Annotated in this window: 55 protein-coding genes and 1 riboswitch (1 of these 56 running past the window's edge); of the genes, 42 read left to right on the forward strand and 13 right to left on the reverse strand. The window is 41.8% G+C overall.

The genetic code is table 11. The annotated features are described in order from the left end of the window. The 14 genes from BUB56_RS01575 to BUB56_RS01640 all read left to right on the forward strand — a co-directional run. Positions 1 to 317, forward strand: a 317-nt coding sequence (locus tag BUB56_RS01575; RefSeq protein WP_190014049.1) for a transposase, incomplete at its 5' end; no start/stop codon positions are given. 339 nt (positions 318 to 656) lie between these two features. Next, positions 657 to 3,782: an RCC1 domain-containing protein gene (locus BUB56_RS01580; RefSeq protein WP_110939629.1), complete on the forward strand. Its 3,126-nt coding sequence runs from the start codon at positions 657 to 659 to the stop codon at positions 3,780 to 3,782. Positions 3,783 to 3,807: 25 nt separating this feature from the next. Beyond that, positions 3,808 to 4,749, forward strand: a complete 942-nt coding sequence (locus tag BUB56_RS01585) for an NADH-quinone oxidoreductase subunit B family protein (protein ID WP_110939630.1) — start codon at positions 3,808 to 3,810, stop codon at positions 4,747 to 4,749. 34 nt (positions 4,750 to 4,783) lie between these two features. Then, positions 4,784 to 6,211 (forward strand): nickel-dependent hydrogenase large subunit, encoded by a 1,428-nt coding sequence (locus tag BUB56_RS01590; RefSeq protein WP_110939631.1) that lies wholly within the window; start codon positions 4,784 to 4,786, stop codon positions 6,209 to 6,211. Positions 6,212 to 6,418: 207 nt separating this feature from the next. Further along, entirely contained in the window at positions 6,419 to 6,889 is a 471-nt protein-coding gene (locus tag BUB56_RS01595; protein ID WP_110939632.1) for a hydrogenase maturation protease, read from the forward strand. Then, positions 6,882 to 7,223, forward strand: a complete 342-nt coding sequence (gene hypA / locus BUB56_RS01600) for a hydrogenase maturation nickel metallochaperone HypA (RefSeq protein WP_190014052.1) — start codon at positions 6,882 to 6,884, stop codon at positions 7,221 to 7,223. Before BUB56_RS01595 ends, hypA begins: the two co-directional genes overlap by 8 nt. 1 nt (position 7,224) lies before the next feature. Beyond that, positions 7,225 to 7,896: a hydrogenase nickel incorporation protein HypB gene (gene hypB / locus BUB56_RS01605; protein ID WP_110939634.1), complete on the forward strand. Its 672-nt coding sequence runs from the start codon at positions 7,225 to 7,227 to the stop codon at positions 7,894 to 7,896. After that, complete coding sequence (locus BUB56_RS01610; protein ID WP_069979681.1) at positions 7,889 to 8,053, forward strand: twin-arginine translocase TatA/TatE family subunit; 165 nt, start codon at positions 7,889 to 7,891, stop codon at positions 8,051 to 8,053. Before hypB ends, BUB56_RS01610 begins: the two co-directional genes overlap by 8 nt. A gap of 19 nt (positions 8,054 to 8,072) precedes the next feature. Beyond that, positions 8,073 to 8,813, forward strand: coding sequence for a twin-arginine translocase subunit TatC (gene tatC / locus BUB56_RS01615; RefSeq protein ID WP_110939635.1), 741 nt, complete (start codon positions 8,073 to 8,075; stop codon positions 8,811 to 8,813). Continuing rightward, a complete protein-coding gene (gene hypF, locus BUB56_RS01620; RefSeq protein ID WP_110939636.1) occupies positions 8,800 to 11,079 on the forward strand; it encodes a carbamoyltransferase HypF in 2,280 nt (759 codons plus the stop codon). Before tatC ends, hypF begins: the two co-directional genes overlap by 14 nt. Then, the gene (locus tag BUB56_RS01625; RefSeq protein ID WP_110939637.1) at positions 11,070 to 11,294 is read left to right on the forward strand and encodes a HypC/HybG/HupF family hydrogenase formation chaperone; all 225 of its coding nucleotides are present in this window, start codon (positions 11,070 to 11,072) and stop codon (positions 11,292 to 11,294) included. The genes hypF and BUB56_RS01625 overlap by 10 nt, the downstream gene beginning before the upstream one ends. A 15-nt stretch (positions 11,295 to 11,309) precedes the next feature. Beyond that, entirely contained in the window at positions 11,310 to 12,401 is a 1,092-nt protein-coding gene (gene hypD, locus BUB56_RS01630; RefSeq protein WP_110939638.1) for a hydrogenase formation protein HypD, read from the forward strand. A 50-nt stretch (positions 12,402 to 12,451) separates the two neighbouring features. Then, on the forward strand, positions 12,452 to 13,456 hold the full coding sequence (gene hypE / locus BUB56_RS01635) for a hydrogenase expression/formation protein HypE (protein WP_110939639.1): 1,005 nt from the start codon (positions 12,452 to 12,454) through the stop codon (positions 13,454 to 13,456). 42 nt (positions 13,457 to 13,498) lie between these two features. Then, positions 13,499 to 13,678, forward strand: a complete 180-nt coding sequence (locus tag BUB56_RS01640) for a hypothetical protein (protein WP_110939640.1) — start codon at positions 13,499 to 13,501, stop codon at positions 13,676 to 13,678. A gap of 131 nt (positions 13,679 to 13,809) precedes the next feature. Here BUB56_RS01640 and BUB56_RS01645 read toward each other — a convergent pair whose 3' ends face one another. Beyond that, positions 13,810 to 14,304 carry a metal-dependent transcriptional regulator gene (locus tag BUB56_RS01645; protein WP_110939641.1) on the reverse strand — a complete coding sequence of 165 codons (495 nt, stop codon included), beginning with the start codon at positions 14,302 to 14,304 and terminating at the stop codon, positions 13,810 to 13,812. Positions 14,305 to 14,455: 151 nt separating this feature from the next. Between BUB56_RS01645 and zupT (BUB56_RS01650) the strand changes: the two genes are divergently transcribed. Further along, positions 14,456 to 15,274 carry a zinc transporter ZupT gene (zupT, locus tag BUB56_RS01650; protein ID WP_110939642.1) on the forward strand — a complete coding sequence of 273 codons (819 nt, stop codon included), beginning with the start codon at positions 14,456 to 14,458 and terminating at the stop codon, positions 15,272 to 15,274. 206 nt (positions 15,275 to 15,480) lie between these two features. Here zupT (BUB56_RS01650) and BUB56_RS01655 read toward each other — a convergent pair whose 3' ends face one another. Together BUB56_RS01655 and BUB56_RS19265 are read right to left on the reverse strand one after the other, a co-directional pair. Next, the gene (locus tag BUB56_RS01655) at positions 15,481 to 15,933 is read right to left on the reverse strand and encodes a DMT family transporter (RefSeq protein WP_110939643.1); all 453 of its coding nucleotides are present in this window, start codon (positions 15,931 to 15,933) and stop codon (positions 15,481 to 15,483) included. A 248-nt stretch (positions 15,934 to 16,181) separates the two neighbouring features. Then, positions 16,182 to 16,349, reverse strand: a complete 168-nt coding sequence (locus tag BUB56_RS19265) for a hypothetical protein (protein ID WP_190014054.1) — start codon at positions 16,347 to 16,349, stop codon at positions 16,182 to 16,184. A 170-nt stretch (positions 16,350 to 16,519) separates the two neighbouring features. Here BUB56_RS19265 and BUB56_RS19270 point away from each other — a divergent pair, with 170 nt between their 5' ends. The 9 genes from BUB56_RS19270 (at position 16,520) to zupT (BUB56_RS01695) (ending at position 22,162) form a co-directional block, all read left to right on the forward strand. Continuing rightward, positions 16,520 to 16,693: a hypothetical protein gene (locus BUB56_RS19270; protein ID WP_190014056.1), complete on the forward strand. Its 174-nt coding sequence runs from the start codon at positions 16,520 to 16,522 to the stop codon at positions 16,691 to 16,693. Positions 16,694 to 16,865: 172 nt separating this feature from the next. Beyond that, on the forward strand, positions 16,866 to 17,660 hold the full coding sequence (locus BUB56_RS01660; RefSeq protein ID WP_242946190.1) for an Mrp/NBP35 family ATP-binding protein: 795 nt from the start codon (positions 16,866 to 16,868) through the stop codon (positions 17,658 to 17,660). Continuing rightward, positions 17,657 to 18,040, forward strand: a complete 384-nt coding sequence (locus BUB56_RS01665) for a NifB/NifX family molybdenum-iron cluster-binding protein (protein WP_110939645.1) — start codon at positions 17,657 to 17,659, stop codon at positions 18,038 to 18,040. The genes BUB56_RS01660 and BUB56_RS01665 overlap by 4 nt, the downstream gene beginning before the upstream one ends. Before the next feature lies 1 nt (position 18,041). Further along, entirely contained in the window at positions 18,042 to 18,872 is an 831-nt protein-coding gene (locus BUB56_RS01670) for an ATP-binding protein (protein ID WP_110939646.1), read from the forward strand. Then, on the forward strand, positions 18,863 to 19,723 hold the full coding sequence (locus tag BUB56_RS01675; protein ID WP_110939647.1) for an ATP-binding protein: 861 nt from the start codon (positions 18,863 to 18,865) through the stop codon (positions 19,721 to 19,723). Before BUB56_RS01670 ends, BUB56_RS01675 begins: the two co-directional genes overlap by 10 nt. Beyond that, the gene (locus BUB56_RS01680; RefSeq protein ID WP_110939648.1) at positions 19,720 to 20,079 is read left to right on the forward strand and encodes a NifB/NifX family molybdenum-iron cluster-binding protein; all 360 of its coding nucleotides are present in this window, start codon (positions 19,720 to 19,722) and stop codon (positions 20,077 to 20,079) included. The genes BUB56_RS01675 and BUB56_RS01680 overlap by 4 nt, the downstream gene beginning before the upstream one ends. A gap of 208 nt (positions 20,080 to 20,287) precedes the next feature. Continuing rightward, complete coding sequence (locus BUB56_RS01685; RefSeq protein ID WP_190014058.1) at positions 20,288 to 20,725, forward strand: Fur family transcriptional regulator; 438 nt, start codon at positions 20,288 to 20,290, stop codon at positions 20,723 to 20,725. Positions 20,726 to 20,729: 4 nt separating this feature from the next. Continuing rightward, positions 20,730 to 21,182 carry a DUF134 domain-containing protein gene (locus BUB56_RS01690; RefSeq protein WP_110939650.1) on the forward strand — a complete coding sequence of 151 codons (453 nt, stop codon included), beginning with the start codon at positions 20,730 to 20,732 and terminating at the stop codon, positions 21,180 to 21,182. 155 nt (positions 21,183 to 21,337) lie between these two features. Continuing rightward, positions 21,338 to 22,162, forward strand: coding sequence for a zinc transporter ZupT (gene zupT / locus BUB56_RS01695; RefSeq protein WP_110939651.1), 825 nt, complete (start codon positions 21,338 to 21,340; stop codon positions 22,160 to 22,162). Between the two features lie 83 nt (positions 22,163 to 22,245). Here zupT (BUB56_RS01695) and ribH read toward each other — a convergent pair whose 3' ends face one another. From ribH to ribD, 4 genes are read right to left on the reverse strand one after another with little or no spacing between them, the layout of a single operon-like run. Further along, positions 22,246 to 22,707 (reverse strand): 6,7-dimethyl-8-ribityllumazine synthase, encoded by a 462-nt coding sequence (gene ribH, locus BUB56_RS01700; protein WP_110939652.1) that lies wholly within the window; start codon positions 22,705 to 22,707, stop codon positions 22,246 to 22,248. A 3-nt stretch (positions 22,708 to 22,710) separates the two neighbouring features. Beyond that, positions 22,711 to 23,919 (reverse strand): bifunctional 3,4-dihydroxy-2-butanone-4-phosphate synthase/GTP cyclohydrolase II, encoded by a 1,209-nt coding sequence (locus BUB56_RS01705; RefSeq protein WP_110939653.1) that lies wholly within the window; start codon positions 23,917 to 23,919, stop codon positions 22,711 to 22,713. A gap of 32 nt (positions 23,920 to 23,951) precedes the next feature. Then, a complete protein-coding gene (locus tag BUB56_RS01710; protein ID WP_110939654.1) occupies positions 23,952 to 24,602 on the reverse strand; it encodes a riboflavin synthase in 651 nt (216 codons plus the stop codon). Positions 24,603 to 24,607: 5 nt separating this feature from the next. Continuing rightward, entirely contained in the window at positions 24,608 to 25,708 is a 1,101-nt protein-coding gene (ribD, locus tag BUB56_RS01715) for a bifunctional diaminohydroxyphosphoribosylaminopyrimidine deaminase/5-amino-6-(5-phosphoribosylamino)uracil reductase RibD (RefSeq protein WP_110939655.1), read from the reverse strand. Between the two features lie 116 nt (positions 25,709 to 25,824). Beyond that, a riboswitch (FMN riboswitch) is annotated at positions 25,825 to 25,941 on the reverse strand. 123 nt (positions 25,942 to 26,064) lie between these two features. On the opposite strand from ribD, the gene BUB56_RS01720 reads away from it, so the two are divergent. From BUB56_RS01720 to BUB56_RS01740, 5 genes are all read left to right on the forward strand, one after another. Then, positions 26,065 to 26,604, forward strand: coding sequence for an ECF transporter S component (locus BUB56_RS01720; protein ID WP_242946191.1), 540 nt, complete (start codon positions 26,065 to 26,067; stop codon positions 26,602 to 26,604). Between the two features lie 20 nt (positions 26,605 to 26,624). Further along, entirely contained in the window at positions 26,625 to 27,758 is a 1,134-nt protein-coding gene (locus BUB56_RS01725) for a pyridoxal-phosphate-dependent aminotransferase family protein (protein WP_110939656.1), read from the forward strand. Between the two features lie 197 nt (positions 27,759 to 27,955). Beyond that, positions 27,956 to 28,981, forward strand: a complete 1,026-nt coding sequence (locus BUB56_RS01730; protein ID WP_110939657.1) for an acyl-CoA dehydratase activase-related protein — start codon at positions 27,956 to 27,958, stop codon at positions 28,979 to 28,981. After that, positions 28,923 to 30,008 (forward strand): acyl-CoA dehydratase activase-related protein, encoded by a 1,086-nt coding sequence (locus BUB56_RS01735; RefSeq protein WP_110939658.1) that lies wholly within the window; start codon positions 28,923 to 28,925, stop codon positions 30,006 to 30,008. Before BUB56_RS01730 ends, BUB56_RS01735 begins: the two co-directional genes overlap by 59 nt. A gap of 159 nt (positions 30,009 to 30,167) precedes the next feature. After that, on the forward strand, positions 30,168 to 30,704 hold the full coding sequence (locus BUB56_RS01740) for a superoxide dismutase family protein (RefSeq protein ID WP_110939659.1): 537 nt from the start codon (positions 30,168 to 30,170) through the stop codon (positions 30,702 to 30,704). Positions 30,705 to 30,910: 206 nt separating this feature from the next. Here the strand turns inward: BUB56_RS01740 and gpmI are convergent, their stop codons facing one another. After that, positions 30,911 to 32,464 carry a 2,3-bisphosphoglycerate-independent phosphoglycerate mutase gene (gene gpmI / locus BUB56_RS01745; protein ID WP_110939660.1) on the reverse strand — a complete coding sequence of 518 codons (1,554 nt, stop codon included), beginning with the start codon at positions 32,462 to 32,464 and terminating at the stop codon, positions 30,911 to 30,913. 282 nt (positions 32,465 to 32,746) lie between these two features. On the opposite strand from gpmI, the gene BUB56_RS01750 reads away from it, so the two are divergent. Together BUB56_RS01750 and BUB56_RS01755 are read left to right on the forward strand one after the other, a co-directional pair. Next, entirely contained in the window at positions 32,747 to 32,977 is a 231-nt protein-coding gene (locus BUB56_RS01750; protein ID WP_110939661.1) for a glutaredoxin family protein, read from the forward strand. Between the two features lie 117 nt (positions 32,978 to 33,094). Further along, on the forward strand, positions 33,095 to 33,985 hold the full coding sequence (locus tag BUB56_RS01755) for a hypothetical protein (protein ID WP_110939662.1): 891 nt from the start codon (positions 33,095 to 33,097) through the stop codon (positions 33,983 to 33,985). Here the strand turns inward: BUB56_RS01755 and BUB56_RS01760 are convergent. Then, positions 33,977 to 36,154, reverse strand: coding sequence for an ATP-dependent helicase (locus BUB56_RS01760; RefSeq protein WP_207650379.1), 2,178 nt, complete (start codon positions 36,152 to 36,154; stop codon positions 33,977 to 33,979). The genes BUB56_RS01755 and BUB56_RS01760 overlap by 9 nt on opposite strands. A gap of 191 nt (positions 36,155 to 36,345) precedes the next feature. Here BUB56_RS01760 and BUB56_RS01765 point away from each other — a divergent pair, with 191 nt between their 5' ends. The 3 genes from BUB56_RS01765 to BUB56_RS01775 all read left to right on the forward strand — a co-directional run bounded on the left by BUB56_RS01765 (position 36,346) and on the right by BUB56_RS01775 (position 39,357). After that, complete coding sequence (locus BUB56_RS01765; protein ID WP_110939663.1) at positions 36,346 to 37,485, forward strand: HD-GYP domain-containing protein; 1,140 nt, start codon at positions 36,346 to 36,348, stop codon at positions 37,483 to 37,485. A 103-nt stretch (positions 37,486 to 37,588) separates the two neighbouring features. Next, entirely contained in the window at positions 37,589 to 38,755 is a 1,167-nt protein-coding gene (locus tag BUB56_RS01770; protein WP_110939664.1) for an NAD(P)/FAD-dependent oxidoreductase, read from the forward strand. Between the two features lie 92 nt (positions 38,756 to 38,847). Further along, on the forward strand, positions 38,848 to 39,357 hold the full coding sequence (locus tag BUB56_RS01775; RefSeq protein WP_110939665.1) for a hypothetical protein: 510 nt from the start codon (positions 38,848 to 38,850) through the stop codon (positions 39,355 to 39,357). Between the two features lie 73 nt (positions 39,358 to 39,430). On the opposite strand, the gene BUB56_RS01780 is transcribed toward BUB56_RS01775, so the two are convergent. The 4 genes from BUB56_RS01780 to BUB56_RS01795 are packed head-to-tail and all read right to left on the reverse strand — an operon-like array spanning position 39,431 to position 42,689. Continuing rightward, positions 39,431 to 40,132, reverse strand: coding sequence for an ABC transporter ATP-binding protein (locus tag BUB56_RS01780; RefSeq protein WP_110939666.1), 702 nt, complete (start codon positions 40,130 to 40,132; stop codon positions 39,431 to 39,433). Next, positions 40,110 to 40,853, reverse strand: a complete 744-nt coding sequence (locus BUB56_RS01785) for an ABC transporter ATP-binding protein (RefSeq protein WP_110939667.1) — start codon at positions 40,851 to 40,853, stop codon at positions 40,110 to 40,112. Before BUB56_RS01785 ends, BUB56_RS01780 begins: the two co-directional genes overlap by 23 nt. Then, positions 40,846 to 41,841 (reverse strand): branched-chain amino acid ABC transporter permease, encoded by a 996-nt coding sequence (locus tag BUB56_RS01790; protein WP_110939668.1) that lies wholly within the window; start codon positions 41,839 to 41,841, stop codon positions 40,846 to 40,848. Before BUB56_RS01790 ends, BUB56_RS01785 begins: the two co-directional genes overlap by 8 nt. Beyond that, complete coding sequence (locus tag BUB56_RS01795) at positions 41,835 to 42,689, reverse strand: branched-chain amino acid ABC transporter permease (protein WP_110939669.1); 855 nt, start codon at positions 42,687 to 42,689, stop codon at positions 41,835 to 41,837. The genes BUB56_RS01790 and BUB56_RS01795 overlap by 7 nt, the downstream gene beginning before the upstream one ends. Positions 42,690 to 43,416: 727 nt before the next feature. Between BUB56_RS01795 and proC the strand changes: the two genes are divergently transcribed. From proC to BUB56_RS01835, 8 genes are all read left to right on the forward strand, one after another. Beyond that, entirely contained in the window at positions 43,417 to 44,238 is an 822-nt protein-coding gene (proC, locus tag BUB56_RS01800; RefSeq protein WP_190014060.1) for a pyrroline-5-carboxylate reductase, read from the forward strand. 91 nt (positions 44,239 to 44,329) lie between these two features. Then, positions 44,330 to 47,752 (forward strand): helicase-exonuclease AddAB subunit AddB, encoded by a 3,423-nt coding sequence (addB, locus tag BUB56_RS01805; protein WP_110939671.1) that lies wholly within the window; start codon positions 44,330 to 44,332, stop codon positions 47,750 to 47,752. Beyond that, the gene (addA, locus tag BUB56_RS01810; protein WP_110939672.1) at positions 47,715 to 51,317 is read left to right on the forward strand and encodes a helicase-exonuclease AddAB subunit AddA; all 3,603 of its coding nucleotides are present in this window, start codon (positions 47,715 to 47,717) and stop codon (positions 51,315 to 51,317) included. Before addB ends, addA begins: the two co-directional genes overlap by 38 nt. Beyond that, positions 51,314 to 52,462, forward strand: a complete 1,149-nt coding sequence (locus BUB56_RS01815; protein ID WP_110939673.1) for an exonuclease SbcCD subunit D — start codon at positions 51,314 to 51,316, stop codon at positions 52,460 to 52,462. Before addA ends, BUB56_RS01815 begins: the two co-directional genes overlap by 4 nt. 2 nt (positions 52,463 to 52,464) lie before the next feature. Further along, the gene (locus BUB56_RS01820; protein WP_110939674.1) at positions 52,465 to 55,524 is read left to right on the forward strand and encodes an SbcC/MukB-like Walker B domain-containing protein; all 3,060 of its coding nucleotides are present in this window, start codon (positions 52,465 to 52,467) and stop codon (positions 55,522 to 55,524) included. Positions 55,525 to 55,632: 108 nt separating this feature from the next. Next, the gene (locus tag BUB56_RS01825; protein WP_110939675.1) at positions 55,633 to 56,187 is read left to right on the forward strand and encodes an HD domain-containing protein; all 555 of its coding nucleotides are present in this window, start codon (positions 55,633 to 55,635) and stop codon (positions 56,185 to 56,187) included. Between the two features lie 229 nt (positions 56,188 to 56,416). Beyond that, complete coding sequence (locus BUB56_RS01830; RefSeq protein ID WP_110939676.1) at positions 56,417 to 57,244, forward strand: polysaccharide deacetylase family protein; 828 nt, start codon at positions 56,417 to 56,419, stop codon at positions 57,242 to 57,244. 166 nt (positions 57,245 to 57,410) lie between these two features. Beyond that, on the forward strand, positions 57,411 to 57,671 hold the 5' portion of the coding sequence (locus BUB56_RS01835) for a phosphatidylserine decarboxylase (RefSeq protein ID WP_110939677.1). 630 nt of this gene lie beyond the right edge of the window; only the first 261 of its 891 coding nucleotides appear in the window; the start codon lies at positions 57,411 to 57,413; its stop codon lies off the right edge, out of view.

Raw genomic sequence — 57,671 nt, forward strand, 5'->3', positions numbered from 1 at the left:
TGGAGAATTTCATCAAGGAATGTAAGAACGGTTTTGATTTTTCATCTACCAGTAGCCGTGACAAGGTGGTGAATGCAAATCGACTGCAGCTTCATGTGCTGGCGTATAACTTGTTTAATTTGTTTCGGCGGTTGGTTCTTCCTGTAAGTATGAGGAAAATGCAGATCGATACCATCCGCTTAAAGTTGATCAAGATTGCATCAAAGATAATCCGATCAGCAAGATATATTACATTCAAACTTTGTAGCAGCTGCCCATATAAAGAGGAATTCTACGAAACCTTTGAAAACATAAGGCGACTCCCAAAGTTTGAATAGCAAAAACAGTGAACCTTGGCAATTTCAAAACGGCAAAAACAACCCAAAAACAACTATTACGGGATAAGTCTACCCTTTTTTAGGAACTTTTTCCTTTATATAGATTTTTAAAACTGATAAAACTCAATTTTGAGGGTCTAAATTCATTTTTTAGATCTTCATGAATAATTCAGGTTAATGAATACTTGGTTAAATCAGATATTAAAGTACTTTTTTATTTTAATTCATGCGTTTATTTTTTTTTGCATTCATATTGATATTGACTATCATTGTCAAAGAATGTACAATCTAAATGAAAATATTTTTCAAATAACATAAATTTGCAAGGAGGACAATAAAGTGGTAGGAAAAGGCAAAGGTATCAAGATAATGGCCTATATAATGTTATGCTCAATATTTCTTAACTTATTTTCTAGCCTTATGCCAGTACAAGTTGTTTTTGCCGACGAATTTGAAGGGGCGGAAACGATTATTGAAATGAATCAGGAGGAGGAAGGTCACTTTCAGGAATCTTTCCTAGAGGAAACTGAAGAAAGACTAGGAGATAACGCGGATCTGCTTGATGTTTTTTTAGATGAAGGCGTACTCAATCCATCTTTTAACAGCAATATTACTGAGTATCAGGTGGAAGTAGACTACGATGTAACCTCCGTAGAAATAAGGGCGGTCTTGGCTGATCAAAAAGCAATACTGGAGATCAACGGTACATATCAGGATAGTGGAGTAGCTCGTAATATAGCTTTAAATGTTGGGTACAACATAATCAGCATCCATATTATAGCTGAAAATGGGATCGTGGAAAAGATTTATACTATTGAGATCGAGAGAGCGGAGCCTGTAATTTTAAATCAAATGGCATCTATGGAAGGTTCGGCCGATGAAGTACTGCAGGTTGCTGCAGGCAACAATCATTCCTTAGGATTAAAGGGAGACGGAACGGTATGGGCATGGGGAAATAACGAAAACGGTCGTTTAGGAAACGGTACAACTGCCCAGAGCGAGACACCTGTTCAAGTTAGTGACCTGACAGAGGTAATCGCCATTGCAGCAGGAAACGGACACAGCATTGCCCTAAAAGCCGATGGAACAGTCTGGACCTGGGGGAAAAACGATAAGGGGCAGTTGGGAGACGGTACTACAACGCAGAAAACAACACCTGTTCAGGTCAGCGGATTAACCAACATTAAGGCCATCGCCGCAGGCCACAACCATTCCATAGCTCTAAAAGCCGATGGAACAGTCTGGGCATGGGGAAACAATGAAAAAGGGCAGCTGGGTGATAACAGTACCAGCCAAAGAAATACACCGGTTCAAGTACGAAAGGGAGTAACGGTCAGTGAGGATGCATTCCTGCAGGGAGTCATCGCTATTGCAGCGGGGAAAGACCACAGTGTGGCCTTGAGAGAGGATGAGAAGGTATACACCTGGGGAAATGGAGGCAATGGAATACTAGGCAACGGGTCCACTTCCTCCAGCAATACGCCGGTACAGGTAAATACGCTGACCGAAGTTATCAGCATTAGTGCCCAGGGTGAGCACACCATGGCCTTAAGGAGAAATGGAAGCCTATGGACTTGGGGAAAGAATGACAAGGGACAGTTGGGAGATGGGTCCACCACTAACCGAACAGCTCCTGTTCAGGTATCCGGGCTGACAAATATAGTAAAAATAGCAGCCGGTAACAATTTCTCATCGGTACTAAAGACCGACGGAACAGTCTGGACCTGGGGAAATAACGAAAAGGGCCAACTGGGAGACGGCACCACTGCTCAGAAAAACACACCGGTACAGGTTCTAAAGGGAAACAGTGAAAGTACAGATCAGTTTCTACAGGAAATAGTAGATATCTCCGCAGGGAACAACTATGTGTTAGCAGTAAAGAGCAATCAAACAGTATGGGCATGGGGAGATAACGGCAACGGACGACTGGGAGACGGAACTACAACCCAGCAAAACACTCCGGTGATGAACCTCCTAATGGACAACGGGGGATCGCTCCCTGAGCTGCCGGAATGGATATTAGAGGACGATGTAGAGATTGAAAGCACTTATCAGATGTCAGAAGCTCTTTCTTCCTTTGTGACAAGCTTAGAATTTGCATTGTTAGAAAATATAACCGATTTACTTGATCCTAAATATATCACGCAGCCACCTGCAGAGGAGCCGCAAAGTCCAGGTCAACAGCCGGAAAACCCAGTTGAAGAACCGCAAAATCCAGGAGAGCAGCCACAGAACCCGGGAAATTCAACGGAAAAAGAGGATTCTTCAAACAGTAAGGACAATGCACCAAAAAATTCATCAAAGCAAAATCATCTTGTGGAGATCATTAATGACAAAAATGAATTCCGAGGACAGATTGATCCACAAGCACTTAAAGAGGCAGTAGCACGAATGATGGATAAAGCTGCGGTTGAAGTAGAAATCGTGAAAATAAATGGTAAAGCGCTGCTTACGCTAGGAGCGGACAGCTTGAAGATATTGATGGAAAATAAGGCATCACTGATCATCCATACTGAAGAGACTAGTTATGTCATCCCCCACAATCTTTCAACACTTAATAAATTAAGTGCCGAGAAAGGGGACATACAAGCACTTAATATTATTATGGAAAAGGCAGCCCTGCCGCCCAGCAGTACAGAGGGACATAAAATTCTGACCAATCCGGTAAGGTTTCATGTAGAGGCAGTCTTTGCCCGTGAAACTATTGAGTTAAAGCACTTTGGAAACCAGTATATTGAGAGAAGAATTGTGTTAAATGGCACTGTAGATCCACGCAGGGCGGTAGGTGCTGTTTGGGAAAATAATGATTGGAAGCCGGTTCCCACGACCTTCCTTCAGGAAAACGGAAAAACCGTTGCAGTGATAAAACGGAATGGAAACAGTATCTATACAGTTATAGAACATGATAAAACCTTTGAGGATATCAGCAGCCACTGGGCGAAGAGCAATATTGAACTGCTGGCTTCCAAAAAAGTAGTGAAGGGAATGGAAGAAAATAAGTTTCTTCCAAACAGCAATGTCACCCGGGCGCAGTTTGTAACGATGCTGATGGGAAGCCTGGGCTATAAGGATGATGACAGTATAATAAAGCCATTTAAGGATGTCCAAACTGGCAGCTGGTATGAAAAGAACGTTTATGCCGCAATGAAGCTTGGAATCGTTACAGGTTACGCTGATGGAACCTTTAAGCCTAACAAAGAAATTACCCGGGAAGAAATGGCTGTCATGATCGCTAAAACTATAGAGGTATTAAAAGGATTGGATAGGCCTACGACTTCTTCTAGAATCGCCGACAGAGATCAGATTAGCCCATGGGCACAAATACCTGCTGAGGCTGCCATTGACCTTGGCATCATGAAGGGCTATGCAGATCAATCCTTTAAACCTCAGAATAGAGCGACAAGGGCAGAAGCGGTGACTGTGTTTAAGAACATGATGGAGCACTTAGAGTTTATTGCACAATAACAAGGAATAAGGGGATGTGAAGACCATGAAGATATCCAGACGGGATTTTATAAAATGGATGACTGCTTCAGCCACTGTGTTGGGAATGGGAAAGGTACAGCTGGAGCAGGCAACCCATGTGCTAGCAAATATGGATTACACACCAGTGATTTGGATACAGGCAGCCGGTTGCTCCGGCTGCACCATCTCATTTTTAAATATGGTAGAAAAAGATAGCGACGGCGTTCCTACAGTGGACAAGATGCTGACGGAGCATATAGATCTAAAATATCACAGTACTTTAATGGCGGCTGCTGCAAAGGACGCTATGGAACAGGCCAATCCAGAAGTGCAAATGATAAAAAATAATTACATACTCATTGTGGAAGGGGCCATACCTACAGCCCAAGAGGGAATTCACTGCATCATAGGGGAGAAGAACCATCAGCCATGGACAGCACTGCAGGCAGTAAGGGAGTTGGCAGCTGATGCAAAGCATATTATAGCTATTGGTACCTGTGCAGCTTTTAGAGGGGTAGCGGGTGCCGGCAGCAATTCTACCGCCGTAAGATCTGTTGAAGAAGTATTGGGAAGCGGCTATAAAAGTAAAATAGTGAATCTGCCTGGCTGCCCTGTACATCCTTATATCATTGGTGAGACAATCATCAAGCTTATAGCAGGAATACCAGTAACCAAGGATAGCAAAAACAGGCCATTGGGATTATATTCGGAAAAAAAGCTTCATGACAAGGTAAATGATATCAATAACTGTCCGTTAAAGGGGTTGTCCAAAACAAGCAAGCTGGGTGTATGCGGCAATTGTTTCGACAATATGGGATGCAAAGGGAAAGATGATGAAACGAGGAGTACCTGCTATACAAGATATTGGGGAATAGATTGGAATAACAGAAAGGGCTGCTTTGGTACGGGGAATATGTGTATTGGCTGCTCCAGCTCGAACTTCCCATTTAGTAAGATATATAATTAGTCATCAGTTATTTACAGGAAGGAAGGAATGCTGAATGAAGATCAAATTGGATCCAGTGACCCGATTAGAGGGGCACATGAAAATAGAAGTAGAAGTGGACAGCAATAAGAAGGTTACTGCAGCAAAAAGCACCGGCAATATGTTTCGGGGTTTTGAAAATATATTAAAAGGGAGAGATCCTAGGGATGCAGTCCATCTTACCCAGAGAATTTGCGGACTGTGCCCTGTATCCCACGGCATTGCATCGGTAAAGGCTCTGGAGGCATCCAGAAACTTCAAGCCCACAGGGCAGGCACGGCTGCTTCGGAACCTGATTCAGGGTGGTAACTATATTGCGGATCATATCCTCCACTTTTATCATTTAACTCTGCTGGATTATATCCAAGGACCCAATCGATCTCCCTGGAAAACCAGCTATGACACAGACATGCGATTTTCTCAATCTGCCAGTGAAGAAATGTTTGACCATTACCTAAAGGCACTGGAAATCAGGCGAAAAGCCCATGAAATGGTGTCACTCTTTGGGGGAAAAATCCCTCATGTCATGTCCATTATGCCCGGTGGCGTCACTAAATCGCCCACCGCCTCCGAAATCAGTGATTATAAACGGCTATTAGGAGAGGTAAGAAGCTTTGTAGACGGTCAATATCATGAGGATGTGCAAAAGCTGGCATCGGTATATAAGGATTATTTTCAGATTGGAGAAGGCTATCGCAATTTCATCTCCTTCGGGGTATTTGAGCTAGAAGGTTCTTCCAGCCCTAATTTGCTCTATCGAAGCGGACGATATACGGATGGACAATATATGAGTGTGGAACCCAGAAGGATCACAGAAGACATCAAGTATACCTGGTATGAGGGTAAAGAAAGATCAGAACTAAGAGATGATAATACCAGTCCAAGCTTAAATAAAGCTAATGCTTACTCGTGGATCAAAGCTCCAAGGTATTTGGATATTCCCCATGAGGCCGGACCTCTGGCAAGAGCTTGGATCAATGGAGACTACCGCAAGGGAGTCTCTGTGATGGACAGGCATGTGGCAAGAATGCTGGAAACAAAAAAAGTTGCCAATGCATTGTCTCTATGGATCAATGAACTGAATGCCGGCGGACAAGAGTATGATTCAGCTTTACATGCTGGCTACAGTACTGGTGAGGGAATAGGTGTGACAGAAGCCCCTCGGGGAGCATTGGTACATTATGTAAGGTATAAGAGTCAAAGAATAGAGAATTATCAAGTGGTAACGCCTACTTGCTGGAATGTATCCCCCAAGGATAATAATGATCGAATGGGGCCTTTGGAAAAAGCCTTGATAGGGGTTCAAATACAGGATATAAATAATCCCATTGAACTGATGCGGATTATTCATTCTTACGATCCATGTACTGCCTGCGCCGTACATATCATGACGCCGGAAGGAAAAATAGAAAATAAATTTATCGTATCTACACCAGGTTTGTAGAGAGGGCCTATGTGGAGGTCAATGAAAAAGTCGAGTAGTAAGGTTGTCATCCTGAGCGCAGCGAAGGATCTGGGGATTTAATCGCTTTTAAAGATTCTTCATTTCACTACGTTTCATTCAGAATGACAAACTCTGAACTTTTTCAGTGGCCTCCCCCTGTGCCGTTCCGAAATGCTATAGATAGACTTGCACAACAAGGAGAAATACATGAAAAAAACAGCAGTAGTGGGAATCGGAAATATATTGCTGAAGGATGACGGCGTTGGCATTCACATACTGAAGCATATTGAGGAAGCAGCCTGGAGCCGGGATATAACCTTGGTTGACGGGGGAACCTGTATCTTTGATTTACTGGATGTGTTTGTAAAGCATGAGAAAGTGGTGATTATCGATAGTATAAAGGGAGGACATGCTCCGGGTACCATTTATAGGCTAACCCCTGAAGAACTGGGAAGCTTTGTGAAAGCTACTACTTCTTTACATGATGTTCAGGTGTTAGATTTGCTGCAGAATGTAAATTATATGGGGTATTTTCCGAAGGTAATGATTATTGGAATAGAACCGGAAGAGATTTGTTTTGACCTAAGCTTATCGAAGACGATAAAGGGACAATTACCCAGGATGATAGAAGTTTTAAAAACTGAAATACTTGAAGAAAAGAGTGAAAAAAGTGCATGAAGTTTCCATCACAGCGGACTTGTTTGAAATTATTGAAGAAAATATAACCCTGCATAAGTTGAACAAAATCAGCAAGGTGGGATTAAAAATAGGAGAAATGACCTGTTTGGAGGAAAGTGCCCTGCGCTTTTCCTTTGAAGCCTTTTCGAAAGATACAGCTGTGGAAGGGGCTGAGCTGATAATAGAAAGAGTAAAAGCTACGGCGCTGTGCAGCCAATGTGGGGATGTATACGGAATAAGCTTCTACAATAAAATTTGTCCCCAATGCAGCAGTTTCAGCAATGATGTAGTAACAGGCTATGAATTGTTCATTGATACTCTGGAGGGAGAATAGCATGAAACAGATACAAGTAAAAAAGAATATCCTGCAAAGCAATGATGATCTTGCAGAAAAAAACAGAGTTATCTTGGAGGAAAAAGGTGTCTTTACTATAAACCTCTTGGGATCTCCCGGAGCGGGAAAAACTTCCGTGCTGGAGCAATTGATCGGCAATATGAAGGCATCTACAGGTATGGCCGTCATCGAAGGAGATTTATATACCACAAAGGATGCCGAACGCATTGAAGCACAGGGTATTCCGGTAATACAGGTGAACACCGGGGGGGCTTGCCACCTGGACGCTGCAATGATTTCAGAAGCTTTGCATCATTTGGATCTGGAAAAGATTCGTTTTTTAGTGATTGAAAATGTAGGCAATCTGGTATGCCCTGCATCCTATGATCTGAGTGAGGATATGAGAATAACCGTTCTGAGTATTACCGAGGGCAATGACAAGCCATTAAAATATCCTTCCATGTTTCAAAGATCCGATGTACTTATCGTAAATAAGATGGATTTAATTCAATTTACCAATTTTTCCATGGAAGAGCTTTATCGGGATATAAGATCATTAAATGAAGATATGAAAATTTTTGAAGTATCCTGCAGGACAGGAGAAGGGTTTTACGACCTGTGTCGTTTCTTAAAACAAAGTGCTATGAATAAAGGAGGACAAAAAGATGCCTAGTTTAGGATTATCAGAATTGATTGTAATATTGGTGATTGCATTGGTAGTGTTTGGGCCCAAAAAGCTCCCGGAGATCGGAAAGGCTTTAGGTTCTTCTATCAAAGAATTTAAGAAGGCGGCTGTTGAAATCTCAAAAGACACTGAAGAAAAGCAGTAAAGATCCAGGGGGAAGGGTTATGACAAAAAAAGAAGAGATGGATATCCTAGACCATCTGGATGAGTTGAGAAGGCGGATTATTATATGCCTATTGGCAGTTATGATATGTTCAGTCCTAGCCTACATGAAGGCTCCAGAGATTATAGGAATCCTAAAAGCGCCTTTAGGAGATATAGACCTAGTCTTTATTACTCCGGCGGAAGGGTTTATGACAAGAATAAAGGCAGCATTCTTCGGAGGAGTGGTTTTTGCCAGTCCGTTGATATTTCTGCAGACCATGCTGTTTATCGCACCGGCACTCTACAAGAAAGAAAAAATAATCCTTTTTTCATGCCTGCCCTTTGTGGTACTGCTTTTTGGAAGCGGTATATTTTTTGGTTATCAGTTTTTGCTGCCCATGACCCTTCAATATTTGCTAAGCTTTGGAGATGGATTAATGGCACCTATGCTTTCAGCCAGCAAATATTTTTCCTTTGTGACCGGTTTTACCTTGGGTCTAGGTCTAGTATTCGAACTGCCTATGGTTTTATTGATGCTGTCAAGATTTGGAATTATAAATTATAAAATGCTGGCAAAGAATCGAAAGTACATGATTCTTCTTATCGCCGTTGTCAGTGCTTTGATTACACCTCCAGACGCCATTAGTCAGCTGGCAGTAGGGCTGCCGCTTCTATTCCTTTTCGAGCTAAGCTTAAGTCTGATGTTTATTTTTTACAAAATCACACAACGCAGGAGTATAAATACGAATGAGGAACTATAGAAGGTTTATTAAAGTAACGGGGATTGTTCAAGGGGTAGGCTTTAGACCCTTTGTATATAGAATAGCCCTAGAGGAACATTTGAAGGGATGGGTAAACAATACGGCTGCAGGTGTACTCATTGAAGTGGAAGGAAGCCTAGAAAATCTGGAGGCCTTCCAAAAAAAATTGATAGCAGAAGCTCCCCCTCTATCGAAGGTGGAGGAAATAACCGTAAAAGAACTTCCTTTCTTTGGATATGATTCCTTTGGCATTGAGAAAAGTAATGGGAGTGATGCTGTGGTGACCCTTATTTCACCGGATGTATCCATTTGCTCCCAATGTAAGGAGGATATTAATAATCCTGACAATCACCGCTTTGGTTACCCTTTTACTAATTGTACCAACTGTGGACCGAGGTTTTCGATCATTCAGCAGCTGCCCTATGACCGGGAAATGACCACCATGAAAAGTTTTCCCATGTGCGGAAAGTGCAGGGAGGAATATGAAAATCCTCTTGACAGAAGATTTCACGCTCAGCCGAATGCTTGTCCTGACTGCGGACCAAAGGTGTGGTTAACGGACCAAAGGGGCAATCCCATCGATACTCAGGATCCTATAAGAGAAGCTCGCCTAAGATTAAAGGCAGGAGCGATTATTGGACTGAAGGGATTAGGCGGTTTTCAGTTGGTATGTGATGGGAAAAAGCCGGCGGCGGTTCAGATATTAAGGGAAAGAAAAAGGCGGCCATGGAAGCCTTTTGCCTTAATGATGCGAGATTTAAAAACTATAGGTCGCTATTGCCATGTCAGTGAAAAGGAAGAAGAGATCCTCACCGGGATTCAAAAACCTATTCTTTTACTGGATAAAAAAAATGAGGAGCTTCCTGAAAGCATTGCACCTAAACAAAATAGATTAGGTATTATGCTGCCCTATACACCCCTGCACCATCTTTTGTTTGATGACAGCCTAGAGGTGCTGGTGATGACCAGCGGTAATATCAGTGGCTTGCCTATCGAATATAAAAATGAGGAAGCAATTTTGCGGTTAGGCGAAATTGTGGATTATTTCTTATTACATAACCGGGAAATCCATATCCCTGTAGATGATTCTGTATCTCGGGTAGTATTAGGAAAGGAACGGCTGATTCGGAGATCCAGAGGATACGCACCGATTCCTATGAAAATAGAAGGCATAGAGGAAATCCTTGCCTGCGGCTCTCATTTAAAGAATACTTTTTGCATTTCAAAAAAGGATATGGCTTTTTTGGGTCAGCATATCGGCGATTTAGAGAACCTGGAAACCTATCAGCATTTTCAGGTTTGCGTGGATCACTTCAAAGCAGTTTATGGTATAAAGCCCAAAATGATTGCCCATGACCTTCACCCCGAGTATCTATCTACCCTATATGCTGAAAATGAAGAGGGTTATAAAGAGGCTATACAACACCATCATGCCCATGTAGCCAGCTGCATGGCTGAACATGGCATCGAGGAGCCTGTAATCGGGATCGCTTATGATGGTACAGGCTATGGTACAGACGGAAAAATTTGGGGTGGAGAATTTTTGTTGTGCAATTATGATGATTTTCAACGGGTAGGGCGCTTGAACTATATGAAAATGCCCGGTGGAGAAGCTGCAATAAAGGAACCGTGGAGAATGGCGCTTAGTCAGCTATACGCCCTCGAAAAAGAAGACTTTAGGCTGCCTCAGACCATGGATGTGCCTGTAGAGGACATGAAGGGTGTTATTCAATTGTTAAGATCTAAAATAAATTCTCCCGAGACTTCCAGTATGGGAAGACTATTTGACAGTGTAGCCGGACTGCTCGGGATATCCAAAACCATCACCTATGAAGCTCAGGGAGCCATTGAACTGGAAGGGGTTGCTGATCTGAGTGAAGCCGTTTCCTATTCTTATAAAGTAGAAATGCTGGATGGGTGCTATGTAGTGAATACGCTAAAAATGTTTGAGGAGATACTTGGAGACATAGAAAAGGGAACAGCCCTTTCAAAGATTGCCGGAAGATTTCATAAAACCGTTATTTGCTTTACCCTTGAACTTTGCTGTACAATTCAGAAAAGTTTCGGGATTTCAAAAGTCGTTCTTAGCGGAGGGGTATTTCAAAATGAAATTCTGCTGGAGGGAATTTATTCCCACCTATCTGAGCAAGGATTCCAGGTATATACCCACGAACAAATTCCCTGCAATGACGGCGGGGTTGCATTAGGGCAGTTAGTCATTGCCAATCGGCGGATGAAGAGAGGAGAAAATCATTCATGTGTGTAGCAGTTCCTGTTGAAATTGTAAAAATAGATGGCACAGAAGCCTGGGTAAATTTCGGCGGTGTCCAAAAAATGGTAAGTATAGCGTTGGTAGAAGATGTAAAGGTAGGAGATTATGTGCTTTTGCATGCAGGTTGCGCTGTTTCACGGCTTGATCGGAAGGAAGCAGAAAAAACCTTGGAGCTTTTTAAAGCTTATACAATGATGCAAAAAGAATAAGGCAGGTGTAAAGTCTTGAAGTATTTAACTGAGTTTAGGGATCCTGCTTTAACGAAGACCCTCATTCAAAAAATAGAAAAAAAAGCAATTCAAGAAGTTATTATTATGGAAGTGTGTGGAACCCATACCATGTCGATTTTTAAAAGCGGTCTTCGGGGGCTTTTACCACCTCAAGTTCGTTTAATATCGGGGCCAGGTTGTCCTGTATGTGTTACGCCCCAAAGCTACATTGATACGGCAATACAGTTGACAGAGAGACAGGATGTTATTCTTACCGCCTTTGGAGATATGCTGCGGGTTCCTGGTACAGAAGGCTCATTAATGGCACAAAAATCAAAGGGAAGGGATGTACGGATGGTCTATTCCCCTATGGATGCAGTTCAACTGGCATTGGACAATCCCCATAAAGAAGTAGTATTTTTAGCTGTTGGTTTTGAAACTACCGCACCAGCCATCGCTTTAAGTGTAGATCAAGCAAAAAAAGCAGACATCCATAACTATTCTATTTTGCAATCGATCAAGACGATGCCCAATACGATGGAAGCCCTGGTAGTGGAGGAAGATATCCAAATCCATGGATTCCTTTGTCCCGGTCATGTAAGTGCTGTGATCGGTGTAAAGCCCTATCGGTTTTTGTCAGAAAAATATGGGTTGCCCGCAGTAATAGCAGGCTTTGAATCTTTAGATATTCTTATGGGCATTTATCATATTCTTGATATGATGGACAAAAAAGACTATAAGGTAGTAAATGAATATACCAGATTGGTTTCAGAAGAAGGCAACCTTAAAGCATTAGAAATGATAACAAAGATATTTGAAGTGACAGCCAGTGTCTGGAGAGGTTTAGGATCTATTGAAGGTACCGGGTTAAAGCTTAAGCAGGAATATGAAAATTATGACACGGTAAAAAAGCTTGGAATCCAAATGGCATCAGAACAGCCTGTCAAGGGCTGCATTTGCGGAGAGATCTTAAAAGGCAAAGCTTGTCCTTTAGATTGCAGGCTTTTCTCAACAGCTTGCACGCCAGAAAATCCGGTGGGAGCTTGTATGGTATCGGAGGAAGGTACCTGTGCCGCTTATTATAAATATGGCGAATTCCGGGATTAGGAATAAAAATTGAACAAGAAATTAAATTTTAAAAAAGGCAGGATAAAGATATGGAACTTATTACACTAGCCCACGGCAGCGGGGGTAAGTCAAGCCACCAACTGATTGAAGGTCTTTTTTATAAATACTTTCGAAATGATATCCTGGAGCAAAGAAACGACGCATCTGTTCTTCCAGAGATTTTAGGGAGGATTGCAGTATCTACAGATTCCTTTGTCATCCATCCTGTTTTTTTTCCAGGCGGGGATATTGGAAAGCTTTCCGTTTATGGCACAGTCAATGATTTGGCTATGAGTGGCGCAAAACCTCTTTATATTACTGCTGCTTTCATTATTGAAGAAGGTTTTCCGCTGAAAGACTTGGAAAAAATCGTAGCTTCTATGAGTGAAGCAGCTAAGGCTGCAGAGGTGAAAATCATCGCAGGGGATACGAAGGTAGTAGAAGCAGGGAGTGCAGATCAGATTTATATCAATACCACAGGAATTGGAATTCTGCCCAAGGATATGAACATAGGGGGACAGAATGCCAAGGGAGGGGATAAGATCCTGGTCAGCGGAACACTGGGAGATCATGGTACTGCAATCATGGCCCTGAGAAAGGGTTTTGAATTTGTTACGGATTTAGAAAGTGACTGCGGGCTGCTCAGCGGGATGATTCAGGAAATACTTCAAGCAGGAGCAGATATAAAAGTTTTACGGGATCCTACCCGTGGAGGCTTGGCAGCTACCTTAAATGAGATCTCTCAGCAAAGCAAAGTGGGAATGCTGTTGGAGGAAGGGGCTATTCCTGTTAAACAAGCAGTAAGGAGCTTATGTGAAATACTAGGTTTGGATCCTCTATATATTGCTAATGAAGGAAAACTACTTGTCATTGCGGCGGAAGAGGATGCAGAACGGGTGCTGGCAGTTATGAAAAATCATCCTCTGGGAAAAGATGCAGCAATGATTGGGACAGTAATGGATTCTCCAAAAGGACAGGTTTATCTAAAAACAGAAATTGGTGGCACAAGGATTCTACATATGCCTGCAGGAGAGCTTTTGCCTAGGATTTGCTAGGGGATGGATAAAAAATAAAAAAATATAAGGAGATGAATACCCATGTGTATGGAAAGTCCGTTAGTTGGATTATTTAGAAGACTGTCAAAGGAAGACTATCATAATATTATAGAAGGCCTAGAATCAGTATTAGCTGATGAAAAGGACTGTCAAAAAGCAGAGAGTGTTCAACAAACGCTGTCAAAGATGAGAGATATATTGATAGAATATGAGAGTCAATAGACCTATGTCATTTAAAGCATAATAAGTGAAGCCAAGATAATGCAGTCAGCAGCAGTCCCATAAAAACTCAAAAAGATTAAAGAGCTATTCAAGCTCGAACGATACGAAAACAGTTCGGGCATGATGGCTCTTTAATCTTTTTCTCTTAAAAGCTTACGTACTTCGTCCTTAGCATTTTTAAAATCTCGAAACTTATTTAAAATATCAGGATTCTCCTCTAGAAAACTTAGAAAATCTGCAATACATATTTGTGTTTCTTTGCTGATGGTATGTTCAATTTTTTCTGTTTCCTCTAGAAGTGACGCTGTAACGCCTATAGATTTAAGAAAAGTTGCTACAATATTATGACGGCTTAAAAGAAGACTGCCTTCCAATTTACCTAGTCCAGTAAGTCGAATTACGCCATATTTTTCATAGTGAACTAAACCAAGTTCAGCCAGCTTTTGGATCATTCTAGTGACAGAAGGAGGCTGAACATGCAGCATATTTGAAAGCTCCTGTATCCGTGTAAAGCCAGTTTCCATAGAAAGTCTATAAACCATCTCCAGATAATCCTCCATGGAAGGTGTCAGTGGAACATTCTCTTTTCTGATAGATTCGCTGAAGGTAAAAAAGTCTTCCTTCATGGCATCACCCTCTTTATAAAATAGAACCTTAGTTTAAGATATGCATAATGAATTTAAATCATGAGAGGTGTAACCAATGCTCCCATACATTCATAGCATGTATAGAGGAAAAGTTAGCTTAGGGTAAATCTTTTAGGAGGGGGAAAAAGTCATGGATGAAAATTTATTGATTGCATTTGCATTTACAACCTTTGCAGGGTTATCTACAGGAATTGGAAGCTTAATCGCTTTATTTATAAAAAAAACAAATAAGAAGTTTCTTTCTGTTGCCTTAGGCTTTTCAGCAGGAGTCATGATCTATGTATCCATGATAGAAATTTTTTTTAAGGCACAGGAATCCTTAGTAGAGGAATTAGGGGAAAAGATGGGGTCATGGATTACAGTGGCAGCTTTTTTTGGAGGAATGTTCTTCATCAGTTTGATAGACAAATTCATTCCGTCACCGGAAAGTGTAAAGGAAATTGACACGATTGAAGAAATGATAGAGGATGACACGAAGAAAGAAATAAAAGATAAGAAAAAGCTATTGAGAATGGGTGTATTCACTGCCCTAGCCGTAGGGATTCACAACTTCCCAGAAGGCTTTGCAACCCTTATTTCTGCGCTTAAAGACCCTGCCTTGGGCCTAAGTATTGCTATTGCTATAGCGATTCACAATATTCCTGAAGGGATTGCTGTTTCTGTACCTATCTATTACGCTACAGGCAGTCGAAAAGAAGCTTTTAAATATTCCTTTCTTTCGGGGATCGCAGAGCCTGTTGGAGCCATTGTGGGCTACTTAATTCTGGCACCCTTTATGACAGAGGCTGTATTTGGTATTGCATTTGCAGCGGTTGGCGGTATTATGGTTTTCATATCCTTAGATCAACTTTTACCTGCAGCCAGAGAATACGGCGATCACTTTCTCTCTGTGTACGGCTCTATTGCAGGGATGATTGTTATGGCGGTAAGCTTGGTTTTGCTAATCTAGACGGTTTATAGGTAATGCTATTACAATCAAATATATTCATGTAGGGGCAGGCCTTGTGTCTGCCCCTTTTTCGGAACTGTGAGGGCACAGTTCCCTACGTAAACATAAGACAGGAAGGTAGGGATCGACGCCCTCGTCGATCGAAAGATAGATTAAAATCAAGAAAGGCGTCGATCCCTACACTTCCTTTGAGATTGTAAAAAGTCTTAGTGTTTATGGGCGTGATGCAGATCCGGTGTATGTGGATGGGCATGGACCAGCCTTTCATAGATATGGGGATGGACATGTTCACCCTCGATCAGTGTCTCGTGATCATGATCGTGGTGTCCATCGGAGTGACTGTGTCTGTGTTCATGTTCCATATTTGTATGTTCATGATCATGCCTTTCCATCACAGCAAAATATGTTCCTGCAATCATAATCATAGAGGCAATCACAAAAGAAAGGGTAATCGGCTCGGATAAGACTATAAAATATATGCCTACACCGATAAAGGGCGCTACTGCATAATATGTACTGGTTCTTGCTGCCCTTAGGTGTCCTTGGGCTTTTACATAAAGGAGTATACCTAAGCCATAAGCGAGACTTCCCAACAGCAGTGATAATAAGATATATCCAAGGTGCCATGAAAGTTCATTTGCAAAGCCAGTAATCAGCAAAGCCCCAAAGCCCTAAAGCCCTAAAGCCTAATGCCAGACCCTTAATGATCACAATTTATAATGGACCTTCAAGGACAAATTTCTGGTACAGTTATTCTCAAATCCCCAGGAGATGCAGGCGAGGAGAACAAGAATCGAGTCCATTAAAAAGGAAAGGCTGGTAAAATCACTTACAGAAAGAATTATACTGGACAGGGTAATCAGTATAATCGAAAGCCACAGACGCCGATCGATAGGTTCCTCAAAGATTACCAGGGCAAAACAGAAGTTGCAACGATTTCAAAGTTTATCAGCAAGGAAGCATTTGCAGATGTGGTCATGGTGAGCCCAAGCATTAGGAACATAGGAGCCATGATATCCAATACAATCATGAGGATGACATAGGGCAAATCCTTCTTAGCTAGTTCTGCCTCCATGCGCTCAAATCTAAAAATATGTAATGTGCACAGAAAGCTTAAGGGTTTTATAGCTGCTATAAATGGAAAACTATTCCTATCCACTTACACTACATTTTACAAAAATATGAGCATAGATTCTGTTGTGATAACCATACTATAATTGAAATCTTTTAAAGGAGGTGTCATAAATGGGAAAAGCTAAACAACAGGTTGATCAATGTATGTCTACAGTACAAGGTGCTGTTGGCACTTTACAGCAAGCGCTTGGATCAGCAGAAAAGCAAGACAATAAGAATAGAATTCAACAAGCAATCAACTCATTGAATTCTGCAATGCAACAATTATCTGGGTTCCAAGACTAGTACAGCACCAGTATGAATGGATTATTCTATGAAGCAAAACACCTTGTCTGTGCAAAGACAAGGTGTTTTAATATGCAAATAAATAAATATTACAAAAACATATTGGCATTTGCCAAAAACAGCAGTATAATATAAATGGCAAATGCTAATAATTATTGGCGGAGGGATGTGTATGGACATACAAAAAGAAAAAACCAATCAATTTACAAACATTAAAAATATCATTGCAGTGATGAGTGGTAAAGGAGGGGTAGGGAAGTCTTCCGTAACATCATTAATGGGGGTCACTTTAAAAAATAAGGGGTACAAGGTAGGGATACTGGATGCAGATATTACAGGTCCCAGTATACCGAAGATTTTTGGTGTCAATAAAAAAAGGGCAGTGGGGATGGGGAACGAAATCCTTCCTGTAGAAACGACCACAGGGATCAAGATCATGTCCATTAACCTACTGGTGGATCAAGAGGATGCACCGGTGGTTTGGCGGGGACCATTGGTTGCCAATATGGTTAAACAGTTCTATACCGATGTACTATGGGGAGATCTGGATTATCTGCTGATTGACCTTCCGCCGGGAACTGGAGATGTGCCTTTAACTATCATGCAGTCCTTTGAAATTGATGGCATTGTGATTGTTTCAACACCACAGGATTTAGCAAAACTGATTGTGACCAAATCGATGAATATGGCAAAAATGATGAATGTGCCGATTTTAGGGGTTATTGAAAACATGAGCTACTTCCAGTGCCCTGAATGCAACAAGCGCCACAATGTATTTGGCAGCAGCAATATAGAGGATATGATAAAGGCAATGGATGTGTCTCTAATCGGCAGGATTCCTATTGATCCGGAGCTGGTGGGCTTATGTGACGAGGGGAAAATAGAACTTTACGAAAAAATCAATTTTGCATTTGGAGAAGAGTTTGGGATGCAGATTGAAAATATTTTAGGGGGAATAAAACAATGAAGATTTGTATTTCCAGTACCTCAAATGGAAAGTATTCTATACCCGATGGCAGGTTTGGGAGATGTGCATATTTTGCATTTTATGATACTGAAACCCAAGACTATATTTTCATAGAAAATGATGGCTTACATAGTTCGCAGGGAGCTGGTGTATCTGCAGTACAGACAGTAATGGATGCCCATGCTGATGTAGTTATAACTGGAAGCTTAGGTCCCAATGCAGTTAAGCTGCTGGAGGCGTCAGAGATAGAAGCCTATAAGCTGACAGATGGTAACATCATGGAGCAGATAAAAATGTTTCAGGAAGGAAAACTAAAGCCTATTGATGGTGTAGGCCCAGGAAAAGCAGGTATGAACAATCGATTTAGAAAGGGCTGGTAGCATGCATATTGCCGTTTTAAGTGGCAAAGGCGGGACAGGAAAAACCACAGTCTCTACCAATCTTTCTAAAATCATGGGGTATCGATATGTGGATTGTGATGTAGAGGAACCTAACGGGTTTATATTCCTAAAGCCTGAGATAAAAAAAGTAGAAGAGGTAGCGATCCCAATACCAGAGATCGATCAGGAAAAATGCAGCCTCTGCAAAGCCTGTGTGAATGCCTGCCATTTTAATGCCCTTGCCTATACAAAACAGTCCATCATGCTGTTTGAACAGATGTGCCATGGTTGCGGGGCCTGTATGATCATCTGTCCAACAAAAGCGATCCATGAAAAAAGAAGAACCATTGGGAAGATACTGATGGGGTACCACAAAGAGATTGAATGCTTTAGTGGAATTTTAAATCTTGGAGAACCTATGGCAGGACCTATTATCAGCAAGCTTCGCCAGTATATTGACAACAAATCTACGATCATTGATTGTGCGCCTGGAAGCTCCTGCAATGTTGTAAAAGCAGTTATAGATTGTGATTATGGGATACTGGTGACAGAGCCTACAGTTTTTGGACTGCACGATCTGAAGATTGCAGTAAATTTAGTGAAACAGATGGGTATTCCCCATGGGGTCATCATTAATTGCCATGATCCAGAAGAGGAGCTCGTAGAAGCCTACTGCATGGAGGAACATATCCCCATTCTAGGTAAGATTCCATTTGATAGAAATATTGCTTCTCTCCATTCGGAAGGAAAGCTTTTGGTGGAAGATGCTGTCTATCGCGCTATATTCCAGGCCATTGCCAGTAAAGTAGAGGAGGTGGCTTCATGCAGTTAATCATAATCAGTGGAAAAGGCGGAACAGGAAAAACCACGATTGCCAGCTCTTTTGCATATATTCAAAAAAACAGCATAAAAGGCGACTGTGATGTGGATGCAGCCAACCTGCACATTCTGTTTCAGGGAGAAGACATAGAAAGAAAAGCATTTATTGGTGCAAAGGCAGCTAAGATTGATCCAGTAAAATGTGTTCAATGTGGAAGATGCGCAGATATTTGCAGATTCAACGCAGTAAAAAATTATCAAATTGATCCCCTAAGATGTGAAGGCTGTGGTGCCTGTGTACTGATATGCAGTGCAAAAGCCATCTCCTTAGGAGATGAAGTAACCGGAGATACCGTTATTACACAGTTACCTGAAGGGATCTTATCACGGGCAGAAATGAAAATTGGCGCTGAAGGATCGGGAAAGCTGGTTACTGAGGTAAGAAAAAACGCATTGAGAAAAAGGCAGGAGGGACAGTGGATTATCCTGGATGGCTCCCCAGGTGTAGGTTGTGCTGTAATGGCATCGATTACAGGCTGTGATGCAGCCCTGATTGTAGTAGAGCCAACGCAATCAGGGTTGGAGGATTTTATGCGGGTGTTGTCCGTTGTAGATTATTTTAATGTAAAAGCCTTTGTATGTATCAATAAATTTGACCTAAATGAACGTATAACAGATCAGATAGAAGCATTTTGTAATGAGAGAAAAATAGGCGTATTGGGCAAAATCCCTTTTGATCCATTGGTAAAGAAAACCATTAATGCGCTTCAACCGGTGATATGCCACAAAGATAGCCTTATGGGAAAAGAAATAGGGGCAATGTGGGAGCGTTTAAATTATCAATTAAAGGAGGAAATAAAATGAAAAATATTGCGATTGCAAAGGATGGAAATATAGTTTCCGAGCATTTTGGACACTGTGAAGGCTTTGAGGTATTTCAACTAGGAGACGGAAAGATAGAGAACCGGTTTTTTATTGAGAACCCGGGACACAGACCAGGATTTTTACCAGTCTTCCTGTCAGAAAAAGGTGTTCATGTAGTGATTTCAGGAGGAATGGGTGCCACTGCCCAAGCACTGTTTGGCGAAAATAATATTGAGGTTGTTGTAGGAGCACAAGGAAGTCTTGATGCGGTGATCGAGGATTATGTGGCAGGAACATTAAAATCTTCCAATAGTATTTGTGAAGAACATATGCACGCAGGACATTGTAACGATTAAGCAGAATGAATTCATTCTGCTTTCTTTATAATATTGTATTATTCGGGCAGCATGATATGCTGCTCCTACAGCCTCTAATGATAAGGAGTAGGGGTTGCACATTGTGCAACCCGCAAAGGGTTTGTTCTAATCTACTATTACGCACTATTCAGATTTAGCGTATCAACATAGAATCCTAACAAAGTTAGAGAAATAAAGGGTGATGAGAATGGAGGATCAGATAAAGAATTTAACGGCTATTTTAGAGAGGAAAAATATTCGACCAACACCTAAGAGAAAAGAGATCCTGAAGGCATTCGTAAATACAAATAATCATCTAAAGCCGGAAGAATTATACAATCTAGTAAAAAATAAAGGGGTTGGATTGGCTACAACATACAGAAACCTAGAATTATTAAAGAAAAATGGTATAATAAAAGAAATCAAAATCGATAATGAACGCTATTATGAGCTGAAAATCTATAGCCAAAAATGCTTACATATCCATCTTAAATGCAGCACCTGTGGCAGCATCTATGATTGTGCAGAGACTGGATTAGTACTTAATATGCTCAAGCTGCAAAGCTTTGTAGAAAGTTTGTATGATTTTGAGGCTGTAGACTTAGAGATTGTCATGGAAGGTGTATGTAAAAAATGCAGGAGGTGAAATTTTGCCAAGACCCACAAAATTAAGAAAAATTTCTTTTGTCCCTGAAAGTACATATTTCATACCTGCAGGGAAAAAAATGTGCCATATTGAAAAGGTCACTTTAAAATTAGAAGAACTGGAAGCCATGCGGTTAAAGGATTTAGAAAATCTATCCCAGGAGGAATGTGCTGAACGGATGCATATATCCAGACAAACCTTTCAGCTTATTATCGACGAAGGCAGAAAGAAAGTTGTAGAAGCGCTAACTACTGGAAAAGCCATTGATATACAAGGTGGTAATTATACCTATAATATATGTAAATACCGTTGTATGGATTGTGGTAAAGAGTTTGATGAAGCCCTAGAACAAGAGGATCGTATTTGTCCTAGTTGTGGGTCCTCTCATATCCTCTGTACGGTTAAGGAAAAATGCTGTATGAAACCCTGTCGAAAACGCTGGTGCAATAAACTTTAAATACCTAGTTCAATATTCTAGAAAGATACACATACCATTACAAAAACCCAATCGGTAACATAGATCATAAAATAAAAGTATTTTGGTATTGATGATATTAGAGATGGAATCTGGGTATATAATATAGCACGAGTTATCTTAACAAGGAGGATTTCATGGAACACCAAAACCTAATACTAGCATTTTCTCTAACCTTGTTTGCCGGGTTATCTACAGGTATCGGCAGCATTCTAGCATTTTTCACGAAAAAAACGAACAAGAAATTTCTATCCATAACCCTCGGCTTTTCAGCAGGGGTGATGATCTACGTGTCTATGATAGAAATATTTTCCAAAGCACAAGAATCTCTTATTGAAGAACTTGGAGAAAAAATGGGATCATGGGTCACCGTGCTGTCTTTTTTTGCAGGTATGCTGCTGATCACAGTGATCGACAAATTGATTCCATCCTATGAGAATCCTCATGAAATTCATAAGGATCAGACCAAGAGCATGGAATTAGCCGATACCAGAACCTCTGGTGAAGATAAAAAGCTACTCAGGATGGGTGTGTTTACAGCCTTGGCAGTAGCGATCCATAACTTCCCGGAGGGGTTTGCAACACTCATATCAGCAATTAAAGATCCAGCCCTAGGGATCAGTATTGCCATTGCAGTAGCCATTCACAATATCCCAGAGGGTATTGCCGTATCTATCCCTGTATACTATGCTACAGGAAGCCGTAAAAAGGCATTTTACTACTCCTTTCTTTCAGGATTAGCAGAACCTATTGGGGCAATCATTGGATATTTGATCCTTGCACCGATTATGAGCGATCTAGTTTTTGGAATTGTATTTGCTTCTGTTGGGGGCATTATGGTATTTATTTCTCTAGATCAGCTGCTACCTACAGCAAGAGAATATGGAGAGCATCATCTTTCTATTTATGGTCTAGTATCTGGAATGGCTGTGATGGCATTAAGTATATTACTGTTTCTTTAATGTTTTGATGTGAAAGAAGTTAAAACTAGTAATAAAGCCATGACACTTCAAATGAAGGTGCATGGCTTTATTTTTTCAATATATTAAAATTCTTTAAACAGATTCACCATTTCAATGGCAGTAACAGCTGCTTCATAGCCTTTATTGCCTGCTTTTGTTCCGGCCCGTTCAATGGCTTGCTCGATGGTATCGGTTGTAAGTACACCAAAGATAACAGGGATTTCCGTATCTAAGGACACACTGGCGATACCCTTGCTGACTTCGCTGGCTACATAATCAAAGTGGGATGTAGATCCTCTGATGACAGCCCCCAAACAAATAATTGCATCATATTTACCGGACTTAGCCATTTTTTTCGCCGCAAGAGGGATTTCAAATGCACCGGGGACCCAGGCGATTTCGATATCTTTTTCTTCTACACCATGGCGTTTAAGACCATCTATTGCTCCTGAAAGAAGCTTACCACCGATAAATTCATTAAACCTTCCTACGATAATGCCCGCTTTAAATTCTTTTGCAACCAAGTTTCCTTCATAGATTTTCATACTTTATTCCTCCTCAATATTTAATATATGACCCATTTTTTCTTTCTTTGTTCTGAGATAGTAAGCATTGACCTCATTATGATTCATTTGTATGGGAACTCTTTCAATGATTTCAATGCCATAGCCTGTTATACCGGCGAGCTTTCTGGGATTGTTGGTCATCAGCCGGATCTTGCTCACTCCAAGATCGTTCAATATTTGTGCACCAATTCCATAGTCCCGCATATCCTCAGGAAAGCCCAAGGCTAGGTTTGCTTCTATGGTATCCATACCTTCATCCTGAAGGGCATAGGCTTTTAACTTATTAATCAAGCCAATACCACGGCCTTCCTGGCGCATATAAATGAGGACACCACGGCCTTCCTCTGCAATCTGTTTCATTGCCGAAGCATACTGTTCACCGCAATCGCAGCGCATGGAGCCAAACACATCTCCCGTCAAACATTCGGAATGAACACGTACCAGTAACGGTTCTCCATTTGAAACATCACCTTTTACCAGGGCCACATGGTGCTCTCCATTTAATTTGTTTTGATATCCGATAATGCGAAAATCACCGTACTTTGTGGGCATATTGGCTTCTGCAGCCCGCTCCACCAATACTTCATTTTTTCTTCTATAGTTGATTAAATGAGCAATGGTAATGATTTTTAAATCATGAACCTTAACAAATTCCATTAGTTCCGGGACCCTGGCCATAGTACCATCCTCATTCATGATTTCGCAGATTACTCCTGCAGGATAAAATCCGGCAAGTTTGGCCAAATCAACAGCCGCCTCCGTGTGGCCGGCTCTTTTCAAAACGCCTCCTTCTTTTGCTTCCAGGGGAAAGATATGTCCAGGCTTTTTAAAATCCGTAGGTTTAGTTGCTGGTGCAAGAACCTTCAGAATGGTATGCGCTCTTTCCTGTGCAGAGATGCCTGTGGTGGTATCGATGGCATCAATGGATACCGTAAAGGCAGTTTGATGGGTATCCGTATTGTGTCCAATCATTTGGGGGATATCCAGTTCACGGAGTCGGTCTCCAATGACAGGCATACAGATCAATCCGCGGCCATACTTTGCCATAAAGTTCACTGCTTCAGCAGTCACGGTTTCTGCCGGCATCAACAAGTCCCCTTCATTTTCACGATCTTCATCGTCTACCACCACAATCATTTTACCGGCACGAAGATCTTCCAATGCTTCTTCTATCGTGTTAAACTTATACATTATTTTCCACCTCGTTATATATTTTTGTTTCTTTATAAAAATCCATTTTCCCGTAGAAAATCCATATCAACACCTGTTTTAGGTGTCGGGGATTCTTTAAAGTTTAGAAATCGTTCAATATATTTGCCAATCATATCACATTCCAGGTTTACAGCATCTCCCGGTGATTTTTTCAGAAGTGTGGTTACATCCTTCGTATGGGGGATAATCGATACCTTAAAGACCCTTTCATCTACATAGGCCACTGTAAGGCTAATCCCATCAATGGCTATAGAGCCCTTTTCAATGATATATTTTAAAATTTCCGGCGGTGCTGATATGGACACCCAAACGGCATTGTCCTCCTGTTTAAAGTCCCTTATAATCCCTAATCCGTCGATATGACCGCTGACCAAGTGCCCTCCTAAACGGTCGCCAAGCCGCAGTGCCCTCTCTAAATTTACTTTACTGCCTGCTGTAAGGTCCCCAAGATTTGTTCTGCCTATGGTTTCAGCCATAACATCTACAGCAAAGCTGTGAGAAGTGAAATCTGTAACTGTGAGACATACTCCGTTGACTGCAATGCTGTCACCCAATTGAACCTTTTCCAAGATTTTTTTTGCTTGAATCACTATTTTTGCGGATTTTGTGCCTTTTAGAATAGATTGAATGGTGCCGATCTCTTCAACAAGTCCTGTAAACATTCTGATTAAACCTCCTTTCTGATATAGGCTTCTATCATTAAATCATTGTATAATTTTACAAAGCTCATATTTTCTAGTAGAATGGCATCTTGGATGTGGGGTATACCCGTACCCCCTATAGGCGTTTTTGCAGTTTCACCCCCTAGGATTTTGGGGGCAACAAAGGTAATGACTTTGTCAACAATTCCTTCTTGTAAAGCCGCATAGTTTAGCGTGCTGCCGCCCTCAAGTAGTACGCTGTCAATTTTATTGTTTCCCAGCCACTGCATCACATAGCCTAAATCTACATGATTATTTTTTATTGGTGCAACAACCACCTCTGCACCGGCAGCTTCTATGGATTTTAACTTACGTTGATCTGCGAGAGCCGTTACAGCCACAATTGTTTTTGTATGGTTATCACATTGCAGCAGCTTAGCCTTCAAAGGGATTCTGCCGTGGGTATCCACCACGATGCGAACAGGATTTCTAATCTGCGATCCTTCCAGCCTGGTGGTAAGCAGTGGATCATCTGCTAAAACAGTACCGATGCCAACCATGATAGCAGTATACTGATGGCGCAGCTTATGAACATAGTGTCTGGAGATTTCATCGGAAATCCATTTGGATTCACCGCTAACAGCTGCAATTTTCCCATCCAGGGTCATTGCTGTTTTCAGAAGACAAAAAGGGAGACCCGTGGTGATATATTTGACAAAAACTTCATTTAATCTTTTCGCCTGCTGTTCCAGTACGCCGGTTATGACTTCTATACCCGCGTCCTTAAGAATTTGTATTCCTTTGCCCTCCACAAGCGGATTAGGATCTTTCATGGCAATAACTACCTTCTTGATTCCCCGTTCAACGATAGCGTTGGCACAGGGAGGGGTTTTGCCGTAGTGAGAGCAAGGTTCAAGAGTGACATACATCGTTGCTCCTTCAACAGGCTCTGTAGCGTTATTAAAAGCATTGATTTCTGCGTGAGGTCCGCCATACTGAGCATGATAGCCTTCACTGATAACCGCACCATTTTTTACGATGACAGCACCAACCAATGGATTTGGATTCGTATGCCCGATACCCAGCTTCGCCAGGTCTAGTGCTCTGTACATGTATGAAATATTCAATCAATCACCCCGATTTAGAGATATAAATAAAATAAGCCCTGAAAATAGTATTTTCAGGGCATTTCATGTATATTCCAATAGATATACATCCTTCTACATATGTATAAAGCAATATGCTTCTCCTTCTTCCATCCAGACTGTACTGTCGGTCTTGGAATTACACCAAGTCTGCCAAAATCGGCTCGCGGACTATAACCGCCGGTCGGGAATTTCACCCTGCCCTGAAGGATTTTCAGTTGTTATAAGTACATACTAACACTAAGAATAACATATGTCAATAAAGAATAATATTGCATTTAAATTGTATCTGTACTATAATAAATGTGACGATACAATATATTAGGAGTGATACAATTATGGAAAATCAATTGAATGTACCTATGAAAACCGGCAGCAAAACAAAAGAACTTGTAACCTCTGGATTATTGATTAGTATGGTCTTTATCGCCACGAAGTTTATTAATATTCGCCTGCCTATATCTATCAATGGCGGATTGATTCATTTAGGGAATACTATGCTATTTTTAGCAGCCATTGTTTTTGGCAAAAGAAAAGGTGCTATAGCAGGCGCCTTCGGCATGGGTTTATTTGATATTGTTTCCGGATGGGTGGCATGGGCACCCTTTACATTCATGATCAGAGGTATTATGGGATATATTATTGGCAGTATAGCATATGCTAATGGAAGAAAGGGGGAGCGCTTTCTATGGAATCTTGCGGGGATTGTGGTTTCTGGAGTAGTTATGATAGTAGGGTATTACATAACGGAGGGTGTTTTGTATGGAAACTGGATTGCGCCGATGACATCCATACCAGGAAATGCTATTCAAATTTTGATAGGTACAGCCATCGGTTTACCGGCAGCAGCGGCAGTTAAAAGAACAAAGCTTTTTTAGTGAGAAAAGGAGATTATAAGATGAACAAACCATTCATTATGACACCAGGTCCTACCTATATACATGAGGAAGTCAGGATGGCTTTGGCACAGCCTATTACGAATCCCGACTTAGATGTAAGCTTTTTCGGGTTTTATAAGGAGACCTGTAATAAACTAAAGAAGATTATTCAGACAAAAAATGATATGCTGATACTGAGCGGTGAGGGCATATTAGGACTGGAAGCAGCCTGTGCTTCTTTAATTGAACCGGGAGATCGTGTGCTGTGTATTGATAACGGCATATTTGGGAATGGATTCGGCGATTTTATAAAGATGTATGGCGGAGAAGCGGTTTATTTTAAATCCGATTACCGGAGGGCGATTGATGTGGGTTTGTTGGAGAAATTCCTTTCTAAAGATCATAATTTTAGTATGGCTACCCTCGTACACTGCGAAACTCCTTCAGGAATTACAAATCCTATAGATCGAATATGCAAATTGCTAAATCAGCATGGCATTATCTCTGTGGTAGATTCTGTCTCGGCCATAGGGGGGGAAGTGCTCAAAGCTGATGAATGGTCTATAGATATGGTATTAGGCGGCTCTCAAAAATGTCTGTCTGCTCCTCCTGGGCTAACCTTTCTGAGCATTAGTCCAAGGGCCTGGGAGAAGATATTGAATCGGAGGGTTCCCATTATAGGATACTATGCAAATCTGGCTCATTGGAAAAACTGGTATCAGGAAAAATGGTTTCCATATACACAGCCCATTAGTGATATCTATGGACTAAGAACAGCTGCAGAGCGGTGGCTCAAGGAAGAGAATCCAATCGAAAGACATGAAAAAATAGCAAAAGCTGCTCGAAAAAGTCTCATGGAGGGAGGGTTAAATTTATATCCTATCGATGGATTTTCAAATACGGTAACCACTATAAAAATCCCTGAGAATATAGGATTTCATGAGATCTATCAGACCATGCTGAAGGATCATAATATCTTAATTGCAGGTGCCTTTGGTTTTCTAAAGGACAAAGTGATTCGCATCGGCCATATGGGTGAAAACTGTTACGAGGATAAAGTGTACTTAACCCTTAAGGCTTTGGATCAGGTACTAAGAAAGTACGGTGTACGTCCGAAGGTAGAGCTTCATAAAGCTTTCACCTCATATATGTAGGTATTATTAGTCAGAGTATCCCGGGAAAAACATGAAAGCTTTATTTGTTCAGTTTTAGAAAATAGATAAAAATAAATCATAGGGCTGACTTTGGAGTGATTCAAAGTCAGCCCCTGCTATTTATAGAAGTGAATATTTTTCCATCCAATTGACAATACTGAAAAAACTGACAGAAAATTATTGGAGGAATACAACCTATGGCCGTAAAGATCGGAATTCCAAGAGCTCTGCTGTACTATCAATATTTTCCCTTATGGGTTACATATTTTGAAGCATTAGATGCAGAAGTAATTATATCATCAGAGACTAACAAAAAAATACTGAACGAAGGTATTTCTGCGGCAATCAATGAAGCCTGCCTACCCATAAAGCTATTTCATGGCCATGTAATGGATTTGAAGGATCGGGTGGATGTACTCTTTATCCCTAGAATCACCAGTGTATATCAAAAGGAATATATTTGTCCTAAGTTTTGCGGATTGCCAGAAATGATTCGGCATTCCATAGGGGGGTTACCACCGGTTATTGATGCAGAAATTAATTTTTTTGAATCTAGAAGGCATATTAAGGATACGATCTATGAAATGGGAAACTATTTTACAAGGGACAGAAAAAGGATGATCAGAGCTTTTCAGCAGGCCAAGGAAAGGTATCAAAACTATTGCCGGCAGCTTCAAAAAGGAAAAATTCCTTCCTTGGAGTTGCCGTTTCATATGTATAGGGAGCCTATAAATCAAAAACAACTCCCAAAGAGGATACTGATCATGGGGCATCCCTATAATTTATATGATCCTTATTTAAATATGGACATGTTTTCAATATTGACAGCAAGGGGTATTCAGATACTAACACCGGAGATGGTGAAAAGAAATGAAATCAACAGGTTCATGAAAAGCTATAAAACAAAATTCTATTGGACCTTTGCCAATAAGATGATTGGAACCATGCTCTATCACATTGAACGGGGGGAGATAGACGGTGTCATTTATATCTCAACCTTTGGCTGCGGTGTGGATTCTGTAGTTGCGGATATTGTCGAAAAGACGATGCGGGAAGAGACAAGCATTCCTTTTCTGCTGATTACCTTAGACGAACACCGCGGTGAAGCAGGAGTCTACACCCGGGTTGAAGCTTTTATAGACATGTTAGAATGGGGGAGAAAGGATGAAAATCACATTTCCACACATGGGCAATCTGTACATAGCTCTCAAGGCTGTTTTTGAGGAACTGGGGGCAGAAGTAATCATTCCACCGAAATCAAACAAAGAAACCCTTGAGCTAGGTACGAAGTATTCTCCGGAAGGGATATGCATTCCTTTCAAACTGACGCTGGGCAACTATATTCAAAGCATTGAACAGGGTGCAGATACTTTATTTATGTGGAGTGGCTGCGATGTCTGCAGAATCGGATACTATCAGGCCCTGCATAAAGATATACTGAAAAGGCTGAATTATTCTATCCAGTTGATCTGTGTGGAACCATTTAAAACAATAGGAGAAATATACGTATTCCTGCAGAAATTAAAAACCATTTCTGCTGATACCAGCTATCTAAGGCTGGCAGCAGTATTTAAAAAGGGAGTGGAACTTATTCATAAGGTAGATGCACTGGATGATTTGGCCTGCAGGATAAGAGCCAGGGCAGAGGAACCCCATAAAGTTGATGAAATATATGCTGCTTATGAACAAAATATCATGCAATCAAAAGGTTATCAGGAAACAAACCAGGTATTAGAACGTTACCGAAAAAAGCTTTCACAGATACCTTGTGATTCATGCAAAGAAATTGTTAAGGTGGGGATTACGGGAGAAATATATACAGTGGTCGAACCCTTTATCAATCAGGATCTGATCCGCAGGCTGGGCCAAATGGGTGTAGAAGTGGATTGTTCTGTAACTGCCAGTCAGTTTATTCGGGAACAAATTGACTTTTTACCCTTCATTTCATCTGAGAAGGGCGAAGTTCACCGCGCAGCAGAGCCCTATTTAGACCGTGAGATTGGCGGCCATGCCAGACATACCATTGGAAATACGGTACGGTTTGGTGAGAAAAATTTCGATGGCGTAATCCATTTGATGCCTTTTACCTGTATGCCGGAAATCGTAGCACAAAGCATATTGCCTACGATAGAAAGAGAGTGGGAACTTCCTGTCCTGAAACTGGTTCTGGACGAGATGACAGGAGAAGCAGGAATACTGACGAGGGTAGAGGCTTTTATTGATCTGTTAAAAAGAAGAAGGTCTGAATGAAGGCAAGGAACCAATAATGATTATCAAAGCATGATTGGACAGATAGGATAATAAGCAATGTTCCCTTTTGATAAGATGATGAAAAAATAGATCAGTCACCTCCTATATCCCAAAGACATATGATGTAATGGATATTATTTAAAATAAGAGGTGAAATGAATGGATACAAGACCTATGTGTACAATGGCGGCAGCTGAAATCAGAGGAGGTCCGCTAGCTCCACAGATAAGAGGTATCGTTATTTTTAAAGAAGTACCAGGCGGCACTGAAGTCTATGTCCAAGTAGAAGGACTTCCCCCCTATCAACCGGCCAGAAATGGGGAGGATCCGATAGGACCTCATGGATTCCATATTCATGAAAAGGGAACCTGTGAGGTTGGAGATCCTAATAAGCCTTTTCAGGCTGCAGGGAAGCACTGGAACCCAGCTAATCAGCCACATGGCAACCATGCCGGTGATTTCCCTTCGTTATTCTCCAACAATGGGATTGCCCGCATGGCATTTTTTACAAATAAGTTTAAACCTGCCGATGCAGTAGGAAAAGCTGTGATGATCCATGAAAACCCTGACGATTCTAGAACGCAGCCTGACGGAGATGCAGGAAGAAGACTGGCCTGTGGTGTAATCCGATGTATGCAGACCCAAACTCAAACTCAGGCATGGCCTGGATATGGGAGTTATTGGCGATATTATTAAACAAGACTTTGTTAGAAAACCTGTGGATATTACATGTTTTAGAAGTAGATTATGCCACAGTTAGGGGTGGACGACTCTGTCCACCCGCAGATGCCTTAGTAGAACAAGCGGGGGGACACGGGGGTCTGCACCCTACAAAAATATTATTAGCGTTAAACAGAACTTAAAATAAAAGTCGATAGATGCTCTATCGACTTTATCAGTGTTTATGCAGTTTCTAATGCATAGCCCGGTACTAAGAGGGACTTGCCTTCCATTTCTTCAGGCTGTGGAATATCCATCATATGCAGCAGTGTTGGAGCCAAATCGGCTAACCGGCCTTCTGTAATACCATATTCCTCGGCTGCATTAATGAGAATCAGGGGAACTGGATTGGTAGAGTGGGCTGTAATCACATTGCCGTCGGCATCAAGCATTTCATCTGAGTTTCCGTGATCTGCAGTTAACAGAATCTGACCGTCATATTGAATAACGGTTTCTACAATCCTGCCTACGCAGGCATCCACCGTCTCGACTGCTTTGATGGCTGCTTCAATCACACCGGTATGGCCTACCATATCGGCATTGGCAAAGTTTACAATGATCAGATCGTAATACTCCCTTTTGATTTCCTCAATCAGTCGGTCCGTAACTTCTATGGCACTCATTTCCGGCTGAAGATCATAAGTAGCAACCTTTGGAGAAGGAATCAATACACGGTCCTCACCCTCGTAGGGCTTTTCAATTCCCCCATTTAAGAAAAAGGTAACATGGGCGTATTTCTCGGTTTCTGCGATACGGAGCTGCTTTAAGCCTAAACTGGATATATACTCACCCAGTGTATTGGATAAGGTTTGTGGTGTATAAGCCACATAAACATTTGGCATAGTGGCGTCATACTGTGTCATGCATACGTAATGTACTGGCAAGAAGCCCTTCTTTCTTTCGAAACCAGTAAATTCTGGATCCACAAAGCTTCTGGTAATCTCTCTGGCACGATCCGGTCTAAAATTGAACATGATGATGGAGTCATGAGGATTTACAGTGGCTATAGGGTGACCATCCTCACAGATGACAGTTGGGATCACAAACTCGTCCACAACGTTTTTACTATAGGAGTTTTGGATCGCCTCACCTGCGGAGGAAGCGAATTCACCCTGGCCTAAAACCAGTGCTTCATAGGCAGCGGAGACTCTTTCCCATCGATTGTCCCGATCCATAGCGTAGTATCTTCCGGATATGGTCGCTACTTTACCAACACCGATAGCTTTCATTTCTTGCTCCAGTGCTTCAATGTATTGGGCAGCACTGGATGGCGGTACGTCCCGTCCATCCAGGAAGCAGTGTACAAATACTTTTTGTAATCCTGCATTCTTTGCCAGCTTTAATAAGGCATAGAGGTGGGTATTGTGGCTGTGAACACCGCCATCAGATAAAAGTCCCCATAAATGTAAAGCTGAGTCATGGGATTTTACATTTTCAATAGCATTTAAAAATACGGGATTTTCAAAGAAATCACCATCTTCAATGGCTTTGCTGATCCGTGTCAATTCCTGATAAACAATTCGTCCTGCACCGATATTGAGATGCCCTACCTCTGAGTTTCCCATTTGACCATGGGGCAGACCTACATCCAGTCCGCTGGCGTGGGCAATACTATTTGGATAATTTTCCAGATAACTGTCGATGTTGGGTGTGTTGGCTTGCTTCACGGCATTGCCGTAGCTGCTTTCATTTAATCCAAAACCGTCTAAGATCATTAATATGGTGGGTTTTTTCATAGTCTCAAATCCTCCTTCACTATTTGAACACACAGCAATCCAGTGTGCAATTTACCACTTTATTTCCTGCAAGTGTATGACTAATTTACATTATATATCATAATACCCAAATTATCAAAGAGAAAGCAGTTTTTTTGTTAAAAAAAAGACAGGGTCTTGCGGTGTCCCGATATGGAATTGCATTTTTTCCCAATTTTAACGAAAAAGAATTTGATTTTTATCCAGTATTTTGGGTATACTTAATTTGTAATCAGCAGATTTATATTTTTGGAGGTGTAATAAATGAAGAATGTGGTTGTATTTTCTAGCAATACTTGCCCCCATTGTGTTACAGCAAAAGAATATTTATCCAGTAAGGGAATTAATTATGTGGAGAGAAATATTCATGAGGACCCAGATGCCAGAAAAGAACTCATGAAGAACAAAATTATGGGGGTCCCAGCGATTTTTATTGATGATGAGGTAATTGTAGGTTTTGATAAAGTAAGAATTGATGAGCTGTTAGGATTATAGGATGATATAAGCGTTACTTTTTCAAATACAGGTCGATTACGGAGGCTCCTACTGCAGGATATTTGGCTGGTAGGAGTTTTATTATGGCGTTATAGCATGCTAAGGGAGATGAAACATGTGGCGAAAGATATGGAGACTTGGCCTAGACAAATAAAAACATATGAAGAGCTTCCAAAACAGTATCAGCATTTTTTTGAAGTCTTTCAGGATGGAAGGATTCCCTTGCCCTATGTTATTTTTATACCTGCCATGCAATGGAGAAAAAGAAACTGCAAGGAAAAGCTATTATGCCTTACAGCTTCTGAAATTAGTATTTATGAAAGGGATAATGAGGATATTTTCAAAGAGGGATTAACATTTGAAAGCATTCATTTCATAGAAGAGGGTACAGTCTTGCTGTATTCATGGATTAAAGTACATGGGAATGCAGATGGTAAGCTTAAGACGATCCAAGTAGAATTCAATACGGTAACAAAGAATCTATTTCACCCGGTTATTCTAGAACTGCGAAAAGGCGCTTTAGGGTATGAGGACAAAAAAAACGAACCAAGCAATACAAAGATTGCTCAGCTGAAAGAAAAAAGCTATAAATTTATGAATTATGGACTTGATAGTTTATTGCCCGGTCAAGCGATAAAAGCGCTTATGTTTCAACCTAGCGTATATGAAAAAGCATATCTCTTTTTTGAACGTCTTCTTAGTCCGGCACAACTTCATCTATTAACAGCGGAAGAGTATATACTAATCCAGGAAGAAGAGGATAAGAAAAACGACAAAAGCCAATACAGCGGTATATGGACGTATATTCCCTTAAAAAACCTGAGGAATATCAAGGTTAGGCCAATAGCAGCTCAAGGTTTAATAGAGCTTTCTCTAGAAGGTTATTATAGCCAAAAAATTCAAACCACTCTAGGATCTGGTGCAAAAGAGGAACTAAAGACCTATTTGAAGCAGGTAGAGCAGCATTTAAAAGAGAATGATTCTGTCTCCAATAGGATGTTAGGGTGATTGAATCAAGGTTAGCAGTTGTTTTTCTATACACAGATTAAGGGAGAGACTTCTTAATCCGATTTTGTTAAAATCAACAGATAACACATCCTGTCGAATTTCTTTTATGATGCCTTCACCAAAAGAAGCATGGTGTACTGCAGCTCCTTCGAAGAATGGGTGAGGCAGTGTTTTTTTCTTAGAGAATGGCTTTACAATATGTGACCACAGCGGTGAAGAATCAGCCCTTAAATTCAGGCCTTTTTTGTTTTGAAGCCCTAAAGAAATATATCCCTTAACCTCCTTTAAAAAAGGTGAGGGTTTTACAGGAGCACCATTATAAAAGGATGAAGATAATAATTTCAGGTTGCTGCGGGCCCGTGTCATGGCTACATAGAAAAGTCTGCGTTCTTCCTCCATGGCTGTAGAATTTCCAGCTGCTTGTTCCGCAGTGCTGGAAGCCGTAGGGAACTGTCCGTCGACCAGATCTATGATAAATACATGATCAAATTCTAAACCCTTGGCACTATGGATTGTAGAGAGGTAGACGGCATTCTTTCTCAACTGCTTCGATGCTTCCATAAGCCCGGGCAGTTGATGAAGTCTTTCTAAAAACTCTATGAAGCTGCCTGTGTGGGACGCAATCCGCTTCAGATTGGATAAGATCATCTGCAGGGTAGCATAGGAGTATTTTAAACGTTTGCTGTTGATTTGCAAATAATCATTGTAGTTGAGATCATTTTCAATGAACAGCAGCGCTTCTAAGGGCGTTTTTGCAGCCAGCTCTGTAAAGGACTTTTTTAGATCAGCCATACGCTCTTTTTGATAGCTGGGAAATCCGGAAAATTGAATCAGGCTGTCAAAAACCGATTGCTTATTGTGCTTAGATTTTACATAATCCACTGCAGCCTTAGTGACGTACCGGTTCATCTTATAATAGATTCTTTCAAAGGATTCCAAATCAAAGTGATTCATGGACAGGTCCAGAAATGCAAGGATATCCTGCACAACCCAATGTTTAAAGAAATGCAGCTTTGTGTCGCGAATGCAAAAAGGTATACCGCAGCGATCCAGCATCTCCAATACCGGAACCGCTGAGAGGTTGTTGCGATAGAGTATTGCTGCAGTTGAAGCGGGTAAGATGTGCTTGAGTTCGTCAGTTAAATAAGCTAGTTGATCTTCTTCATCCTGAAGAGATAAGATCTCAATAGGCTGATGGGCAGGATTTTCAGTAAACAGCTTCTTAGGGTAGCGATGCTGGTTCTGACTGATGAAACGGTTGCTCACATGAACGATATCCTGTGTGGATCGGTAATTTTGTTCTAAGTAAAACAATTTTGCAGTGGGATAATCCTCGCGAAACCGCAGCAGCACTTCAGGAAAAGCTCCCCTAAAACCATAGATCGATTGATCATCGTCAGCTACCATGAATAAATTGTTACTGGGAGCTGCCAGCAGCCGAATGATTTCATGCTGTATTTTTGACGTATCCTGGGCTTCATCCACCTGTATGTAGGGATACTGCTGACGATACCGATCCAATGTTGAAGGATTTTTTTGAAGGATATCCAGGGCTAAGCAGAGCATATCATCAAAATCTATCAAAAATCTATTCTTTTTATAATTCTCATATTGAGTATATATTTCTGTAAGTCGATCGATCTCAAAAGCAGTGGTATGTATTTGTGATCTGGATATCATCATGTTTTTGATATAGCTTATGGCGTTAGAAAGCTCTTCCAGCTTGTCCTCTGTCAAGTAATCCTGATGGATTTCCCGATAGATATGCTTAAGCAGCCTAGCCTTATTCATGGACTGCTTTTCTTGTTCAATAAAGGTGTAGCGAATATTTTGTTTTACGGCAAATTGCCGCAAAACACTGTAAGCGAAGCTGTGAATGGTAGAGAAATGAACCTCCTGAGGGGTAATATCCTTGAAAAGCTGTTGAAAGCGGTGGCTCATATCCCTGGCAGAGGCTTTGCTAAAGGTGACCGATAGAATATTTCTAGGGTTAATATTATGTACCAATATCAAATAGGCAGTCCTGCAAATCAGGAGGGTAGTTTTACCGGCTCCCGGTACTGCCAATACAAGTCCGGGTCCATCTTTATGGAAAAGTGATTTTTGCTGTTGGAGGTTTAGAGCAATACCGTACTGTTCGGCCAATAGATTAATAAAAGAGTTTTTCAATGGGGGAACCTCCCTTGGAATTCAGTTCTTTTTCTTCACTTAGTATAACAGAAAAAATGTTTAATAGAGAAGTTTAGAAATATTAATAAATATGCTTCTGAGGAAAATTTAAGCATTGCTTTCAATGCTTTGTCAAATTTGGTATAATTCTTTATAGAAAGACAGAGTAAATTGACAAGGAGCCCTATTTTATGAGACTAGTACCGATCAATTGCATAAAAGAAGACAGCTATCTTGCGCAGCCGCTATTTGATGGAGAGGGACGTGTTTTGCTCAAAAAAGGGGTGCAGCTCAATGAGGGATTGTTGAAAAAAGTAGAAGAGGTTGGGGTATATAGTCTTTATATTATGGACGAGTACAGTGATCAGGAGATTGAGGATATTATCAAACCTCAGATGCGTATCCGTGCAATAAAAACAATCAAGGATACCTTCAAAATCTTTGAAAAATCCCTTCAGCAAAACCAGCAGCCTAAAAAGCAAAAACAGCTAGAACAGGAAAGAGAAAAGCAGATTGGCTCTCTAAAAGAAGTATCAAAGGATATCGTAGATGAAATCCTTGGCAACCGTAACATTATGATTAATCTAGTGGATATTAAAAGCTTAGATAATTATACTTATGAGCACTCTGTCAGTACAGCAGTACTTTCTCTCGTACTTGGCATTGAGTTGGGTTTGAATAAGAATGAACTGTATGACCTATGTATTGGAGCCATGCTTCATGATATCGGTAAGGTGTTTATTCCTAAAGACATTTTGTTTAAAGAAAATCGGAATGAAAAAGAGCAGCTTTTGGTTCAGTCTCACAGCCAAAAAGGCTACGAGTACCTAAAGGAAAACAGTGAGGTATCAGGGTTGGTCAAGATTATTGTACTCCAACATCATGAGCATGTAGATGGCAGCGGATACCCTGCCAAAATAAAGGATGCTCAGATTAATAAACTGGCTAAGATTGTGGCAATCACAGATCAGTATGATAGATTTACTTCCGGGTCTCCCTCTCAGAAACCAGTTTCGCCCCATGAAGCGATTGAATATGTTATGGGATCCGCAGGAAGATATTTTGATTTTAATATGGCCCGTACCTTTGTGCATAAAGTTATCCCCTATCCGGTAGGAAGTCTGGTAAGGTTAAGCAATGGGGATGTGGGGGTCGTGGATGAGGTCATAGAACAGTTTCCTCTAAGACCTCGGGTAAGAATTATCCGACAAAATGCAAATCGCATTGAAATGGAGTTTGTTGAATTGATGAAAGAGATTAACCTTGTTATTGAAGGGATGCTGCACGAAGTACCCAATGTTTCCGTGCAGCATTATTTAAAAACAAAATAAGCTTACACATAAAACCATTATTCTAAAGATACAATTGAATAATGGTTTTTTTTCTAAAATAATCATAGTATGAATAATCGTTAGGTGAAAGGGGGCAAAGAAAATGGGAAAATCCTACGATGTAATCGTATTAGGCGGCGGATTAATGGGATTATCTTCAGCTTACTATTTAGTGAAAAAGGGGAAGCGGGTTTTGCTGCTGGAAAAAAATGAACTGGGGAGCGGCGCCTCGGGAGCCTGTGATGAAATGATTCTGCTGCAATCCAAGAAACCAGGAAGCCTGTTGACTATGGCCATGGAAAGCCTGGAAATGTATCGGAGTTTGTCCAAAGAATTAAATATGGAACTGAATTTTGAAGCCCGTGGCGGTATGGTGTTTATAGAAAATCATGACCAATTAAAGGTGATGGAGGAGTTTGTAGCAGGGCAAAGAAGCTTTGGACTGGAGGTTGAAATCATTGATAAAAAAAAGGTATATGAAAAGCAGCCCTATGCCAGAAAAGGTATTGTTGCATCTACCTATAGCCCGACGGATGCCCAGGTATATCCCTTTAAAGTGATGAGAGGATATCTTGCCCAGGGAATAGCACTAGGATTGGAAGTACGAAAAAATGCAGAGATAGATCATATAGTGGACCGGGGAGGATACTGGCGGATTCAACTGAAGGGGCATGAGCCTGTGGAGGGAGAGTATGTGGTAAATGCAACCGGTGCATGGGCTGGGGAAATCGGTAAAATGATTGGGGTGGAAATTCCTATCGTGCCCATACGCGGTCAGGTGGCAGTCACAGAACCTATTTCCAGGATTGGGGAAACTAACGTTTGGAGTGCTGAATATATCGTTAGAAAAATCAAGCCGGAACTGAGTCTCCATCGGGACGCCCGTTGTGAGGAACTGGGAATTGGCTCTGCATTTAGTCAAGCGGCTATGGGCAACTTTTTACTGGGGAGCTCTCGGGAGAAGGCCGGGTTTTCGAAAGAAACTACCTACGAAGTAATTCAAAAGATAGGTCAGCAGGCAGCAGACTTTTTCCCAGTTTTTAAAGATGTACATATTATACGTACTTTTGCCGGTCTGCGGCCTGCTACCCCTGACGGAAAGCCGATCCTTGGGGAAGTAAAGGGAAAATCAGGCTTTTTTATGGCTGCAGGTCATGAGGGTGATGGCGTAGCACTGGCACCATTAACTGGTAAGATAACGGCCAAATGGATCTGTGGAGAAAGGGTGGCCTATGATCTTCAGGAATTCAGCTTAGAGCGATTTGCATAGATTGATTCTATTGAGGCGGAGGTTCTAAAAGATTTTTCCCCTTCGAGAAGGGGCCATGATATAATGGGGATATATGGCAAGGGGGGAACAATGTGAAAAAAATAAAAGCAGCTTTATGGATACTTCTAAGTATGGTTTTAATAACAGGGTGTGCTGCCCCAAAGGACTATTTCGTGTATACTAGTGTAGACAAGGAGTGGAGCATGCAGATTCCCAAAACCTATGAGAAAAATATGGAAGAAAATGATGAGACTCTTAAGATTTATATGAAGGCATTTAAGAATAACAAGGGGACGGTTTTAAATATCATGGAAATGCCTGATGAGGGTGTGAAGATTGCCAGTGAGAAGTATATCCAGGAAGAACTGGCAGCCATAGATGATTATCTGCATATAGAGAGACTGGAGACCATTAACTTGGAGAAGATAGGAAAAATCTATGGGGCACTGGTGGAGGATCATGCTACGAACAGTTATATGTTTCTATATAAGTGGAATCACAGCAACAAGTTAATCTCGGTCATGGTCTATCAAATGAGACCTTTTACTCTGGAAGAAGAGGCTCAGATTAAGAATTTAATCAGTACAATAAAGCCAAAATAGCGTAGCTTCCTTAGGAGGCTACGCTTTTTCACTGCATCTTAATAATTTAACGCCAATACCGAACTATGCCCTGTTATATTCCCATGTAAGCTTTCTTGACCAGATCACTGTTCAACAACTCCTCACCTGTACCTCGCAGGACAATACGGCCTGTTTGAAGAACATAACCTCTATCGGCTATTTCCAGAGCCTCCTGTACCTTTTGCTCTACAAGTAAAACCGTCATTCCGCGCCTGCTGATTTCCTTAAGGATATGCAATACTTTATCTACTAGGATGGGCATCAGACCGAGAGACATTTCATCTACCAAGAGGAGCTTTGGACAAGACATTAAACCTCTGGCTATAGCCAGCATTTGCTGCTCTCCTCCGCTCAAAGTTTCTGCTTTTTGATGGGCCCGTTCTTTCAAACGGGGAAAGATTTCATAAACTTCCCGAAGGGTCTTATCAATGGTGTCAGATTTAACCGTATAAGCACCCAAAAGCAGATTGTCCAGAATCGACATTTTTCCGAACACATGACGGCCTTCTGGTACATGGGCGATTCCCTTTTGAACGATCTTATGAGATGGGAGTGTATCGATGCGCTCCCCCATAAATTCAATTTCACCTGCCATCGGCTTAATGATACCCGATAGGGTGCGAAGAATTGTACTTTTTCCCGCGCCATTTGAGCCTACAATAGATACCAGCTCTCCCACAGATATGTCAAAGGAAACATCAAACAGCACGGGAACCTGATCATAACCAGCCTTAATTTTTTTTACTCTTAGCATGATATCTCTCCCCTAAATAAGCTTTTATTACCTGGTCGTGGTTCACTACTTCATCAGGTGTACCTTCTGCTATTTTCTTACCTGCATTTAGCACAACTACTCTGTCGGAAATGGGCATGATAGCTTCCATGATATGCTCCACGATCACTAAGGTTATGCCGGATTTTTTTAGCTTAAGGCACAGTTCCATAGCATCTTTGATTTCAGTCTGATTTAATCCCGCCATAGCTTCATCCAGCATAAGAAGCTGTGGTTTTGTTGCCAAAGCCCTGGCAATTTCAACTCTTTTTTTATCTGCTATCGTCAGATTAGCGCCCAGTTGATGGGCCTTGTGCTGCAAATGCGTTAGCACCATAATTTCCTCTGCGATTTTAGAAGCCTCTTTCATATGACGGGTATGGAGAAAGGCCCCTGTCAGTATATTTTCCCTCACAGTCATTTCCTTAAGGGTTTTTACGATCTGGAAGGTTCGGGCGAGTCCCAATTTGCAGATTTTGTTGGGTCTCATCCCGGTGATATTCTGCCCTCTAAAGCTGACCTTGCCTGAGAAGGGAGCATAAAACCCGGTAATGCAGTTGAATAAGGTGGTTTTGCCGGCACCGTTAGGACCGATAAGGCTGAGGATTTCTCCTTCATTTACCTGAAAGGATACATTTTCATTGGCAACGACATTTCCAAATTTCATGGTGAGATGTTCCAGAACCAGCATGGCTTCACCCATTTTTCCCACCTCCTGCCGTCGAGGGTTCGAAGAAGAGTTTTTGGAATAACCCAACAATTCCCTTTGGCTGATAACAGGCTACCGCAACAACTAAAAAACCGAATATAATCAAATCGATGCCTTTACCCGTTCCGCCGAAGAAAATCCGCGTGTACTCCGATAATGGAATCAAAACCGCCGCACCGATAATCGGACCGTAAAGAGTGCCTAAGCCCCCCAGGACAGTGAGTAATACAATCCGCATGGATAAGGGAAGGCTGAAAACCATAAAAGGGTCAATGTAGAGAATGTAGCTTGCATAGAAGGACCCAAAAATGGACGTAAGGAATGCGCTGATGAGCATAGCATAAACTTTGTACTCAGTGGGATTGATGCCGATTGCCTCTGAAACTTCGTGACTTTCGCGGATGGCTTTGAGATAATAGCCCATCTTGGAATGCTCTACCAAATAAGCAGTAACCAACACGAGGATAAACAGAAAGTACACGATGTAAAAGTAGGGAAGCTTAGAGCGGTGAAATTGCAGCTGCAGAAAGCCTTCTCCCATAACCGGAAGGGATATACCCGTAGCACCTTCTACGTATTCCCAGCTGACGAAAAGCTGCTGGATGATCTCCCCGATGGCTAGTGTTGCAATGGCAAAATAGTGTCCCTTTAGTTTGAAGCAGGGATAACTTACCAAGAATGCCACAGTCGTTGCAATGACAGCACCCAGGAGCATGCCTACCCAAGGACTAAGCATATATCGCCAGAATAAAACCGATGAGGTGTAGGCACCAATGCCGAAAAATGCAGCATGGCCAAAAGAGGTTTGCCCGGTAAAGCCGGTAATAATATTCCAGGCCTGCCCTAAGGCTGCATACATAACAAGCAGGATCATAACATGATGAAAGTTGATATTGTGAATTGCAAGTGGAAGGATTGCAATGACAATACAAATCCATCCTAATATGTACTTTTGCTTGAAAAGATGCTTAGAAGCTACCATCCAAACAACCCCTTAGGCCGTATTTGGATCACTACCAGGTACATAAGGAACACGATGGCATATTTAAACTGTGTTCCCAACAGGAAGCCTCCCACTGCTTCCGTAATGCCGATCAATATTCCGCTGTAAAGGGCCCCCTTAATATTGCCAAAGCCTCCTAAGGCGACGATGACAAAAGCCAATAGGCTGTAGAGGGCACCGGATTGGGGATGGATTGGGAAAAAAGTAGACATGAGGGCTCCGGCCACCCCGACACAAGCTCCGGAAATTCCAAAGGTCAAGGCATAGATTTTCTCTGTAGGGATTCCCATCAGCAGGGCAGTATGCTTATCTAAGGCAGTAGCCTGGATAGCTCTGCCTGTTTTTGTTCTTTCAATAAAATAAAAAATAGCTAAGGTCATCAAAATACTTCCGATAGCAGCAAAAACTTGAGGCAGACCAATGATAATGGGACCAAGGGTCAATTTCTTATCAGCTACAAAGGACTGGTTGATAAAGCGGTAGTTGGGAGACCATAAAAATTGGGCCAGGTTTCTGAGCAAAAGACTGAAGCCAAAGGTAGCCAATAGAGCTGTGAGACCAGGTGCATCTACTACCTTTCGGATAATGACCTTATAGGTCCCATATCCTATACCGAATGCCATGATCGTCGTAAGGGGAAGGGAAAGAAGGGGATCAACATTATAAAGTGTATAGATCCAGAAAGCAGAATACATACTGATCATGAGAAACTCCCCATGGGCGAAGTTGATAATATCTAGTACGCCCCAGGTTAATGTCAGTCCGACGGCTACCAGAGAATAGACAAAACCCATTAGAATACCTGTTGCAATGATTTGGGTTAGCATCGTGTACATCCCTCCTTTTTCATCATAATACTTCAAGTTAATGTTAAACTTGAAGTTAAGGTTTAGCTTGAAATGAATGATGGTTGAGAAACCTCATTTACCCATCTTTTACCGTAGGGGCAGACCTATGTGTCTGACCGTTTTATTTTGGGACGACACATGGGTCGTCCCCCATAGGCGTCAACTTAACCCATAATTTGTCATCCTGAGCGGAGTAAAACGGAGTCGAAGGATCTTTAAGCTAGATGATATATTCTGATAATCAAAAGTAATTTTGCGTATGTTCTATAAGATTCTTCGCTAACGCTCAGAATGACATGCTTCTAAGGTGTATTTGGAAATATTTAGATTAAGTTGACGCCTATGAATCACACATCTATATAAAATATGCTCTTGACAAAAATATTTCATTGTGTTAAAGTATTAAAAATATTAAAAAGTGATGATCTGGAAATAGTATGAAGCATGCTGTAGTGCAGAGAGGGAACCGTTTGGTGAGAGGTTTCTATACAGTCCTTCAGAACCCGTCTGGAGAGCTGCAGGCGAAGAGCCTTGCCGGAATCAGCACCGTTAACAGGCTGAGGATATCTTCTACAGATAGGTAGTAGAACGTATCCTAAATGAGATGACCTTGTGTCAAAAAAGGTGGTACCGCGAATCATACCTCGCCCTTTTATATTTGGGCGAGGTTTTTATTTTTTCTAGAATATAATGGAGGTCGATGAAGATGGAAAAACAGCGAATTGGCATTATTGGTGCTGGAAACATGGCAGAAGCATTAATACACGGCATGATTACCTCCATGAGGTTTTCAAGCCAAAGAATTTTAGTCAGCAATCGAAGCAACAGACAACGATTGGAGCACCTGGCAGAAAAATATAAGGTAGTAGGGACCAGCAAAAAGGACTTAGTAGAGCAATCGGATGTAATTGTTCTGGCCATGAAGCCACAGGATCTTTTTTCTGTAATAGAGGAAATCAAGGAATGGATGAGACCAGAACAGCTTTGCATATCTATCGCTGCAGGGGTAGATATGGCATCAATACAAAGAGCATCGGGATTAGAATTATCCATTGTAAGAGCAATGCCAAATACTTCGGCGAAGGTGTTGTGTTCTGCTACAGCCATAGCCAAGGGTGAAAATGCAACGGAGGAACAAATGGAGCTTGCCCGAAAAATCTTTTCTTGCGTAGGGACTGTCCGTGAAGTAGAGGAAGAACAGATGGATGTGGTAACTGGCTTAAGCGGCAGCGGACCCGCTTATGTATATAGTTTTCTGGAGGCTATGATTGACGGCGGACATCGACTGGGGCTTTCTCAGAAGGAGTCCACAGAACTGGTACTGCAGACATTGAGGGGCGCGGTAGAAATGATGACCGCAACAGGCATGAAGCCTGCAGAGCTGTCTCAGCAAATTTGCTCGCCCAATGGAACCACAGTAGCAGGTTTAGCAGTATTAAGACAAAATCACTTCAAGGAAAGTGTGATGGAGGCAATTAAGGCAGCCACCTTAAGATCAAAGGAGCTTCGGAAAAGCGTGCAGTCATAAATAAATGTAAAAAATTGGGGTTTGCCCTCTACACATGTGGTAGAGGGCTGTCCTATTTTCATGATATAATTTTGTATAAAGGGGTGAGAACGTGAAAATCAAATATCTATTTGGAAGAGCTGGCAGCGGCAAAAGCCATTACATATTAGAAGAGATGAAAAAGGCATTAGTAGAGACGGAGCAGGAGTTAATCCTCATCGTTCCCGATCAGTTTACCCTTCAGGCAGAACGGGATCTCATAGAAAAAATGGAGCTGCCGGGGATCATGCGTATTCAAGTTCTTAGCTTTACCAGATTGGCCCAGCGGGTTTTTAGTGAGGTAGGCGGAACGACCAGAACGCATATCAATGATCAGGGTAAGCAAATGATTATCCGAAAAATCATTGATGAATCAGAGAAAGAATTAAGAATTTACAAAAAAGGAGCCCAACAGGAGGGCTTTATCAGCAAACTAAGCGAACTGCTATGCGAGTTAAAACAGCAAACCATTTTACCTCAGGAGCTAATCCAGGGGACATCTTCTATGGAAACAGACAGTATGCTTCAGGATAAGCTCTCAGATATCGCCTACATATACGAACAATTCAATCAGTATCTGGAAGGCAAATATCTAGATACGGAGGATTATATCAATCTATTGATTGAAAAGATAGAAGAAGCAAGCTTCCTAAGGCACTGTCGAATTTGGATCGATGGATTCCACAGCTTTACGGCTCAATCCTATCAAGTCATGGAAAAGTTAATGGCACAGGCTCAAGAGGTTACCATAGCGCTTACCATGCCGCCAATGCCCGGTGATCAGGATGGAGACCTGTTTAAGGTTTCGGAAGAAACCTATCAGAAGCTCCATGAATTAGCATTGGAGCAGGGGATAGCAGAAGAAAGAATAAACATGGAACAAAGGGCGTACATAGGGAAGAGATCTGAGGAAATGACCCATCTTGAGAGAGAACTTTATGCTTATCCTTATCGTGTTTATGAAGGAGAATCCTTGGAAAAAATAAGGATTTTTGCAGGAAATAACCTACATGCAGAGGTTGAAAACGCAGCTGCACAGATTTTGAGCTTGGTTAGAGACAAGAATTATCGGTGGAGGGATATTGCACTGGTCTCAAACGACATGGAGAACTATGGACTACTGGTGGAAAGGGTATTTCAAGAATACGGAATTCCATACTTTTTAGATCAGAAAAAATCTATCATGAACAATCCCATTGTTGAATGTATTCTTTCAGCCTTAGAGATCATTCGAAGGGGTTATCGATATGAAGATGTATTTCGATACTTGAAAGCGGGCTTTAGCGGTCTTACTGTAGAGGCCTATGAGATTCTGGAAAATTATGTACTGCGTTATGGCATTCAAGGAAATCGCTGGACGGAAGCTTTTACACGGGGAGATGAAAAGCAGCTGAAAGGCTTGGAAGAGAGTCGAATAAAGTTTATTGAACCTATCAGGAAGCTGGAAAAAAAGATCAAGGGAAAGAAAACAGCGGAAGAAATAACTCGGGGACTTTATGAATTCTTGATAGATTTGGATGTGAACAAACAGCTGGAGGACTGGATTGAAACCCTTAGAGATCAAGGCCAGTATGCCTATGTTTTAGAAAATGCTCAGCTTTGGAATATCTTGATGAATACCTTTGATCAAATGGTAGAGATTATGGGAAAACAGTTTATCACCCTAAAAGAATATATCCGCATCCTGGATGCCGGCTTTTCTTCCCTAGAACTGGGGATTATTCCAACCACCATTGATCAGGTATTGGTAGGGAATATTCAGCGGTCCAAAAGTCATGACATTAAGGCCCTTTTTGTGATTGGCGTCAATGATGGCATTTTACCTATGGGCAAAGGGGAAGAGGGAATCCTGTCCGATGAAGAAAAGCGTGTGATCAAAGAAAAGGGACTGCCGCTGCGTTCAGATCAGGAGGGAAAGGCTGCTGAGGAAAAGTTTCTCATTTATTCAGCTTTTAGTAAGCCCAGTGATTACCTGTGGATCAGCTATGCCTTAGCAGATCAGGAGGGAAAGGCCTTGCGTCCATCTATTCTAATTGATCGCATTAAAAAGCTCTTCAAAGGCCTTTCAGTTGAGAGTGATATTATTTATGATGAAGGAAAACAGCTGCAGTTAATTGGAACCCAAAACAGTACCTTCAAATATCTTGTTGAAAATTTACGAAAATATATAGATGGAAAGCCTATGGCAGATCTTTGGTGGGATGTTTATCGCTGGTACTATGAACAGGAGGATTGGCGTTCTCGCAGGGATTTGGTAGTAGAGGGGTTTTTCCACAGCAATCAGGAGAACTATTTAGCTTCCCAGCATGCAAGGCAGCTTTATAAGCTGCCGATCCGATCTAGTGTTTCAAGACTGGAACAGTTTGTCAATTGCCCCTTCGCCCATTTTGTAAAGTACGGACTGAGGCCGAAAGAAAGGATACAATATAAGGTGGAAGCACCGGATATCGGTGAATTATTTCATGACTCTATGAAAAAGTTTACAGAAAAGCTGCAGGCACAGAGTATTTCGTGGAGAGATCTGGATCGGGAGCAGTCTGATGCGGTGATTGACAGCATCATTGATGAGATGGTGCCGGACTATGGCGATGGGGTACTATTGAGTACGCACCGTTACAAGTACTTGGTTCAGCGGCTCAAACGGGTCAGCAGAAGGGCTGTGTGGACCCTTACGGATCATATCAAACGGGGCAGCTTTGAACCCATCGGCTACGAAGTAGGCTTTGGACAGGGAGAGGCCTATCCTCCTATCGAAGTGGAATTGACCGATGGGGAAAAGATTTATTTGGAAGGCAGAATTGACCGGGTAGATGCTTATGAGGATGAAGAGGGCAGCTACATGAAGATCATCGATTACAAATCGGGCAGTAAGAACTTTGATCTATCGGAGGTATATTACGGTCTGCAGCTGCAGCTGATGATTTATTTGGATGCTATGCTGACTCATCATAAGCACCCGGAAAATAAGCCTGTAAAGCCTGCAGGAATCTTTTATTTTAAGATTGACGATCCAATGGTCAAAACCGATGAACGGATTGTAGAAACCATAGAAAAGGAAATCAGGAAGAAGTTAAAATTAAAGGGTCTTGTGCTCAAGGATGTACAGATCGTACGTCATATGGATCGGGAGATTGAAGGAAGTTCAGAGATTCTTCCGGTGTCTTTGGGTAAAACTCAAGAATTTCATAAATGGTCCTCTGTTCTGTCTCATGAAGGCTTTCACGCTGTGCTGAAGCATGTACGCAACCTGGTAAAGGAAATAACCAGTGAAATCATAAAAGGCAACATTCGGATTGAACCCTGCAAAAACGGAAAATATACCGCATGCAGTTTTTGCTCTTATCAAGGAATTTGTCAGTTTGACAGTTTGTTAGAGGATAACCGTTATAAGCAGATCAAGAAAATGAAGGATGATCAGATTATGCAGATTCTGATGCAGGAAGAGGAGATGAAGTCAGATGGTTCAGTGGACGGAGAGCCAACAGCAAGCCATTGATGCAAGAAACAGCAACCTGCTGGTAGCTGCAGCAGCAGGTTCTGGAAAAACAGCTGTATTGGTAGAGCGAATTATTCAAATGATTCTAAAGGATGGTATAGACCTGGATGGCCTTCTTATCGTAACCTTTACCAATGCAGCAGCAGGAGAAATGCGGGAGAGAATTGCAGCGGCTATACTGAAAGAGCTGGAAAAGAAGAATGAAAAGGAAGCCCATCTTCGGAAGCAAATGAATCTATTGAGCCGTGCATCCATTAGTACCCTTCATGCCTTTTGCATTGAAGTAGTAAGAAAATATTTCCACCTGATTGAGATAGATCCGAATTTCCGCATCGGTGACGGTACGGAAACTGCTATTATGAAGCTGGAGGTAATGGAAGAGCTATTCGAAAGGGAGTATGAGAAGAGTACAAATGAATTCTTAGGTTTGGTAGAGCGATTTGGAGATACAAAACAGGACCAGCCTCTGCAGGACATCGTACTGCGGCTCTATGATTTTATACAAAGTAAGCCGGAACCTTTAGGATGGCTGCAGGAGCGGATAGAGGACTTTCGTATGGATTTGGATGAATTCGAGAAAAGTCCCTGGTATACAACGATTGCAGAGCAAATCGCCATTGAGCTAAAGGGTGCCCTTGACTGCTTTGAAGAGGCAAAGGAATTGTGCGGAAGAGCAGGGGGACCTGCTGGCTATGGTGAAGCGATTGTTGAAGATATTCAGCAGGTTCAGATCTTAGAGCGTTCTTTAGGACAGGGTATAAAAGCTTTTCACCATCAATTAAGTCTCCTAAGTCATAAACGTCTTGGAAAGCTGGATAAAAATGTGGATGAAAGCTTAAAGGAAGAAGTAAAAACCCTTAGAGACAAGGGAAAAAAGATTCTTTCGGATATGCAAAAAGGACTATTTGGAAAGAACCCCGACGCAGCCATTAAGGACCTTCATTCCCTATATCCCTATATGCAGTATTTGTATCAGCTGATCTATGCCTTTGATGAGGCCTATCAGGAAAAGAAAAAAGAAAAGGGAATAGTCGATTTTAATGACCTGGAGCATTATGCCTTAGCGATATTGAAGCATGAGTCTGCAGCGCAAGCCTATCGAAACAAATTTACTCATATTTTTGTGGACGAGTATCAGGACAGCAATATCGTCCAGGAGACCCTAATAGGCTATATAAAGCGGGACAACAATCTATTTTTAGTGGGAGATGTAAAACAAAGCATTTACCGCTTCCGTCTTGCGGATCCCTCTTTATTTATTCAAAAGTATGAAACCTATAAAAATGAAGCCGAAAACATAGATAGAAGAATCGATTTAAGTCAAAATTTCCGAAGCAGAGAGGAAATATTGGCGGGAGTCAACGGCATCTTCCGACAAATCATGTCCAAGGCCTTTGGGGAGATTGATTACGATGATCGTGCCAGCCTTTATAAAGGCGCTGTCATGGGCCCTCCTGCGGGAGCTCCCCTGGAGCTCCTATTGGTGGAGAAAAAAGAGATAGAAGAAGAGGATTTCCTTGAGGAAAATGAGGAAATGGAGATTTTCGAAGAACAGGAAGTGCTAGAGGATATGGCATTGGAAGCTAAGATTGCAGCACAAAAAATTAAAGAGCTTCTGCAGGGACAGATATATGATCAAAAGCTTGAGGGCTATCGGAAAGTTACCTATAGGGATATTGTCATATTGCTTCGTACCACTAAAAACTGGGCGGAGACTTTTCAAGAGGCTTTGATGGCTGAGGGGATTCCTGCCTATGCCGATGTCAATGCAGGCTACTTTGAAACCATTGAAATAAACATTTTTATCCACCTTTTACAGTTGATTGATAACAAGCGTCAGGATATACCGATGCTAAGTGTGATGCGATCGCCTATCGGCAGCTTCAGCACAGAGGATTTGATTAAAATCCGTTTACATAACAAAGGCGAGTCCTTTTATGAAGCGATAGAAATTTATTGTAAGGAAGGGAACGACGAACTGTCCAACCGGCTGCAGGCATTTATTGAAAAAATCAACCGATGGAAAGAGGAAGCAAGATATATCAATATGGATACCTTCATTTGGAAGCTGCTCATGGAAACCGGGTATTATCATTATGTAGGGGCCATGCCTGGAGGCATGCAGCGTCAGGCGAATCTTCGAATCTTATTTGACCGGGCTAGACAGTTCCAAAAAACTTCCATAAGAGGCCTCTTTAATTTCATCCGGTTCATTGACAAGTTGAAAAGCAGCAGCGGAGATATGGGAACAGCGAAAATACTGGGAGAAAATGATAACCTGGTGCGGATCATGAGTATTCATAAGAGTAAGGGATTAGAATTTCCTATTGTAATCACTGCGGGGATGGGAAAGCAGTTTAATTTAATGGATACCAATCAACAGATTCTTTTCCACAAGGATTTGGGAATCGGTCCTAAATACGCTGATCCTGAACTGCGCCATTATAGTGATACTATTGTGAAGATTGCTATGAAGAATAAAATCAGGCTGGAAAGTCTGTCAGAAGAAATGCGTATTCTATATGTAGCGCTTACAAGGGCTAAGGACAAGCTGATTTTGATAGGGGCAATTCGGGACCTGGAGAAAACCGCTAAACGATGGACAAGACCTCTTAATCCCTATCATCTGAGCAAAGGGAAAAGCTATATGGATTGGATTGGATCGGTTTTGATCCGCCATCGGGATGGAGATGTGCTTCGGAATTTGGCCCAGATTCCGGCAGATCATACAGCGTTGCTCGCTGATGAGGCTCAATGGGTGATCCATATCTTGGGTCGTGAGGATGCGAGACAAGAGCAGCAACAGCAAGAGGTCAAGGAAAAGCTGTTGGCTCAGTTTAAGAGCTTTCATCGGGAGGAGACCTCCCAATACCGTGATATAATTTACCAGCGGTTAAACTGGCGATATGAGAACCAAATAGCTTCCCAAATACCATCGAAGCTTTCTGTTACGGAAATCAAGCGGCTTACAGCCAGGGATAGGAATCCAATGGGAATTTTTATTCCTCCCCTGCAAAAGATGCCTGGGTTTATGGAGGGAAAGAAGCAGTTTTCTGCTGCAGAGAAGGGAACTATCATACATTTTGTGATGCAGCATTTGCGGCTTCAAGAGCTTGGACAGAAAGAGCATATTCAGGATCAAGTAAAGGAAATGGTTTTAAAAGAATTGCTGACACCTGAAGAGGCAGCGATGGTAGACGTCGACAAGATATATGCTTTCTTTCAAAGCAGCATCGGTAAAAGAATTCTTCATGCAAAAGGAATCTACCGGGAAACAGCCTTTAACTATATGAAGCCTGCTCATCAATTGGGTATTGGACTGGAGAACTGTACCGAGGGATTGCTGGTGCAGGGGGTTATAGACTGTTACTTTGAAGAAGAGGATGGCTACGTATTGGTGGATTATAAGACTGACTACACAGCGTCGGAAGGGAAAGAAGAAATTTTGAACAAATATCGGATACAGATCGAGCTCTATAAAGAGGCGCTGGAGAAGATTTCGGGGAGAAAAGTAAAAGAATGTTATTTGTACTTATTTCATTTGGATGAGGCGGTAAAGCTATGAGAATATTACATACTTCAGATTGGCATCTGGGCAGAATTTTTCACGGTATTCACCTTACTGAGGATCAAGCCCACATATTAGATCAGTTTATAACTCTGGTGCACGATACAAAACCCGATGTAATATTGGTAGCAGGGGATATATTTGACCGTTCTGTACCTCCCACAGAAGCAGTCAATCTTCTGGATGAAGTGGTATCCAAAATACTGATAGATGAGGGTGTACCCATCATGATGATCGCCGGGAATCATGACAGTCCCGACCGTCTAGGTTTTGGATATCGGCTGCTGGAGGAAAGAGGACTGAATATTTCAGGAAAACTGAAGATAGATCGAAAGCCGGTGATCCTTCATGATGCCTATGGACCCGTATATTTTTATGCTATTCCCTATGCAGAGCCCGCCTTAGTAAGGGAACATTTTCCGGGACAGAGCATCCAAGGACATGAGGAGGCCATGGGGAGCATTATTCAGCATATACATGGACACAGGCCTCAAAACATCCGTAATGTACTGATGGCCCATGCATTTGTGGCAGGGGGGGAGGAAAGTGAATCGGAACGACCCCTTTCAGTAGGAGGGTCCAGTGTTGTAAGGGCTGATTATTTTAAAGATTTTCATTACGTAGCCCTTGGACATTTGCACCGGCCCCAAAAAGCAGGGGAGGAACATATTCGTTATTCCGGCTCATTAATGAAATATTCTTTTTCAGAAGCCGCCCATAAGAAAGCTGTCAATTTTATCGAAATGGATGAGAAGGGAGATATCCGCATAGAATATATCTCTCTAAAGCCTAAGAGAGATTTGAGATGCGTGGAGGGTTATCTTCAGGATTTGCTAAAGGCGGGAGAACAGGATAACAACAGAGAGGATTATCTTAAAGTGACTTTGCTGGATGAGGGTGCCATCTTAGATGCCATCGGCAAACTAAGAAAGGTATATCCCAATGTATTACATATCGAAAGACCTCAACTAACGTCCAACAACCAGCTTGTCAGCGCTGATAAAGATTTTAGGAAAATGAACGAGCTTCATCTGTTTGCTTCTTTCCTAGGTCAGGTAACAGACAGGGAGATTACTGAGGAGCAGCAAAAAGCATTCCAGCAGGTGCTGGATCAATACTATCGGATGATGCGGGAGGGGTAGCCATGAAACCATTAAAATTGAACATGAGTGCCTTTGGTCCCTATGCCGGATCACAGACCTTAGACTTTTCAGAATTGGAAGATCGTAATATTTTTCTAATACATGGACCTACCGGTGCAGGAAAGACCACAATTTTAGACGGCATTTGTTTTGCATTATATGGAGACACCAGTGGGGCTGAGAGAAGCGGGAAAAGCATGCGAAGCCATCATGCGAGTATGGATCAACTGACGGAAGTGACCTTCGAATTTGCATTAAAGGAAGACAAATATCGGGTCCATCGAAAGCCAGAACAGGAAAGGCTTAAAAAATCCGGCACAGGAAAGACCATTCAAATGGCTGAGGCACTGCTGTGGAAGATAGAGGATTCTGAAGGTGCTGAAGACCGATTGCTGGAAACCGGTTGGAAAAACGTAACTGAAGCCATTGAAAAGCTGATTGGCTTTAAAAGCAGCCAATTTCGTCAAGTGATTATGCTGCCACAGGGGCAGTTTCGCAAGCTGCTGCTGGCCGATTCTGTGGAGCGGCAGGATATTATGGAGAAGCTGTTTCAGACAGAGATGTATAGAAAAATAGAAGAGCTGTTGAAAAAATCGGCTAAGGAACTTCGGGACAGTATTAAGGAAATAGAAAATCAGCGGGCTTGGAATCTACAGAAGGCTGAATGCGAAAGTATTGCAGATCTTTGCCGGCGAATAGAGGCTGATGAAGTCCAATTGATAAAGTTAAGAGAAAATCATCATGAAAAAAATAACCGGGTATCTGCTGCACAGGAAGCTTTAGTGAAGGGAAAGGCTGGCAACGAGAGGCTGTTAGAGCTGGAAGAAAGCAAGAAAGCTTTGAAGCTGCTGCGGGAACAAAGACCGGCTATAGAATTGCAAGAAGAAATACTAAAGCGGGCCCGTCGTGCGGCCACGCTGGAGGAGCGGGAAAATCTGACTAAGCAGCGTAGTGATGATAAGGCTGCATTAGAAAAGAAGCTGGCTCAGATACAGGAAGAAACAGCAGAAGCTGTGAAGGCCTTAGAACAGGCAGAAATCATTCTCCAAAAAGAACGAGCCAAGGAAGAGATCCGTGAAAGGATGAAGGAGCAGTTGCTCCAACTGGAGAGTTACCGACCAAAGGTAGCATCTTTGGAGAGTGCAAAAGCACAGGTTGAAATTCAGCGTAAGCTAGTCAAAGGGCTGGAGGATCAGAAAAAAAAATTGACCGACGAACTTGCGGGGATAGAGGAGCACCTGAATCAGCAAAAACAAAATCATATCCTTATGAAAGAAGCCGCTGTGAGGATGCCATTGCTGGAAGCCCAATATAGAGAAACAGAAAGACAGTATGTACAAAAAAAACAGCTGAAAGAGACAGATCAACAGGCGATTATCTTACAAAGAACTTATAACAACTGCAAAGAAGCATTGGAAAGGCTTGAGAAAGAGTATATAATGCTGAAAAATGAATGGATGCTGCTTCAAGAAGCATGGTATAAGGGGCAGGCGTCTATCCTGGCAGGCAAGCTTAAACCCCGGGAAGCTTGTCCTGTATGTGGATCCACCCATCACCCCAAATTGGCTGAAAAGGCAGAAGGGGTACCAACTGAGGAGGAACTGAAGCATAAGCAGCAGGAGATGGAAAAGCTCGAAGTTTTAAGAGATAGAAGCAGACAGCAGCTCCAGCAGGCGCTGCTGGAAGTAGAAAAGCTGGAGAGCAGCCGCAATCATTTATTAAAAGAACTGGGAGATGCTTCCCAATCCGATTTAGAGAGTATTCAGAAGCTGCTGCAGGAGAAAAAAGAAGCATTGGAAAAGACCCTTGGAGAGGCAGCGGGTTTGGCAGAGACAGGGAAGTGCATAGAAGAGCTGGAAGCAAATTTTAAAAATAGAAAAGCTTTATTGGAGGAACTGCTCCAAAAGCTAAAGCTGGAAAGTGAAAGTCAAGGCAGCATGGAGGGCGCCTATCTGGAACGGGAGACTTCTATTCCGGAAGGAATAAGATCCAATGAGGCACTGGAAAAAGAATTGGAAAATACAAAAAAAGCCTATGATCAGTTGAAGCTGGCCCTTGAAAGGGCAGAAAATGATTATCAGGCGAAGGTTACAAAGCTGGCGGCAGTGAAGTCAGCTAAAGAAAGCTTGAAACAAGCCTATGAAGAGACAACATTAAAGTATTTGGAAGAAAAAAGACAGTTTTCAGAGCAAATGAAGCAGGAAGGATTTCAAAAGTACGCAGAATACATAGAAGCGAAGAAAAGCGAAGCGGAACAGCAGCAGATTGAAGAAGGCATCAAGCAGTACCATGGAAAGCTTCAAGCTGCAGAAGAACGTTTCGAGAGAGGAACAAAGGCAGCAGAAGGTATTGTTCCGGCGGATCTGGAGCAGCTTCAGCAGGCACTGGCTGCAGCACAAAAAGAGAAGGATGAAGCTTTAACCTTGGAAAACAACCTGCGGAAGAAAATAGAAGATGATCAAAAAATCATGAAAGAAGTAAAAATACTGGAGGAAATGCTCCAGGAGAAAGAAGATTCTTATCGCGTCGTAGGCTATCTTTCTCAGGTAAGCAATGGAGATAATGTTCACGGATTGACCCTGCAGCGTTTTGTGTTGGGGGCACTGTTGGATGATATCACCATCGCAGCTACGGAACGGTTAAAGCGAATGAGCAAGGGCAGATATCATCTGCAGAGAACTCTTGACCGATCTAGAAAAAATGCTGCAGGAGGCTTGGAATTAGAGGTTTTCGATACCTATACAGGAATAGAGCGGCCGGTGACAACTTTATCGGGAGGAGAGAGCTTTCTGGCATCCCTTTCCCTGGCACTAGGACTGGCCGATGTAGTACAGTCCTACTCTGGAGGAATAAGTCTGGATACTATATTTGTAGATGAGGGCTTTGGTACACTGGATCCGGAATCCCTGGATTTTGCATTAAAAGCGCTGATTGATCTGCAGCAGGGGGGGCGGCTGGTAGGTATTATATCCCACGTACCTGAGCTAAAAGAAAGAATTGATGCAAGACTAGAGGTGTCTGTGGGAGAGCAGGGAAGTTCTGCTGCATTCAAAATATCGTAGACCGCATATAATGTATAAACCCTAAAATACGCCACGCTGTCCAAAAGCATCATTAGGGTAAAGTAACATAATCTATATAAAAAAAGCAGTAGAAGGGGTGAAAATGAAATGGAACATAAAATAGAAGAGGCATTGGAGCTAGCTGCAAAAGCCCACTTGAACCAAGTGCGAAAGGGGACAGATACCCCCTATATTACCCATCCTTATATGCTGGGTATGATGCTGATGGAAGCAGGCTGCTCAGAAGATGAGATTATTGCAGGAATTCTTCACGATACGGTGGAGGATACATGGGTTACCTTAGAGTATATCGGAGAACACTTTGGGGAGAAGGTAGCTGATATTGTAGCAGGCTGTACGGAACCGGATAAAAAACTGTGTTGGGAAAAAAGAAAGCAGCATACCATAGAATATCTCAGAACTGCACCCAGAGAAATCTGCATGGTGGCATGCGTTGATAAACTGCACAATGCATGGACGATGCTGCGGGAATACGAAAAGGTGGGTGATGCAGTGTGGGATCGATTTAGCCGGGGATACGAGGACCAGAAATGGTACTATCATAATTTAGTAGAGAGCTTAGGTGTCCAGTTTGGTAAAGGAGAGAAGGTTGAATGTTATGAGGCCTTCAAAAAAATAGTGGAGACCCTCTTTGCACGATAAGGAAGGGATTTGAATAGGATATGGCGAAACAATGCTGTAGGCATAAACTTGTAAAAAGGGATATGATTTACAAGGGAACGGCTCTTAGGCCGTCCTGCTGACGGAAGGGGGAAGTCTTACGAATAAACGATTAAGCAGCAAGAGTACTATTTTTTTCAGCAGCACCATAATTTCTATTTTGCTCTTATTTAGTATTCATACTTCTTATATACAGGGGGAGAATGAGAAATTGGCCCAGGCCCATTTAGAGCTGCAACAATCCTTTGAAACTTTGGAAACGGAAAAAGCCCAGATGCTGCAGGAGAAGGTGCAGCTGGAGCAGGCCCTTGAAGCCCTAAAACAGGAAAATGATAAGATTCAAAAAGAGATGGAAGCATTAAAAGAGCCTGTTGCAAATCAGAAAACCGAGACCCTAAAGGTATCGCAGAATAAAACTGCCTATCTAACCTTTGATGATGGGCCTAGCTCAAATACGATTAAGATTCTGGATATTCTAAAGAAATATGAGATTAAGGCAACCTTTTTTGTCATTGGCAGTGAGACAGAAAGCAGTAAAAAAATCTACAGGCGAATTGTGGAAGAAGGTCATGTTATCGGCAATCATACCTACAGCCACAACTATAATAAAATCTATGCTTCTGTAGAGAATTTCATGGAGGATATATGGAAGCTGGAGGCTTTATTGGAGGAGGTGGCGGGAGTCAAACCTAAAATTATCCGTTTTCCGGGAGGCTCCAAAAACCAAGCCAGTTCGAGAGCCGGCGGTAAAGGCTTGATGGCTGACCTGATCACCCGGCTGCAGGAGGAAGGGTATCAATACTTCGACTGGAATGTAACCTCAAAGGATGCCAGTGCAGTAACTCCTGATAAGGAGATTATCGTACGGTCAGTTTTAGAAGGTATCCAGGGGAAAAAGGAGGCCATTATCCTCTTCCATGACAACGCCCCAAAGACCACTACTGTAGAAGCATTGCCTGAAATCATCGAAGCTTTGCTGGAAAAAGGGTATAAATTTGAGGTTTTATCAGAAACCTCCTACTATGTACATCACCGATAAATAGAATATAGAGAGCAGAAAAGCATCTTTATGGGAAAATAAACTATGAAAGGTGCTTTTTCTTTCTAATATCCTATGGTAAAATAATAGGGCTACATAGCATAAAGTGAGTAGCTGCTGAGAAAAGCTATAATAGAGTGTATTATATGAGATAGGAATGATATAAATGGAAATCTACTATATAGACAGAAAAACTGGGGAAAAGAAGAAGGAGATTGTAGCGGGAGAAAAATTTTTAAAATGGATTTACGATACCCGGTCAGGAAAAAGCCTGTTAGAGGCTATCGTAAAACGGAAAATTTTTTCTACCCTATACGGCAAGCTACAGGATGTACCCTATAGCAGTAAAAAGATTCCCGATTTTGTGAAGGATTTGGAAATCGATTTAGGGGAAGCCCAGCGGGAAAAAGTTGATGAATATAGGAAT

The organism is Geosporobacter subterraneus DSM 17957 (assembly GCF_900142145.1).
GTDB classification, from domain to species: Bacteria; Bacillota; Clostridia; order Peptostreptococcales; family Thermotaleaceae; genus Geosporobacter; species Geosporobacter subterraneus.

Coding starts and splice junctions, on each gene's coding strand:
- proC (WP_190014060.1), top strand. CDS start 43,417: ATGGAAAAACAGCGAATTGGCATTATTGGTGCTGGAAACATGGCAGAA.
- BUB56_RS01825 (WP_110939675.1), top strand. CDS start 55,633: ATGGAACATAAAATAGAAGAGGCATTGGAGCTAGCTGCAAAAGCCCAC.
- zupT (WP_110939642.1), top strand. CDS start 14,456: ATGGATGAAAATTTATTGATTGCATTTGCATTTACAACCTTTGCAGGG.
- BUB56_RS01705 (WP_110939653.1), bottom strand. CDS start 23,919: ATGTATAAGTTTAACACGATAGAAGAAGCATTGGAAGATCTTCGTGCC.
- BUB56_RS01815 (WP_110939673.1), top strand. CDS start 51,314: ATGAGAATATTACATACTTCAGATTGGCATCTGGGCAGAATTTTTCAC.
- zupT (WP_110939651.1), top strand. CDS start 21,338: ATGGAACACCAAAACCTAATACTAGCATTTTCTCTAACCTTGTTTGCC.
- BUB56_RS01625 (WP_110939637.1), top strand. CDS start 11,070: ATGTGTGTAGCAGTTCCTGTTGAAATTGTAAAAATAGATGGCACAGAA.
- BUB56_RS01675 (WP_110939647.1), top strand. CDS start 18,863: ATGCAGTTAATCATAATCAGTGGAAAAGGCGGAACAGGAAAAACCACG.
- hypB (WP_110939634.1), top strand. CDS start 7,225: ATGAAACAGATACAAGTAAAAAAGAATATCCTGCAAAGCAATGATGAT.
- gpmI (WP_110939660.1), bottom strand. CDS start 32,464: ATGAAAAAACCCACCATATTAATGATCTTAGACGGTTTTGGATTAAAT.
- BUB56_RS01610 (WP_069979681.1), top strand. CDS start 7,889: ATGCCTAGTTTAGGATTATCAGAATTGATTGTAATATTGGTGATTGCA.
- tatC (WP_110939635.1), top strand. CDS start 8,073: ATGACAAAAAAAGAAGAGATGGATATCCTAGACCATCTGGATGAGTTG.
- hypF (WP_110939636.1), top strand. CDS start 8,800: ATGAGGAACTATAGAAGGTTTATTAAAGTAACGGGGATTGTTCAAGGG.
- BUB56_RS01730 (WP_110939657.1), top strand. CDS start 27,956: ATGGCCGTAAAGATCGGAATTCCAAGAGCTCTGCTGTACTATCAATAT.
- BUB56_RS01710 (WP_110939654.1), bottom strand. CDS start 24,602: ATGTTTACAGGACTTGTTGAAGAGATCGGCACCATTCAATCTATTCTA.
- BUB56_RS01795 (WP_110939669.1), bottom strand. CDS start 42,689: ATGCTAACCCAAATCATTGCAACAGGTATTCTAATGGGTTTTGTCTAT.
- BUB56_RS01640 (WP_110939640.1), top strand. CDS start 13,499: ATGTGTATGGAAAGTCCGTTAGTTGGATTATTTAGAAGACTGTCAAAG.
- BUB56_RS01750 (WP_110939661.1), top strand. CDS start 32,747: ATGAAGAATGTGGTTGTATTTTCTAGCAATACTTGCCCCCATTGTGTT.
- BUB56_RS01670 (WP_110939646.1), top strand. CDS start 18,042: ATGCATATTGCCGTTTTAAGTGGCAAAGGCGGGACAGGAAAAACCACA.
- BUB56_RS01720 (WP_242946191.1), top strand. CDS start 26,065: ATGGAAAATCAATTGAATGTACCTATGAAAACCGGCAGCAAAACAAAA.
- BUB56_RS01680 (WP_110939648.1), top strand. CDS start 19,720: ATGAAAAATATTGCGATTGCAAAGGATGGAAATATAGTTTCCGAGCAT.
- BUB56_RS01790 (WP_110939668.1), bottom strand. CDS start 41,841: ATGGTAGCTTCTAAGCATCTTTTCAAGCAAAAGTACATATTAGGATGG.
- BUB56_RS01725 (WP_110939656.1), top strand. CDS start 26,625: ATGAACAAACCATTCATTATGACACCAGGTCCTACCTATATACATGAG.
- BUB56_RS01740 (WP_110939659.1), top strand. CDS start 30,168: ATGGATACAAGACCTATGTGTACAATGGCGGCAGCTGAAATCAGAGGA.
- BUB56_RS01595 (WP_110939632.1), top strand. CDS start 6,419: ATGAAAAAAACAGCAGTAGTGGGAATCGGAAATATATTGCTGAAGGAT.
- BUB56_RS01735 (WP_110939658.1), top strand. CDS start 28,923: ATGAAAATCACATTTCCACACATGGGCAATCTGTACATAGCTCTCAAG.
- BUB56_RS01770 (WP_110939664.1), top strand. CDS start 37,589: ATGGGAAAATCCTACGATGTAATCGTATTAGGCGGCGGATTAATGGGA.
- BUB56_RS01585 (WP_110939630.1), top strand. CDS start 3,808: ATGAAGATATCCAGACGGGATTTTATAAAATGGATGACTGCTTCAGCC.
- BUB56_RS19270 (WP_190014056.1), top strand. CDS start 16,520: ATGGGAAAAGCTAAACAACAGGTTGATCAATGTATGTCTACAGTACAA.
- BUB56_RS01685 (WP_190014058.1), top strand. CDS start 20,288: ATGGAGGATCAGATAAAGAATTTAACGGCTATTTTAGAGAGGAAAAAT.
- BUB56_RS01660 (WP_242946190.1), top strand. CDS start 16,866: ATGGACATACAAAAAGAAAAAACCAATCAATTTACAAACATTAAAAAT.
- BUB56_RS01785 (WP_110939667.1), bottom strand. CDS start 40,853: ATGGGTGAAGCCATGCTGGTTCTGGAACATCTCACCATGAAATTTGGA.
- BUB56_RS01765 (WP_110939663.1), top strand. CDS start 36,346: ATGAGACTAGTACCGATCAATTGCATAAAAGAAGACAGCTATCTTGCG.
- BUB56_RS01645 (WP_110939641.1), bottom strand. CDS start 14,304: ATGAAGGAAGACTTTTTTACCTTCAGCGAATCTATCAGAAAAGAGAAT.
- addA (WP_110939672.1), top strand. CDS start 47,715: ATGGTTCAGTGGACGGAGAGCCAACAGCAAGCCATTGATGCAAGAAAC.
- BUB56_RS01820 (WP_110939674.1), top strand. CDS start 52,465: ATGAAACCATTAAAATTGAACATGAGTGCCTTTGGTCCCTATGCCGGA.
- ribH (WP_110939652.1), bottom strand. CDS start 22,707: ATGAAAATCTATGAAGGAAACTTGGTTGCAAAAGAATTTAAAGCGGGC.
- BUB56_RS01780 (WP_110939666.1), bottom strand. CDS start 40,132: ATGCTAAGAGTAAAAAAAATTAAGGCTGGTTATGATCAGGTTCCCGTG.
- BUB56_RS01665 (WP_110939645.1), top strand. CDS start 17,657: ATGAAGATTTGTATTTCCAGTACCTCAAATGGAAAGTATTCTATACCC.
- BUB56_RS01590 (WP_110939631.1), top strand. CDS start 4,784: ATGAAGATCAAATTGGATCCAGTGACCCGATTAGAGGGGCACATGAAA.
- hypE (WP_110939639.1), top strand. CDS start 12,452: ATGGAACTTATTACACTAGCCCACGGCAGCGGGGGTAAGTCAAGCCAC.
- BUB56_RS19265 (WP_190014054.1), bottom strand. CDS start 16,349: ATGGAGGCAGAACTAGCTAAGAAGGATTTGCCCTATGTCATCCTCATG.